The sequence below is a fragment of the Oscillospiraceae bacterium genome, from assembly GCA_031265355.1.
Taxonomy (GTDB): domain Bacteria; phylum Bacillota; class Clostridia; order Oscillospirales; family UBA929; genus JAIRTA01.
In genome coordinates this window covers 1-57,671 of sequence record JAISCT010000015.1, presented here as the reverse complement: position 1 = coordinate 57,671, position 57,671 = coordinate 1, and the positions used below count along the sequence as shown (strand labels likewise).

Below are 57,671 nucleotides of genomic sequence, written 5' to 3'. Positions count from 1 at the left end.
CCTCGCCGAGCACGGCGCAGGCACGGCGGACGAGGTCGAGGAGCAGGTTGATCCCCAGCGACATGTTGCCGGACTGGAAGATGGGGATCTCCGCCGCCGCCGCGTGCACGGCGGCCTGCTGCGCCTCGTCGTAGCCGGTGGTGGCCAGCACCAGGGGCAGCGTTTTCTTCCGGCAGTAGGCCAGCAACGGCAGCAGGGCCACCGGCGCGGAGAAATCGAGCGCCACATGGGGCCGGCCGCCGTACTCCATCGGGTCGGCATAGACGGGAAAGTCGAAGTGTTTTTCCGTGTTCACATCCAGCCCCGCCACAATGTAGGCGTCCCGGCGGCCGGCGCACAGGCCCGCCACAGCCCGGCCCATGCGTCCGTTGCAGCCGGAGAGAAATATCTTTTGCATCTGTTTTCACATCCTCAGACAGCCCCGCCGGGGCCGCTGTTTGATCACGCCGTGAGCAGGCCTGCGCCGATCAAAGCCTTCTTCAGCAGGGCCAGGTGCTGCGGGTCCATCTCGCACAGCGGCATGCGCAGGGGGCCGCAGTCGTACCCGACGAGCCGCATCGCGGTCTTTACGGGGATAGGATTTACCTCGCAAAACAGCGCGTCGATGAGCGCCTGCAGGCGGATCTGCAGCGCGGCGCTCTCGGCTGTCTTCCCTTCGCGCCACAGCCGGCAGATGTCGGCGGTCTCCCGCGGGGCCACGTTGGCCAGTACGGAGATGACGCCCTGACCGCCCATCGCCAGCAGCGGCACGATCTGATCGTCGTTGCCGGACCAGACACACAGCTCGTCACCGCACAGCGCGCGCGTCTGGGCCAGCAGCGTGAGGTTGCCGGAGGCCTCCTTGACGCCGTTGATGAGCGGGTGGCGGGACAGTTCCTGATAGGTCTGCGCCGTGAAGCTCATCCCGGTGCGCGGCGGCACGTTGTACAGGATGATGGGGATATGCACCCGGTCGGCCAGATAGGTAAAGTGTTTTACGAGGCCGGCTTGCGTCGTCTTATTGTAATAGGGCGTAACCAGGAGCAGCGCGTCGGCGCCCGACTCCTCGGCCGCCTGCGACAGCAGCAACGCGTGGCTCGTGTCGTTCGAGCCCGCGCCCGCAATGACCGGCACGCGGCCGTCCACCTTTTTAATGCAGTACTCGATGGTGGCCAGATGCTCGGGAATCGTCTGGGTGGATGCCTCGCCAGTGGTACCGCAAATGGTGATCGCGTCGGTGCCGTTGGCAATCTGGTACTCAATCAATTCGCCCAGCCGTTCGAAATCGACAAAATCACCGGCAAACGGGGTGACGATGGCCACACTGGAACCGACAAAAACCGGAGTCTTCATGACCTTAGCTACCTCCTTCAAACTGCCGACATACACGGTTTGGGTATCAGAAACCCGTACCGGCGTCGGTCTATTGTACGTGTTGTATGGCAGACGCACTTCTGACACCTGGAACCATTGTATGCCTAATTTTTACGATTTGTCCCGTCGCCGCCGGAGGTAACCGCCGACTCAACCGCCGATATAGCCCTCCGCGCAGAGAAGCTCGGCCATCAAAACGGCCCCACCCGCCGCACCGCGCAGCGTGTTGTGCGAGAGACAGACAAACTTGACGTCGTACTGCGCGTCGCCGCGCAGCCGGCCGAGCGAAATGGCCATGCCACCCTCGAGGTCCCGATCCAACCGCGACTGTGGGCGATCGCTCTCCTCAAAATAATGCAAAAACTGTTTCGGCGCGCTGGGCAGGCCGAGCTCCTGCGGACGGCCGCGGTAGGCGGCCCAGAGAGCTTTGATCTCCGCCGGAGCCGGTTTTTGGGCAAACCGGACAAACACGGCGGCCAGATGTCCGTCCGAGACCGGCACCCGGATGCATTGCGAGGTGATGTTTGGACCGGCGGCGTCGACGATCACCTCCCCCTCGATGCGTCCCCAGACCCGCAGTGGCTCCAGATTCGACTTTTCCTCTTCGCCTCCGATAAACGGGATGACGTTGTCCACCATCTCGGGCCAGGCCGCAAAGGTCTTGCCGGCGCCGGAGATGGCCTGGTAGGTACAGGCCAGCACCTCGGTCGGCTCGAAGGCGCGCAGCGGGTGGATGGCTGGCACATAGCTCTGGATGGAACAGTTGGATTTGACGGCGATAAACCCGCGTTTTGTGGCCAGACGGCGGCGCTGCGCCGGGATGATCCCGGCGTGTTCCGGGTTGATCTCCGGGATAATCATGGGCACGTCCGGGGTGACGCGGTGGGCCGAGTTGTTGGAGATCACGGGACATTCGGCCCTGGCGTAGGCCTCCTCCAGCGCGCGGATCTCGTCCTTCTTCATGTCGACCGCACAGAAAACGAAATCGACGGCAGCGGCGATCTGCGCGAGATCTTTCACCGCGTCGAGCACAGGCAGGGCCGCCGTGTCCGCCGGCAGCGGCATTGTCATATGCCAGCGCCCCTCCACAGCCTGCCCGTACGGTCTGCCCGCGCTGCGGGCGCTGGCCGCAACCACAGCGACGTGAAACCAGGGGTGATTGTGCAGCAGCGTGATGAAACGCTGACCCACCATACCCGTGGCGCCGATGATCCCCACTTTGTACTGTCTCATTGCGAACAATCCCTCCATCTCATGGTTCAGGTGTTAGAAGTGCGTCTGCCGAAGGCCGCGCCGATTTTTTCGGCAGATCATGTCTTGCGCCGAAAAATAAGAAAAAGCCGGTTGAAAAACCGGCTGACCTTGTATATAATATACGCAAAGGGGCTCGGGCCCTCGTGGCGCGTCTTTACATACAAAAGCAGATAGCTCTTCATCCAAACGGTGGGATGACAGTCGGCAGATTGTTCACCTGCCGCCCAGGAACACAGACGTACCCATCCGACCGTTCCTTCGGCGGTCTTCCCTTTGGCGGCGGCGTCATTGGGCATGGGAGCCCTCGTCCGCGCTACTCATGAAGCCCGCGCCTCTATCCTGCGCAAATTCAATTGTGATTTTATCATAGCACAGCGCGTTTTTGTTGTCAATGGGGTCTTCGTGGCCTTTGACAGGCGAAATCACAGAAATCAGAGAGATACGAGCCGGTCGGCCTTGAAGGCGACGGATCGGCCGGGGTTAAAGGGGTCATCATGCAAACGAAAAAAACAAGCGCTTCTTTCAAATGCGTTCTGTGCGCGGCTATGGCCGCGATCGCGCTCGTCGGAACCATGCCCGCGGGGCAGACGGCGGAAGACAATCCCGTGCTGCGGATCGGTCTGTTTTACAACACGACGGCGCTGCCCACGGCCAATCTGGAAAATCACACGGGGTCCGGATATCGCTTTGGGTACCTGCAAGACGGGCGCAGTTTTGTCGGGATTGGGGAGACGACGGAGACCAAGATCACGATGGTCAAAAATCGCAATGTCTATATGAAAAGCGGCGTCTACTACGACGACTCCCCACCCACCGGCAGCATGACCATTGGCTGCTATCACGTGGACGTCGGCGTTTCGCTCAGCAGTTTCAGCGAGGCGCAGGGCCGGGCCGCCGACCTGTGCGGGCAGGGCTACGAGGCCTTCCCCGTCTATGACAGCGGTCATTACCGCGTGCGGATCGGAGCGTATACCTCGGCCGCCGCCGCGGGCGCCGCTCCGGCGGCGGGTCTCCCAGGCGCCCAAGTTGTGACCGGCAGCGCCTACTGCGTGTCTGTAGTCCGGACAGAGACGGGAACCATGGTCTTCCAATTCGACGGCGGCGCGTCCGTCTCTCTGGCCATCCACCCGTCACTGCGCGATACGCCGGCCCCGATCACTTGGTTCAAGGGCTACCGGTATTGCGGCGGATTTGAGTACCGCCGTACCACCGGCAACAACATGACGGTGGTCAACTGGGTGACCACCCAGGATTATGTCAAAGGGGTCATCCCCTACGAGATGAACCCCGCATGGCCGCTGGAGGCGCTGAAAGCGCAGGCCATCTGCGCCAAATCCTACGCGGCAACCAACCTCAGCAAACACCGCGAGTATGGCTTCGATCTCTGTTCGACGACCGACTGTCAGGTGTACCACGGTACCGGCAGCGCCTCGGCCAATTCGGACCGGGCGGTGGACGAGACGATGGGCTACTACGTCTACCACGGGAGCAAGATGGCCAGCACGGTCTATCACTCGTCCAACGGCGGCTCGACGGAAAGCGCCGTCAACGTTTGGGGCACCGACGTCGCTTATCTTCGGGCGGTGCCGGACAATTTTGAAGATCTTTCCCGCGCCGTCAACGGCATCTGGAGTTTCACCTACACAAACGCCGACATCACGCAAATCCTGCGGGACAAGGGCTACTCAACGGGCGCCATTGTGGACGCCTATGTGGACGAATACACGCCGGCCGGCAATGTGTACCGTGTGACCTTTGTGGACGCGCTGGGCAAAAAACACAATTTTGAACGGGAACGCGCCCGTACCGTTTTAAACAGCAGCGCGTTGAACCTGCACACGCACAGCCAGCGTTACACCATCAGTTCCGGCACCGCTACGCTCACCGTGATCGGCGGCGCCGGCAACAGGGTCACGAAGAGCAGCATCGGCGGCCTATATGCCGTCGGCCGCGACGGCGTGGCGCCTCTGTCCGGTTCGCTCTCCGGCCTGTTGCTGCGCGCCAAAAGCGGGCTGTCCTCGCTGCCGTCCGTCTCCACCGGCCAGTATCTCATCAGCGGTCGCGGCTGGGGGCACAACGTGGGGATGAGCCAGTACGGCGCCAAAGGCATGGCCGAACAGGGCTACCGCTTTGAAGACATCATCACATATTACTTCCAAAATGCCGAAGTGCGGCGAGAGGGATCGGCGTCATGACGACATCCGACTTTGATTTTGATCTGCCGTCGGCGCTGATCGCCCAAACGCCGCTGCCGCAGCGGGATGCCTCCCGTCTGCTTGTGCTCGACCGGGTGCGCAACATACGAAAGCATATGCACTTTACAGACTTGCCCGACCTACTCAGGCCGGGCGATTGTTTGGTCATCAACGACTCCCGCGTGCTGCCGGCTCGACTTTTTGGCGTGGCGGCCTCGGGGGCTGCCGTGGAGACACTGTTGCTGCGCGATCTGGGGAGCGACAACTGGCTCTGTCTGACGCGTCCGGGCCGACGGACACGCATGGGTACGGTGATCTCTTACGGGGACGGTTTTCTTACCGGCACTGTGGCAGCCGAGACGGCGGAGGGTAGCCGAGTGGTGCATTTTTCGTACACGGGGATTTTCCTCGAGCTGCTGGACACCCTGGGGGAGATGCCGCTGCCGCCATACATCAAGGCGCGCCTCGACGACCCGGAACGCTACCAAACCGTCTATGCCAAGGTGCCCGGTTCGGCGGCGGCGCCTACGGCCGGTCTTCATTTCACGCCGGCGCTGATGGACACCCTGCGCGGCCGTGGCGTGTCCATACACGCGATCACACTCCATGTGGGGCTGGGGACATTCAGGCCTGTAAAGGAAGAAGATTTCTCACGGCACGTGATGCACGCCGAGTATGCGATGGTTTCCGAAGAGACCGCGCGGGCAGTGAACGCGGCGCGCGGCGCCGGGGGGCGCATCGTCGCCGTGGGAACCACCGCCTGCCGCACTCTGGAATCCTTCGCAGACACAGAAGGGCGCCTTCGGGCGCACGCCGGATTCACCGACATCTTCATCACGCCCGGTTACCGCTTCCGCGCACTGGACGGACTGATCTCCAATTTTCATCTGCCTCGCAGCACGCTTCTCATGCTGGTCGCCGCTCTGACCGATCGCAAGACCATCTTGGAAGCCTACCGCGAGGCTGTGTCATTGCAATATCGATTTTTCAGCTTTGGCGATGCGATGTTGATACTTTGAGCACATGACAAAAAGCAGGAGCGGCCGCCTTTCGGTGACCGCTCCTGCTTTGTTGCGCTCTTTTTACAAAAGCGAGAGGATGTTGTTGATATTTACGGCACGACGGCTGTGGTGGGGTCGTTGATGGGCGTATAGGCGCTGTCACGGCGCCAGAGGAATGCTCTCACCTGCTGACCTTTGGTGAGCCCGGCGACGTCGATGGTCAGATCCGTCACCTGGCCGGCGGGCGCCGTCCCCGTCAACAATTTGCTGTCCACAAGCCTGCCTGCCGCGTTGTAGACGGCATAGCCGTAGACGAGGTCTACATCGCTGTCCAGGCCGTTTAAGACGGTGTACTTGGTGGTGGCAGCTGTCTCCCCGACTTCGATGTTGTTGAGCGCGGTCAGCGCGCCGTCAACGATGTCGCCGTAGGCAAAGGTACCCGCGAGGCCCGCGATTGGGACGTTCGGGGTTTCGGCGTTCTCGGCGTTGTCACGGACAGTCACCGTGAAGACGGTGCCGTCGGCAACAGTCCAGCCCGCGCCGTTTCCGTATGTCACATCGCTCAGGTCGTTCGTCGGGTTGGCGTCGTCGAAGTACTGGAGATCTCTCAGGCTTAGTGTCAGCGAAACTGTCTCCTCTTCGTCCGGCTGTAAGAGCTTTGTCTTGGCGTAGGCCTTGAGCTCCTGCCGCGGACGACCCTCCGCCTGCCAGGTGTCGGCGTTCAGGTAGAGCTGCACAACCTCTTTGCCGGCCACGCCGCCGGTGTTCTTGACCTTTACGGTCGCCGTGATCGTATCGTTCGGGTTGTCTTTGTCAAAACGGGTCTTGTCTAGTTTCAGGTCGCTGACACGGAAGCTCGTGTAGCTGAGACCGTAGCCGAACGGATACGCCACCATGGTCTCGTAGGTCTCGGGGCGTGACTCAAAGTAGCGGTAACCCACATAGACGCCCTCGTCATAGTACGCCGCCGGCATGGAGTTGAACGCAAGGTCCTTGCGCTCCTCGGTCCGCATCGCGACGGACGGGCTGTCGCTGTATGTCTGCGGCAGTGTCTGCGCGAGCTTCCCGGACGGATTCACCGCACCCTTCAGGATGTCGGCGATCGACCGCGTGCCCTCGGTGCCAGGGTTCCACACCGCCAGAATTGCGTCCGTCTGCGCCCTGAACTCCGTCGTGTTCACGGCGGACCCCGCGTTCAGCAGCACGACCAGTTTCTTGCCAGCCGCGTGGAAGGCGTCTGAATAGGCCTTCAAAACACCCTTCTCCGCCACTGTCAAATCAAATTCCGCCACCGTCAGGTCGGCGCCCTCACCGGCCACGCGCGTCAGCACATAGATGCCGACATCCGCCGCGGCCGCCGCAGCCGCCGCCACGGGACGGGCTGTCTCCGCCGCAGCCGCCACCGCCTGCGCCAGCGCGTCGCCCGTTGTGTTCGCGGGCGGATTGCTGATGTCAATGACGCCGTTTAATTTCGGCGTGCTGCCGATCGCCGCGATCGCGCGGCCCGCGCCGTCCGCACCGGAGGCGTTGATGACAGCGCCGCCGATCCGCCAGTCGACCACGTCAAACCCGCTGCCTTCCAGCGCGTCATACAGCGTGGGGCTGTATTCGGTCGTATTGTTGTTAAACCGGATCTGTGCGCTCCCTGTGCCCTGCACCACGATGTCGCCCACCGAGGCGCTGTCGTTGTACCAGCGGCCTTCGAAGAGTTCCGACCACGCCAGCGGACTCGTCACCAGCGCCACCTTCTCCGTGCCCGCCAGCGGCAGCGTCTGCAAGGCGTTCTTCAGCAGCACGATGGCTTCGTCCGCCGCCTGCTTGTTCACCACGGCGGACTCCTTGTACACATCGGACGTACCGAAGCTGTTCGAGCGCTCGCTCACATCGCGCTGCGTGAGCCCTGTGTAGGTGCCGTCCTCTTTCAACGCGCCGTACACGCCCGTAAAGGCCGACGTCTTGACGAGCACATTTAAGATATTCTTCACGCTGCGGTTCACAAGCCCGATGCGCCGCTCCTTCTCCCCCTGCGTGATGGCCGGGTCGTTGATCCACGCGTGCACGGACGCCGTGTCACGGCTGTTTTCGCCCAGATCCATCTGCGCCTCAAGAGACTCCGGCGGCACATAGTCTCCGCCCCAGTCGGACATGACAAAACCGTCAAAGCCCCACTCGCCGCGCAGCACGTCCGTCACGAGGAACTTGTTGCCGGACATGGCCCGGCCGTCCTCGTTTCCGCTGTTTGTCTTGTTGTAGGCCGTCATGATCGTCCACGGTTTCTTCTCCACCGCGATCTCGAACCCGCGCAGGTAGATCTCACGCAGCGCGCGTTCGGAGAGAATCATATCGCCCTGACCACGGTTCGACTCGGAGTCGTTTGCCACGTAATGCTTGAGCGACACGCCCACGCCGCCCGCTTGGATGTTTTCCACATAGGCGGCCGCGGACTGGCCGGTGATGTACGGATCCTCGGAGTAATATTCAAAGTTGCGGCCGCCCAGCGGGTTGCGCTGCATGTTGAGCCCCGGCCCCAACACGATGTCCACCGCGTAGTGCTTGGCCTCCTCCGCGACACGCGCGCCGACCTTCCCGGCAAGCTCCGCGTTCCAGGTGGAACCAAGGCCCGCCGGAGCCATCCACACCGTCGAGTTTTTCCACATGCGCACGCCCGACGGACCGTCCGCGAGCACCAGCGCCGGGATGTTAAACCGCGGGATTGCCTGTGTGCCGCCCGCGGGACCGCCTGCGGGGAGACCCTGGCTGAACATGGGCTGGCCGTTTTCCATGTTCAGCTCCTCAGGATAGTTGGAGCCGTTTAAGAGGCTGGTCGGGTCTCCGCCGACGCCGCCCGTGAGAGCGACGCGCTCCTCCAGCGACAGCGCGGCGATGATCTCGTCGATGTTCTCCGCTCCGCGCAGCTTCGGCAAGGTTTCAGCCACACGGTAGAAGAAGGCAGCCGGCTCGCTCTCGAGGGGGCCGTCGTTCGTCTGGTACACCACGACGGCCTTGATCACAAAAGCCTCGGAGCCGCTCGTGCTGGGCGGGACGATGCCGCCGCCCGCGTATTTTTGTGCCTCCTGCGTATAGTCGGGGTTCGGGATCGCCGACGCGTCCACTGTGCCGGTCTCGGGCCGGTAGACGCCCAAACCCGTCGTGTAGTAGACCTCGGTGTCCGCCTGCGTATTGATCAGTGTGACACCGTCGCCCACCTGATCCAATCGGTACAGGCCGCTGGCGAGGGACGCCGCCGGCGCGCTCGGGTACATAAGCAGGCTGCCGATGTCGCTGTACTGCTTCCCATCTTCGGTATCCAGCACCAGAAGTACCTTGACGCGGCCAATCGGCACCGGCTGGATGGTGGCCATGAGGAAGAAACCGCCATAATTCATCATCAAGACGAGGTCCGGACTCTCCTCTGTGGGATCCGTCCCGTCCGCTGTGTAGTACCCCGCCACTTTGGCGGGCTGACCGGAGAAGGTGTCCGGAATGTTATCTACGTTGATCCACGGATGTGCCACCGAAATCTGAGGACCAACCCAGCCGTTGCCATAGACCAGTACGGGCGCCTCGGAATCGGCCGCCAACGATGGTGCGCTGCTCCATACGAACAGGGACAACACCATGATGAAACAAAGCACGAGAGATGTGCCGCGAAATTTCATGGAACGTGACATCTGCCTTACCCTCCTCATACTCTTTACATGTCTCTGCTTCTGCTTTTTCCTCTTCTCTGTCCGGGGCCGGCTACGCAGGGGACATTTAGGTACAATGGCACCACATCCTTCCGACCAAACCGGTTTTTGGCCTGACGCACCACAAAACACGCGGGCCCCATTTTACAGCAACACGCGAATCAAGTTCAAGTAAAAGTATATTACAGAATGCTATAAATGTCAATGATTTTGTGCGGAAATTTTGACAAATGAGCAGAAAAAAGGCGGGAACCTGGCTCCCGCCGCCCGCAAGGGCATGTGTATTTCTTTTTGCGTGACGCACCTGCGACTGCCCCGGCGCGGCGGCGCGACGGCGCCCGGGGCATCGCGTCAGAATTTTGCGCGGCGTATGCCAAACAGCGTGCGCAGAAACCCTTTGAGCAGTCGGGGCGACTTGTAGACGACAATCTTCATAACGGGCACCACCTTTGCGTTGGGCGCCTCCGCGCCCTGTTGGACAGCGCGCCGCGGGCCGCCGACAGCGGCGCGCATCCGCCGGCGCAGCGCGTCTGTTCCAGTATACGGCCCAGCCAGATAAAATGTGATTGCGGCGGATCTTACGGCCGCTTCCGCACAGCCCGCACCACCAACGCGCGGCCGCGGGCGATCGCTATCTCCACGGGTTCTCCCGCTCCCAACGGCTCGTTGCTGAGGCCCAGCGTCTCCGTCCGCCTCAATGCGGCGTCTGTGAGCGGAAAACGCAGACCGCGCAGCGTCACGCCGGAGATACAGCCGTCCAATGGAATGAGCGAGAGGTACACAAAGGCGTCCGGATCCTGAATGGTCACGAGACCACCGGTGTGGAGACGAATCTCATGCCGCGCGTCCACAATCTGCGCGCGCGCGCCTCTCTCGTCGCAGTACTCCAGCAGGCCTAAATTTCCCAGGAAATGGTCAAGGCGAGGCCCACCGCCGCAGCCCAACAGGAGGAACTCGTCACAGCCGTTTTGCAGACCGTAGTCCAGGCAGGCCTGCAGGTCCGTCTGGTCCTTCTCCCGGGGTAAACGGATGACCGACACGCCGGGCGGCGGCCAACGCCCTCCGGAGTCCGCGTCCCCAATCAGCGCGTGGGGCCGAAGACCGAGCGCGCGCGCATGGCGCAGCCCGCCGTCCGCGCACAGCACCATGTCGTCCGGTCGCAGATACCCCGGTACATAATCCGGCTTCCCCAGCGGCGCCGCCCCCAACACCAAACCCCGCATTCACCGTGCCCCTCTCTGTTCTCTATCAAGGATCCGCCCCCGCCGATCAGAACTGCCTGCGCCCCGATGCGGCGCGGTAGAGCCGCGCATAACTCGCGTGCCGGGACGCCGGAATCGCCCCACGCGCCAGCGCCTCCAGCACGGCGCAGCCGGCCACGCCGATGTGGTGACAGTCGGTAAACCGGCAGGCGTCCTCAAACGGCCTAAACTCGGGAAAAAGATCCCGCAGCGCCTGCAACTGGATCTGCTCCAGACTCTCGTCATCAAATGTAGAAAACCCCGGCGTGTCGGCCGCCCAGGCGCCGCTTTGCATAGGCAGGAGTTCCGTGTGGCGCGTGGTGTGCCGCCCCCGGCCGCCCCGATGGCTGACTTCGCCCACCCGGAGCGCAAGCTCCGGCCGGAGCCGGTTGAGCAAACTCGACTTGCCCACGCCGGAATTCCCTGTAAAGGCAACCACCTTTCCGGCAATAAATCGCGCCAATTCATCGACGCCCGCCCCCGTTTCGGCGCTCAAAAGCACGGTCGGATAGCCGACCGCGCGGCACACCTCCGCCAGTTCGTCCGCCGGCTTGAGATCGATTTTGTTGAGACAGATGAGTACGCCGATTCCCTTGGATTCCGCCAGAGCCGTCATACGGTCGATGAGGAACGGGTCCGTTTCGGGCACGGCCCTGGCTCCGACGACGACCAGTGTCTCGATGTTGGCCACAGGCGGGCGGACAAATGCGTTTTTCCGGGGCAAAATCTCGTCGATGGTACCGGAACCGTCCGGCAGCACCTGAATCCGTACGCGGTCGCCGGGCAGGGGCCTGAGATGGACCAGCCGCAACCGACCGCGCAGCTTGCAGACGACAGAGACCTCGCCGTCCCAGACGGTGTAAAACCCGCCGACGCCTTTGAGAATCAATCCCTCGCGTTCCACCATGGAATTAGGGCAGATCGCTCATGCGGTACTCCTCGTACTGCACGCTGTCGATATAGACCATCACGGTGTCGTCCGCATATCCGGACACCTCGCAGGTGTAGTACATGTCAAGTGTGCTGACCGATTCGCTTCTGACGATGCCGCTCCCGACGTACACCGTGAGCAGCACTCGCTCGGGCGCGGACGGCAGCGCCACACGCAGCGTCCGGGTGATGAGCAAGTCGCCCACCGAAGGCGGTGTGTTGACGGGCATGTCCGGGCCCTCCGGCGGCGGATCGTCCGAAGGCGGCGGGGATACGGTCGGCCCCAGGCTGACGTCCACGTTGATCACGGTCTTTTTCTCGACTTCTGTGTTCGCCTCGACGCTCTGTCCGACGATCGTACCCACGGGTTTGTCGCTGTCCACGTTGCGCTTGGCGCCCATGGCAAGACCCAGCTGCTCCAGCACGCGCGCCAGATCATCCACCATGGTGTCTCTCAGATCAGGTACGCGCACCATCTGCACCTCAGGCCCTTTGCTGACGATGAGACGGATGACGTCTCCCTCGTGTACGTCGTCGCCGTTTTTGGGCTCGGTGCGGACTACCATGCCCTCCACCAGATCGGAATTTACATATTCCGGTTCACCGAATTTCAGTTTGAGCTGAGCGAGCTCTCGCTGGGCCTCCCGGTAATTCATGTTGGTATAATCGAGAAGCTGGAATGTATAGCGCCCCAAGCTGAGCGTCACCGTGACCGTACTGCCCTTTTTGTGCATCTCACCCTCCCGCGGATCCTGCTCCAAAATGACGCCCTCCTCCGCCTCGTCCGAATACTCCCCCTCTTCGCTGCGCACAATCGCGAAATCTTCCGCGTACTGCAGATTGTTTCTGACCTCTCTCTCGTAATGCAACCCGACCAGACGCGGCACCTGTACGTCTTCCACCGGTTGATTGCTGCCCAGAAGCTGAGAAATCAAAAACGTGAGGCCCGCCACAAAGACAAGCACCGCCAGCACACCGGTGAGCACGGTGATTTTGCTGTTGCGGCGGCGGATCTGATAGTCCTCCTCCTCCAGAACCTCCTCTGTCCTCGCCTCGCCGCGTCCACGCCCCTTCGCCGCCGCGCCGCGCCGGCGAGCGGACGGCGCCGGACGTTCGACGGCGTTCAACGCGTCTCGAGTCTGCCCCAGCGACCGAGTCGGTTCCTCCACGGCCGCTTTCTCCTGCGGATGGAGACCGCTGAGGTCGTAATCGAAACTGATACTCGGATTTTTTCTAAATTCTTCTAGGTCGTGCAGCATGGCCTCAGCCGACGTATAGCGATGGGTCAGGCTGGCCGACATAGCCTTCATGGTGATGACCTCCAGCGCCTCCGGTACCTCGGCGTTGACCTCGCGGGGCGAGAGCGGCATGGAGTTGATATGCTGGATGGCCACCGACACGGGTGAATCGCCCTCGTACGGAAGCCGCCCGGTCAGCATCTCGTACATCACAACGCCCACGGAGTAGAGGTCTGAACGGGCGTCGATGTGACTCCCGCGCGCCTGCTCGGGCGAGATATAATGCACGGAACCCAGCGCCTCCTGCGTCAGCGTATTTTGCACGGACACGAGCCGGGCGATGCCGAAGTCGGCCACCTTGACGCTTCCGTCGCGCAGGATCATGATGTTGTGGGGTTTGATGTCCCGGTGGATGATTCCGCGCCCGTGGGCATGGCTGAGCGCCTTGACAATCTGCGTGGTAAAATGGAGTGCCTCCCGCCAGTTCAGCACGCCCTTGCGCTGCATATACTGTTTGAGCGTGATGCCGTCGATTAGCTCCATGACGATGTATTCCGTATCTACGGAGCGGCTGACGTCATACACCGCAACGATGTTGGGATGCGACAGCATCGCCACGGCCTGGCTTTCCGCGTGGAACCGGCGGCGGAAATCGGCGTCTCTGGCATAGTCCTCCCGCAGGATTTTGACAGCCACAAAACGGTTGAGTCTGTGGCAACGCGCCTTGTAAACCACGGCCATGCCGCCGCTTCCGATGACCTCTAATATCTCGTACCGGTTGTCCAGCATCTTACCAATGTATTTTTCCACTGAACTGAACCTCCTCAATCATACCTGCGCAACCACGACCGTGATGTTGTCGGGGCCGCCCCTGTCGTTTGCCAATTCAATCAACCGACGGCAGCGCTGAGAGAGTTCACCCTCCCGAAGCACTTCGGCCAGGATCTCACGGTCCTCCACCACGTTTGTGAGCCCGTCCGAACAAAGCAGCAGATACTCGCCCGGCGCCAGGTCCAAGGTGTACAGATCGCAGTCCACGCGGGGCTCCGTGCCCAACGCACGGGTGATCAGATTTTTGCTCGGATGGGAACGCGCCTGCTCAAAGGTGAGATCTCCCTTGTCGATCAGCGCCTCCACAAGCGAATGGTCGCGCGTTACGCGACTCACGCCGTGCGTGCCGACGCGGTACGCGCGGCTGTCACCGATGTTCACCACGGCCGCCTGACGACCAGATAGGATGGCGCCGACCAGCGTCGTACCCATCCCCGCATACGCCTCGCTGGACTGCGCGCGCGCAAAGACGCGCGCGTTGGCCTCTTCGACGGCCTGTGCCAGCATTCGCTCCATCTCCTGTTCGTCCGGCGACGCGCGCAAATCCCGGCGGACCTCCTCCACAAAGATCTCAAGCGCAAGTTCGGAGGCCACATTGCCGGCGCGCGCACCCCCCATGCCGTCGCAGACCGCGAGAACGGCCTGCGTGGATTCATGCGACACATGCAGGAAAAAGGCGTCTTGGTTCTGGGTGCGCACCTTGCCCTGGTCGGTAATGCCCCATGCGTTCATCTGTCCCACCCACTTCTTGGCCCGTGGCGGCTGCCCCCGGCGGAACCGCCGCCCGAACTTTCTGCTCTCTCTCTTGAGGGGACCGCCTCTCCCGGTGCGCCGGGCGGCGGCGGAAACAACATGACTTATTGTACGACATTTTGTCCGGTTTGTCTACGCAATTGTCCGCAAGCGGCGTCAATCTCTTGGCCCAGCCTTCTGCGGCAGGTCACACTCGGCCCATACGAAGCCACGGCGGCGGCAAAACGGCGGATCTGATCTGGCCGGCTCGGCTGAAAACCGCCCCGCCCCGTCGGGTTATATGGGATCAGGTTTACGTGGGCCGGCGCACCCGTCAGCAGACGGCCCAGCAAATGCGCCCGGTCCTCCGTATCGTTTACATCCCGCAGGAGAATGTATTCATAAGAGACGCGCCGCCCCGTGGCCTTGAAGTAGCGCCGGCAAGCGTCAAGCAACGCGGACACCCCCGGATTGCCCGGCATGAGTCGAGTGCGCGTCTCGTCGTCGGCCGCATGCAAGGAGACGGACAGCGTGAGCGGCAGGGCCAGCGCCGCCAGCCGATCGATGCCGTCGATCAGCCCGCAGGTCGACAGCGACACGCGGCGCGGGCTCATGTGCAGCCCGTCCGGGTGCGCCAGCAGACGCACGAAGCGCTCGACCTCGTCCAGATTGTCCAGCGGCTCCCCGATTCCCATGAGCACCACGCCGGAGACGGGCGCACCGACCTGACGGGCGGCGCCCGTGACCTGCGCCAGCATCTCCCCGGCGGTCAGGTTTCTGATCAGCCCCCCCACTGTGGAGGCACAGAAGGCACAACCTTGCCGACAACCCGCCTGCGTGGAAAGACACACCGTGTTGCCGTGCCGATAACGCATGAACACGCTCTCGACGCTCTGTCCGTCCGACAGCCTCCAAAGAATCTTCGTTGTGCCGTCGCGGGCCGTCTGACGCCGGGTGGCGAACGGCGCCGTCAGGTACCCGATTGCCGCCAACCGTTCCCGGAGAGACAGCGGCAGGTCCGTCATCTCATCGAAGGCACGCACGCCCTTTTGCAACCACCGAAACGCCTGTCCCGCGCGGTACGCCGGCGCCTCCGGCAGCAGAGTCCGCAGTTCCTCCGGCGTACAGGCGGCGAGCTCTACCAGTCCTCCCGTCATACGGCCTCACCTCCACCGCCCACACGCCCGAACAGCGCGATAAAAAACCCGTCCGTCTCCACACGGTGCGGCCACAGCGTGATGCGCCCGTCCGTGCAACCGACGGGCGGCGGCAATATAAAGGACTTCGGCGCAAAGGCGGGATGGCTCTGCAGAAAGTCGTCCGCCACCGCCTCATTTTCTTCCGTCCGCAATGTGCAGGTGACATACAAAAGCCGCCCGCCCGGCCGTACATAGCGCGCGAGGTTGCAAAGCAGCCTGCGCTGCACGGCGGGCAGGCCCGCCACATCCTCGGCGTCTCGATCCCGGATGTCCGGCTTCTTGCGCACAACACCCATACCTGAGCAGGGCAGATCGGCGATCACCAGGTCGGCGCTCTCCGTCAGCGACGGATCGAACGCGCCCGCGTCTTTGCGGCACGGCGTCACGGCGGAAAGACCCAGCCGCGCCGCGCCCTTCTCAAGCAGCGTCATCTTGTGCCCATGTATGTCGCAAGCCAGAATGCGTCCGCGGTTTTGCATCTCCATGGCCGTGAGAAAACTCTTGCCGCCCGGCGCGGCGCAACCGTCGATCACCGTCTCCCCGGGCTGCGGACGCGCCGCCGACACGGCCAGCCGGGCGGCCGGATCGGCCACCAGAAACCACCCCGCCCGGTACGTCTCCAGCGCCTCGATGTCCCCGGTGTGGCTGAGCGCCAGACAATCGGGCACAAAGGGATGAGGCACCGCCTCCACCCCGTCCGCGGCAAGACGCTCCGCCAGTTCTTCCGCACGGCCGCGTAGGGGGTTCACCTGCACCCAAATGGGCGGGCTTTCGTTGTCCGCGCGCAGCAGCGCCTCGCACTCGTCCGGCCCCAGCCGGTCCAAGTACAGCGCCACCTGCCAGGCAGGCCGGCTATAGAGCACCGAGAGGCGCTCGACGTCCGTGCCGCCGGGCTGAGGCAACGATCCGCGCAACAGCGCGCGCAGCACCGCGTTGACATAACCGGCCGCCTTGGCGCCGGACAGCGCGCGCGCCATATCCACACAGGCTGAGACGCCCGCATAATTGGGAATTTTATCCAAAAATACAATTTGATAAGCGCCGAGGCGCAGGATATCCAGAATCCCGGCCTCCAGTCGGGTGAGCGGCAGGCGCGAATGGGTCGCCAGATAGAAGTCCAGCAGCCTTTCGTTTTGCAAGACGCCGTAGCTGAGCCGCGTGCACAGTGCCGCGTCGCGGGCGGAAAACCGCCCGCGTCTCAGTTCGTCCTTCAGCGCCCTGTCCGGCCACCCGCCGCGGCGGCGCGCCGCCAGGACCCGCAGTGCGCCGCTGCGCGCCGGCGACACGTCCACACTGTCCCTTGCTTTCATCGGCCGTTCTCTTCTCCGGCCAGCAGAGACCGCGGCATCGCGTGGCCGCGGGCATAATCCGCCGCGGCCATGCGCCGGCCGCCCTTGGCCTGCAGCTCGGTGATAAGCACTGTGTATCCGTCCCCGCAGAGGACCTCCAGTCCTCCCGGCCCGACGGCGACCACGGTGCCGGGCGCGCCCTCTTTCCGACGGCCGGTCTCCCGGGCGGCGTAGATCTTCCAGTGCTCCGGGGCGGTGTGGGCCAGCGGCCAGGGCTGCATCCCCCGCACCAGGCAGCAAACCTGACGGGCGTCGGCCCGCCAGTCGATCCGCCCGTCCTCGCGGCACAACAGAGGCGCGAAAGAGGCCTCGGCGTCGTTTTGCGGCGTGCGCGGCGCCACCCCGTCCGCGAACGCGCGCACGGTCCTCGACAGCAGCGACGCCCCCAGGACCATCAGCCTCTCTTGCAGGGCGGCGGCCGTCTCGTCCGGCCCAATTGAGAGGGATTCGGCGTAAATGATATCCCCGCTGTCGAGCGCCGGGGCCATGTGCATCGTCGTCACACCGGTCTCGGCCTCTCCGTTTGTCACAGCCCACTGGATGGGCGCGGCCCCCCGGTACTTCGGCAGCAGCGACGCGTGCAGATTGATACAGCCCACCGGCGGGATCTCAAGCGCCGCCCGCGGCAGGATCCGCCCGTACGCGACCACCGCGATCAGATCCGGAGCCAGCGCGCGCAGCGTCTCCGTCGCCGCGCCGGCCCGGAATGTCTCGGGCTGAAAGACCGGTATGCCGTGGGTCAGCGCCAATTCCTTGACCGGAGAAAACGCGACGGCGTATCCGCGCCCGCACGGCTTGTCCGGCTGGGTGAATACACCCGCCACCCGGTGACCGTCCGCCAGCAGCGCCCGCAACGAGGGCACGGCAAAGGCCGGGGTGCCCATAAAAACAAGATTTATATCGACTCCTCCTCGTCCTCCGGCGCCGGCAGCTGATCCGGGTCCAAATATTCGGTGGCAAACTCCGTAAACAACCGCCCATTCAGATGGTCGACCTCGTGACAAAACGCCCGCGCCAGCATCTCCTCCCCCGTCATCGTGATAGGCTGTCCATGGCGGTCCTGCGCCCGCACGGTCACGGTCATCGGACGCTTTACGATCCCGTAGAGGCCGGGGATGCTGAGGCAGCCCTCGGGTCCCTCCTGCGCCCCCTCCTCCCGGACGATCTCTGGATTTATGAGCTCAATGGGTACGCCCTCCTCCACTTCGATCAGCACCACACGGCGCAGCACCCCGATCTGGGGCGCCGCCAAACCGGCCCCATGGGCGTCGCGGAGGGTCTCCAACATATCGTCCAGCAGCGTGTGCAGCCGTTTGTCGAACTTTGTGACGGGACGGGACGTCTTTTGCAGCGTCTCGTCTCCGCGCGTCAAAATCTGACGCAGGGCCATGATGGCATCTCTCCCTCAATATGCGTTTAAATCGGCGTAAAGATGAACGCCGCGGTTTTGGCCGTCCTCTTTGAACGCCGTGAGCAGTCCGCCCACATAGCCGCGGACCACTTTGTCGTAGCGGCCGATCAGCGTCATGTGGTAACGATAGCGGTTGTTTACCTTCCAAACGAGCGCGGGCACAGGGCCCAGCACCTGCGCAAACAGGCGCCGCCCGGTTTGCTCGACCGCCCGGCGCAGCCGCAGACAGGCGTGCTGCACCTGCTCCGGATCTATCCCCGAAAATACCAGCGTGACGATGTCGCAAAAAGGCGGGAGGCCCACGGCCTGCCGCAGGGCGATCTCATCGCGGTAAAATGCCTCGTAGTCCTGCGCGGCCGCGGCCGCGAGCACCGGATGATCCGGCGTGAATGTCTGGATAACCGCACGCCCCGGCTTCTCACCGCGCCCAGCACGGCCCACCACCTGCGTGATCAGCGAAAATGCCCGCTCGTGGGCGCGAAACTCACCGGTGTGAAGCGCCTGGTCGGCGTCCAGCACACCGACCAGCGTGACGTTTTCAAAGTCCAGCCCCTTTGTCACCATCTGCGTCCCGATGAGCAGTGGGACGCGGCCCTCGCGAAAGTGCGTCAACAATTTCGCATGCGCACCCTGCCCGGCGGTGGTGTCGGCGTCCATACGCAGCATCTCCACACCGGGGAAGAGGACACGCAGTTCCTCCTCTACTCTCTGTGTACCGGTCCCCACGGGCCGAAACGAACCGGCACAGTCCGGGCAGACGTCGGGACGTTTTTCCGAGTGGCCGCAACGGTGGCACATCAGCCGGTCGTTCGCCGCGTGGTAGGTCAGCGCGACGCTGCACCGCGGACAATGGCGCGCGGTCCCGCAACTCTCGCAGAGCAGCAGACGGTTGTAGCCCCGCCGGTTGAGAAAGAGAATACTCTGCTGCCCGGCCGTAAGATTTTTTTCGATTTCCGCGCACAACACGGCGCTGAGGGCGCCGGCGTTGCCCTCCCGGAGCTCTCGGCGCAAATCGACCATCAGCACCTGCGGCAGCGCGCGTGCGTTATAACGCGTCGGCATCTCCAAAGATACATACCGCCCGCTACGGGCAAAGAACGCGCTTTCTACAGACGGCGTGGCGCTGCCGAGCAGCAACAGGCCGCCGGAGCGCGTGCAGCGGTACTTGGCGACGTCGCGCGCGTGGTAGCGCGGCGCGTTTTCCGACTTGTAGCTGTGTTCCTGTTCCTCGTCCATGACAATGAGCTTCAGGCGTGTCAACGGAGCAAAAACCGCCGAACGGGTACCGAGCACCACATCGACGAGACCCGCGCGGATGCGTTTCCACTCGTCATACCGCTCGCCCAGCGAGAGCCCGCTGTGCAGCAGGGCCACGCGCTCGCCAAACGCGCGGGAGAACGTCTCCATGAGCTGGGGCGTCAGTACGATCTCCGGTACCATGACGATAGATTGTCCGCCCTGTTTGCCTATATGCCGAATCAGCTCAAGATAGACCGACGTCTTCCCGCTGCCCGTTACACCGAAGAGCAGCGCGCAGACCGGCCGGCCGGCGTCCGCCAGCGCGGTGAGGCGCGTCAGGGCTGCCTGCTGCCCGTCGTTCAAAACCAAGGGCGCCGCCGGTTCCCGGGAGGCGCCCGCCGGACGGCGGTATACCTCCTGTTCCTCAAACGTCACGAGACCACGCCGCGCAAGCTGTGTAAGCACGGCGGGCCGCGCGCCCGTCAGGTAGCCTATCTCGTGGGTCGACACCACCTCGGCCTCGCAGAGCAGTGTGAGCACCGCCGTCTGCATGGGGGCGCGCGCCGCCCAGGCGGCGGCCAGCGCGCGCGCGTCCTCGGACGCGATGGCAAGACGGACGCCCCGTACGGTCTTATCGCCCACGCGGCGGCGCGTCACAGTCCGCCCCTCGGCCAGGCCTTTGCCGGCCAGTGTGCGTAGCGCATCGCGGAGCGCGGCCGCGCCGCCCAGCAGGTCCTCGGCTTCGCCCAGGGACAGACGCCCCTCAGGCGCGCCGTACAGGGCCTCCAGCAGCTGCACCGCCTTCGGCAACTGGGCCAGCAGCGCCAGCGCCTCCGCGCGATCGACGCCCGGGGTGAGCGCCACCGTCTCGGCGTGCGCGTGCCACAGCCCCGCCGGGAGCATGGCGCGCGCGGCCTCGTAGCAAGTGCAGACATAACGTTCTCGCATCCACAGGGCCAGCCGTATGGCCGTCTCGTCCAGCACAGGCGCGCGGTCAAGGAGTGCGGCGATGGGCTTGGTCTTTTCCACTCGGCTCTCGCCGGCCAGCGCCAGCACAAGTCCCTCGCTGCGCCGGTTGCCTCTTCCAAACGGCACAAGCACCCGGCAGCCCGGCGCGATATCCGCGCGCATGGTCTCCGGCACCGCGTAGTCATACGGGCGGTCGATGGCAAACACGGCGTCAGCCACGGCCACACGCGCGTACCGCGCGCCGTCTCCGTCACTCATGAAGAACTTTCTGGGTGCAGCGCACGGGCGGTCAGCCGCCCTTCGGCAATCTCCTCAATGGCCAGTTTGACCGGTTTTTCGTTCAATTGGATTCCCTGCCGCTCGGCTTCCTCGGCAATCTCACGTGCCCGCGCGGCCGCGACGTTCACAAGCAGATAACGTGTGTCGATCTGGTGCATCAGTTGATTCAGCGACGGTTCCAGCATCCATGATACCTCCCAATTTCCAATGCGCTACGGCGTCTGCAAACCGACCCAGGGGAGCATCCGCGCCACGCGGCAGCGTTCGGCGCGGATGACGGCCTCAATCTGTCGGGCCGCCTTTTCCACGGAGTCATTAAAGATCACATAGTCGTAAGCGCCGATATAGTTGAATTCCTCGTGGGCGATGGCGAGACGCCGCACGATCTTCTCCTCCGGCTCGCTCCGCCGACCGCGCAGGCGTCTTTCCAATTCTTCCCAAGATGGCGGCATTAAAAACACCAACGCGGCATCCGGCCGGCGGCGCTTCACCTGCATGGCGCCCTGGACCTCGATGTCGAGCAGCGCGCACCCGCCCCGCGCCAAACATGTTTCTACCGCCGCGCGCGGCGTGCCGTAACACTGCCCCGCATATTCGGCGTATTCAAGGAACCCGTCGCGTGCGATGAGCGCCTCAAAATCTGCCCGCGGTACGAAATGGTAGTGTACACCATCCTTCTCCCCCGCGCGCGGGGGGCGCGTCGTCGAGGATACGGAAAAAAACAAAGGCTTTTCAAAGCGGTCTTTTGCGCTGAGCAATTCCCGGATCACGGTGGACTTGCCTGCGCCCGAAGGACCCGAGATGACGACCAGGACGCCCACGCCGTCACGCATCATCGGCCACGTCTTCCGCCATACCGTCCTCTTCCTCCCGCACATCCAGACGGTGCGCCACCGTCTCCGGCTGGATAGCCGACAGGATAATGTGGCCGCTATCGGCCACCAGCACCGCACGCGTGCGGCGCCCATAGGTGGCGTCGATCAGGAGTCCCTGGTCACGCGCCTCCTGGATGATCCGCTTGACGGGCGCGGACTCCGGGCTCACAATGGCGATCAGCCGTCCGGCCGACACCATGTTGCCAAAGCCTATGTTGATCAGTTTCATAGCGTCTCCTCCCGCAGCTACTCGATGTTTTGCGCCTGCTCGCGGATCTTCTCGATCTCCGATTTCATGTCCACCACCAGCCGCGCGATCTCGGCGTCGTTGCCCTTTGAGCCGATGGTGTTGGCCTCCCGATTGAACTCTTGGATCAGAAAATCCAGCTTACGGCCCACCCCGCCGCCGCCGCGGAGCAGCGCGCGCGCCTGTGCGATGTGACTATGCAGGCGCACGGTTTCCTCGTTCACCGCCACCCGATCGGCGTACAGCGCGGCCTCGGCCAGAATGCGATTTTCGTCGACCCCGACACCGTGCAGTACTTCTTGCATGCGGGCCTCCAGGCGGGTGTGGTACTCGGCCACCGTGCGAGGCGCGCGCGCCTCGATCTCGGCGATCAGCGCCTCGACAACATCGAGCCGAGACAGCATGTCCTCGGCCAGCCGCGCGCCTTCGCGCGCGCGCATCTCTAAAAACATCGCGAGGGCCTCATCCGCCGCCGCCGTCACCTCCACCAGCAACGCTTCGGCGTCGACCTCGGCCCGGCGCACGCTGAACACCTCCGGCAGGCGCGCCAACGCCATGACAGAAAGATCCTCACGCAGGCCATACCGGTCGGCCATGCCGTGCAGGGCGGACAGGTACCCCTCCAGGACAGGGGCGTTCAGGGCGATGTCCGGGGTCTCCGCGCCGCCGAAGTCCAGCATGATGTACACGTCCACCTTGCCGCGGGTCACCGCCTTCTGCACCCGGGCACGGACCGCTTCCTCAAGATAAGTAAACAGGCGCGGCGCCCGCACGGAGCAATCGTAATAGCGATGGTTGACGGAACGGATCTCGATCGTGACCGTCCTCTGCGCACCGGCGCGCTCCGCGCGGCCGTACCCCGTCATGCTGGCGATCATAGATTCAGGCCTCCCGTCTTCGATCAATGCGTTTTATTTTATACGTTTTTAAGCGTTTTGTCAACTTTTCACCGCTACCAAACTGGGCGTCTCACCACAGCCGTGCCAATCTGTCCATCAAAAGGGCAAACAGGCGGGAAAGGCCGAGGTCGTAAAACACAAAAACGGCCTCAAGCCCCGCCCACACGAACGGCCAGACGGGCCGGGCCAGCAGATCGACCCCCGGCCCCAACGCTACCGGCAGCAGCAGGACAAAGCCCGCTAGGACAAAGTTGAAAAAAAGCAGCTTCAGCAGCCACTCGATCACCCGGCTCCGCCGACGCTCACAGAAACTTTTGACCAGCGGATACGGCCCAAAGGCCGCGAGGTACAGGAGCGCCACGCTCCGCAAGGGCAACAGAAGCAGCCCCGTCAGCCCGGCCGCAAGCCATGTCACAGCGCCGGCCGCCGGTCCGTGCCGCATCACGGCCATGGCCACGGGGACGGCGGCCAGCGCACAAAATCCGAGGCGCCCGGCCGGCCAGAGGGACGCCGCCGCCAACAGGACCAGCGACAGCGCCGCCAGCAGCGCGCAAAACACCAGCCGTTTGGTATTGAGATGTGTCATCACGTCCCCCGGCATCCTCCCTGTATCCAACGCTTATATACAAGATATGTTTACGATGGTTTACGCAATACTCTATGACACTTGAATCATCTGCACACCCGGATCCGGTGTCAGCAGCAAGAGATCAGATCTCCTCCCATGCACTCACAGCAGCAATCGGCGCACAGGAGCGACGTACAACAGTCGCAGGAACTGCAGCCGCTCTGCTGTGGGTAACCGCCGTACCTCCGTCGCCCGTAAGCGTTGCCGAAGTCGGGACGTCGGTAGGCCGCACCGCGCATCTGCTCCGCAGCCTGACGGTACTCTAAATTTCCGGGGTCCTGGGCGCACGCGTATTCCATATGGCGCCTGGCCTCGTCAAACCAGCCTTTGCGGTAACAGACGCTTCCCATCAAAAAGTACCACTCCGCGTCGCGCGTGTCCATCCCCTGCAGCGCACGTTCGGCCTCGGCCACGCGTCCCGCCGTGATGTCCCGCCGTACCTTGGCATAGACCCCGCGGCCTGCCTGCGCGCCGGGGCCCGCCCAACCGCCGGCGGATGCGCGCGCGCCGCCGTTTTCCCTCTCGCGCACGATCGTGTCGTAGGCCTCGTTGATCTCCTTCATTTTCTCCTGTGCCAAATCGGCCAGGTCGTTGCCCACGTAATTGTCCGGATGATATTTGCGCGCCAAGTCCCGGTAGGCCTTTTTGATTTCGTCGTCGGAGGCCGATCGGGAGACGCCAAGTACGCCGTACGGATCTTTCATCCCATGTTCCCTTCATCTTCTGTACCGGCCGCGTCGGAGACGAACGGCCGTTTGGTCCGCGACCAGCGCCCCGAAAGCACCTGCGCCTCCGTGTGGGGCAGCCCGTCAAGGATGATGTTGGCCACGACCGGTGTGTCCGGCGTGTTCGGCAGCAGAGGCAGCGCCAGCTCCATCTCCCGCCGAGAGCACAGCGCCGTCTCGCCCAATGAGGCCCTGGCCTCCCCGGTCAGCGTCCCGTCCGCGATCCGGTAGCGGGCGGCCACCGGGTTGTACCGGTCCTTCGCCGCGTCGACCGGAAGATCTTGACACGCGTCCATCAGATAGATCCACCGGCCCAGGTGGTACAGGAGGCGTCGCAACACGCGGCGGCCGCTCTCCCCCGGCGCAAGGTCGCCCAGAGAGGCGAGCAGGCGCGCAAAGGCGTCGGCGGGCGGGTCGATGGCCGGTGTCCGGGCCTCCTCCAGGGTGCGCAGATCCGCCAGAGCGCGGACCACTTCCGCCGCCGTCTCCGGCCGCCGCGCGGCGGCCTTGCGGCACGCACCGCGGAGCAGCCACCCACCCAGCCTGGCAGCCAGTGCCGTGAGGCCGGACTCGTCTTGTACCGTGTCCTGCCACTTGTGATATGTGAGCAGCACCGTCAAGTCGGCGGCGGCACACATCGCCTCGCCGGACGCCAGACAGGGACGGCGCCGAAACGGGTGCGTCGGACAGCGCCGCCGTCCGGGGCGCGCCGGCGCCTCGTACAGCGAGAGCGCCAGCGCCAAAAACGTAAAGTCATACCCCAGCAGATAGCGCGCCTTCCAGCCGTACTCGCGCGCCAAGGTGTGACAGAGTCCGCAATAGGCCGCCCGAAAACGTTCCCAATCGACGACACGCAGCTCGCAGCGCAGCGGACGGACATAACCGAACATCTATCGCGTGCCCTCTACGGCGACGATCCGCGCCGTCACACCGCCGCGCCGGCCCAAGCGCCGGCCGCCAAGCCAAATACAGACAAGGCCGCCCGCAAACCCGGCCAGGCCTGTGAACGCCGGCGAGACGCCGATAAGCAGCGCGCCCAAGACGTACCCCGCAAAGAACAGCCCCACCGGAGCCAGGTAGACAAGCGCGGCCCATTTTAAAATTTGTTTCGTCTCCGAGCGCACCGTCACCACATCGCCTTCCCGCGCGCCCAACGGATTCGCGGCCTTCACCAGCACCCGCACGCCGTCCGCGCACAGGCCGCCGCAGGCTGCGCAGTCATGCCCGCAAGCCGAGAGCCGGCGCACCTCCACGAGGGCTGTGCGCGCGTTCAGCACTCGCTTGATTACCGCTTGCTGCTGCATACCTGTCCCCCTTTGCGTTCTCACGGCGCGCGCAGGCTGTCCACCGGCTCTTTTACGTGGTGTTTGCCGACTTCACCACATCGATGACGATCTTGTAGTCCCCCAGCACGCCCACGTCGGCGACGCCGTCGATGGACACCTGCGCCGTCACGGTCTGCTGCCCGACGATCAAATCCAAGTCCGTCAGGTCGGCCACCACGCGGATGTTGTGGGTGCTCACCAGTTCGACGGACGAGAGCGGACCGCGCACCATTGCCGGGATGCTCTGCGTGACGATGTTGATCTCATAGTCGGTTGGCGGGCGACCGCCCACGGTGGAGATGTTCTCCGTGTCGATCCGTTTCACCGTGAGGCCCGTGATGTTCACCGTGACCGTGGCGTCTGTGCTTCCGTCCACCGCCGTCGTCTCGTTCGGCGGCTTGATGGGCATTGTGCTGCGCGTGATACCGTTGGGTGTCTTCGAGAGGTCGATCACACCGAGCACAATCCGGTTCGTGTTCTCCAAAATGCCCGGGTCGCCCGTCAGGCGGATCGTCTCCGGGGACACCGTGATCTCGGCATGGCGCCGGAGCGCGCCGCCGCCCTCGATGACGTCGACCTCCAACGGCACGTCTTTCGTCATAGAGACATCCAAGATGACGGAGACCTCGCGGGTCTCCATCTCCAGCATGTCGGATACGACCGCGCTGCCGACCGAGTCGATCAGTTCAACCGGCAGCCGCAGCGTCATCGTGCGGTCGATCTCCTGCGCACTGGGCATCACTTGCGCGCGGGCGATCGTGTTCACCAGCTCGGACGGGCCGGTCACCCGAATCTGGGCCGGCTCCGGCTGCACGCGCTCCAGATTGTAATAGTTCGCCACGCCCATATTCTTTCGATCCACCTCGATGTCCAGCACGCGGGAGATGATCTTGTCGCTCGTCACCGTGACATAGGCGGGCGAACTCCAGTCGGAGGTGAGCCCGTTCACCGCCGCCGGCAGCCGGATCTCGTACTTCAAATAGTGGGGACTGGACCCCTGGACGTTCTTGAGGTCGACGATCACCTGCACATTCTGCTCGTCGCACTGCGCGAGATCGGGGCGCCGGCCCCGCAGACGCAGCGACACTGTAGTGTCGAGTCCGCTCATGATCCGCAGGTTCCGATCGGTCAGCAGCGTCTCTTCCCCCACCGGGGTGATCAGGATGTTGTTCAGCGTCTTTGTGGCCTCCGGGTCCAGGCTGACCTGGACGTACAACCAGAGGACGACCGCTGCAAACAGGGAGAGCACCCAAAACAATATGTTATGTTTTTTCAGCCACTCGATCATTTCGACAATCCCTTCCGGTTGACAATCCCTTCCGGCGCCGCGCGCCGCCTCAGCTGTTCTTTCGCATCAGCCGCTGCCACAGGCCGGACACGCCGCGGACAGGCGCCTCCTCCTCGCTCGGCATCAGCTCCTGCTTGAGAAGGAGTCCCAGCGTCTCCGGATCGAGGTGGCGCTTCAGCATGCCGCCGTCCGCCACCGAGATGGAGCCGGACTCCTCCGACACGATCACGACCAGCGCGTCGGAGTTTTCGCTCATACCGATGCCGGCGCGGTGCCGCATCCCCAGGTCACGGCTCAGGTTTTGGTTGTTTGAGAGCGGCAGCATACAGCCCGCAGCGGCCAGCCGCCCCTGGCGGATGATGACGGCCCCGTCGTGCAGCGGCGCCTTGGGAAAAAAGACATTTTTCAAAAGCTCGGCGGTCACTTCCGCGTTCAGCAGCGTGCCCGTCTTCACCACGTCGTCGAGAAGCGTCCCCCGCTCGAAGACGATCAAAGCGCCCTCCCGCCGCCACGAGAGCGTGCCGCAGGCGCCGACCGTCTGCATGATCACGCCCTCCAGGTGGCCCCGGCTCTCCCGGACAAGCAGGCCCGTCAGGTTGCCGGAGCCCATCTGCTCCAGCATCCGCCGCAGCTCCGGCTGGAAGACGACGACAAGGGCGATGAGGCCGATCTGCATTGTGTTGGCCAACACAAAACTGACCATGTGGAGATTTGAGAGCTGCACCACCCAACTGACGGCCAGCAGCAGCGCGATGCCTTTGAGAACGCGCACGCCGCTGCTTCTGCGCAAAAGCTCCATCAGCTTGTAGATGACAACGGTCATGATGAGGATATCCACCCCGTCCCAAATCGAAACCAGGGTAACGTAGCGGGAGAGATTTTGTATGATCTCCCTGATGGTCTCCATCCCGGCCTATCCTCCTTTGTCCACACCTTCCGACAGCCGCCCCCGGCGACGCGGGGCGCGCGCTACGCCCCCCTTTAATCATAACACATTTCTATCATAACACACAGCTCGGTCCCAGGGAAAGTAATTTTGTAACAATCTGGAAAATATCAGTTCGATGGGATTTTTTAGAGGTCGCTTTCAGGAACCGAACTCGTAAAACCGGCGGATACGCGCCTTATTTTCGCACATGCGGTCAAAATTCGAGAGGTACTCATAGGGGTACTTCGGATTGAACACCCGCTCGACGCGGTCGCGGGTGGGATCCACCAACTTGGTCACACCGCCGCCGCCCAAAGCAATCACCGTGTGCAGTTCCTCCATCATGCAGACATTGTAGAGCCCTACGGCGCCCGGTTTCGCCCAACCTGTATTTTCAAACTGGCCGGCCATATACTTTTGCCGGTATAGGTAGTAGCTGCGATACCGGGCTCCGGCGAGGCGGTCGTACGCGCCCGTCAGCATCGCCTCCACACCGTCCGGATCGGCGATCGGCCCATCCTCGCGCGCAAGGCGTGCGCCCCGCTTGCGGGCCAGCGTGTGGAGGGTGATGTTCTCCGGCCCCAGGGCCAGCACCTCGGCAAACGACGCGGCAAAACCCACCGGCGTGTCGCCTGGCAGCCCGGCGATGAGGTCCATGTTGACCACTGGGAACCCGGCGCGGCGGACCATCGCGTATGCCTCGCACACGTCCGCAGCCGTGTGGGGCCGCCCGATGGCCGCGAGCACCTCGTCCCTCATCGACTGCGGATTCACACTCACGCGCGTGACGCCGCGGGCGCGCAGCACGGCCAGTTTCTCCGCGTCGACGGTATCCGGCCGACCGGCCTCCACCGAATACTCCCTCAGAGCAGCCAAATCGAAATATGCGGCCAAGGCATCCGTCACGTCGCCGAGCTGCGCGGCGGAGAGCGTGGTCGGCGTTCCGCCGCCGATGTAGAGCGCGACAGGGCGCAGAGAGAGGGACCGGCAGAGCGCGCCGGCCAATTCGATCTCCCGGACAAGCGCACGGACAAACGCCGGCAGCAGCACGCCGGCTTTTTCGACGGAGTGGCTGACAAAGGTACAGTAGGCGCAGCGGGTGGGACAAAAGGGGATGCCAACGTAAAGCGATACGTCGCGCGGAGCCAGAGAGACTTCGACGGCCCGGGCCGCCTCCGCCGCCGCCAGACACAAAGAGCGCTGCCGCGGAAACACCCGGTGGCGGTCCCGCAGCATCCGGTCCGCCTGCGCCCGCGTACCGCCCGCGCGCAACACCCGCAGCGCGACGCCGGCCGGCCGGATGCCGGTCAGCGCTCCCCAGGGCGGCCGGCGGCCCGTGGCCAGGCAGGCGGCGCGGTAGAAAGACAGTTTCAGCGCGTAACGCCACGCGCGCGTGCGTTCCGCATCGCCCGCCGCCCCGGCCGGCGCATACGCCGCACCGCGCGAGACCCGCCCATCCAAGCGGATCACGGTGACGGCGGTGACCCGCACCGCGCCGCGCAGGAGGCGGGATTCGATCCCCTCCGCGTCCGGCGCCATCGGGCTCTGGCAAAACACGGGGCGTTCGTCCGGGAAAAACGTGAGCAGGCACTGTTCGACGGCGTAACGCTCCGCATGGCCGCTGAGATGCAGATTCACAGGCGGAAAGGCGGCTGCAAATAGCGATTGTCCGTCTTCTCTCGGGCGAGCGTCGTGGCCTCCTCGTGGCCTGGGTACACGACGGCGTCGCCCGGCCAGGCAGCGATCTTTGCCAAGGAGCGCCGCATGGCCTCCGCGTCGCCGCCCAACAGGTCCACCCGGCCCACGTCCCCGGCAAAGAGGGTGTCGCCGGAGAAGATCACATCCCCGCACACGATCATACAGGCGCCGCGCGCGTGTCCCGGCGTGTGGCAATAGGTGAAGCTCATGGTCCCGGCCGTCAGCTGCGTGCCGTCCTCCACGGCGCGCACATCCTCTGGCGGCCGGTATGAGAGCGGCAGACCGTAACGCCGGCCGGGGGCGACGATGCCGTCCCGGTCCAGCCGGTGGACGTACACGGGCGCGCCGGTGGCCCGTTGCAGGGCGGGCGCGCCCAAAAAGTGATCGAAATGCGCGTGCGTGATGAGGATCAAAGCGAGCGTCAGCTCTCTTTTCCGCAGCGCCTCCAAGATCTGCTCCGGCTGCCCGCCCGGATCGATCACCACCGCCGGACCGGGTGCCTCGTCCCATACGAGGTAACAATTTTCTGAAAAATGGCCGACGACCATCGTCCCGACCTGCATCCAAACCCCTCCTCTGTTTGTGCGGAGAACCGCTACTGGATCGCGCTCCGGGCCACTTCGATGACACCCTCCACGCGGCCCAGCCGGGTGATAACGTTCAGAAGCTGTTCGCCGTCGCGCACTTCCACCGTGAGGTAGACAACGGCCAGATCGTCGCCCTGGCTACGGCCGCTGATCTGACGCGCCGATACTTTGAGATTGCTGAGCGCCGTGGCAATGTCGAGGAAGAGGCCGTCTCTGTCCCGCGCGGTGACATGCAGGCCGGCCTGGTACAGGTCTTTGATCTCCTCCGACCATGTTACATGCACCCAGCGGCCCGACGCGTCCGGGGCTGCCTGGCCCTTGACGGCGTTTTCGCAGGAGGCCTTGTGTACCGACACGCCATAGCCGCGCGTGATAAAGCCGACGATATCGTCGCCGGGCACCGGCGCGCAGCAGCGAGCAAATTTAATGAGGCAGTTGTCGATCCCCTCGACAATGACACCAGAGATGGCTTTGCGGGCCTTTTTGATGTCCCGTACAAAGCGCTCCACCGTCTCCTTGTCGGTCTGCATCTGCAGTCGGTTGATGCGCACCAGTTCATCCCGAATCCGGTTCGCCGCTCGGATGGCTGTAATGCCGCCGTACCCGATGGCGGCGTAAAGCTCCTCCATGGAGCCGAAGGAGAGCCGCTTTAAAATGGCAGTCTGAGTGTCCTCCGCCGTCAGCGTGGACATAGGGATACCCACACGTTTGAGCTCCCGGTCAAACTCCTCGCGGCCCTGCGCGATGTTCTCCTCGCGGCGCTCTTTCTTGAACCACTGGCGGATCTTGTTGCGCGCCTCGTTTGTCTTGGCCAGCTTGAGCCAGTCGCGCGAGGGGCCGTGCGTATTGCCGGTCAGGATCTCGATGATGTCGCCGTTTTGCAGGTTGTAGTCGATGCTGACAATCCGTCCGTTCACCTTTGCACCCATCATCCGATTGCCCACCGCCGAGTGGATCGCGTAGGCAAAATCGACCGGCGTCGCCTTGGCGGGCAGATTGATGACATCACCGCGCGGCGTGAAGACGAAGACCTCGTCGGCAAACATGTCGATCTTCAGGCTGCGGATAAAGTCCTCGGCGTCGGTGTCCTGCTGCGCCTCCAGCAGGCGGCGCACCCATTCGAGCTTCTGTTCGATCCCAAGCTGACCCTCGACACCCTGCTTGTATTTCCAATGCGCAGCGATGCCGTACTCCGCCGTGTGGTGCATCTCCCAAGTGCGGATCTGCACCTCAAAGGGCAGCCCTTCGCGCCCAATGACCGTCGTGTGCAGGGACTGGTACATGTTTGGTTTCGGCGTGGAGATATAATCCTTGAACCGCCCGGGCATGGGCTTGTAGAGATCGTGGACAAAGCCCAGCACATTGTAACAGTCCGCCAGCTCGTCCACGATCACCCGTACGGCGTAGAGATCGTAAATCTCGAACAGAGACTTGTGCATGTTGTACATTTTGCGGTAGATGCTGTAGATGTGCTTGATGCGTCCCTCGATGTGGGCTTTGATGCCGCTCTCCGCCAATCGGTCGGCCAACCGCTCCTGCACGTGGGCCAGAAAGGACTCGTGGACCGCACTGCGCGTCGCGAGCTCGCTCGTGATCTCTTTGTAGCCGACGGGATCCAAGTTGAAGAGCGCCAGATCCTCAAGTTCCCACTTCATCTTTTGCATCCCGAGACGGTGCGCCAGTGGTGCGTAGATCTCCATCGTCTCAAGCGATTTTTCGCGGCGCTTCTGCGCGTTGTGGTACTCCAGCGTGCGCATGTTGTGCAGGCGGTCGCAGATCTTGATCAGGATGACCCGGATGTCGCGCGCCATGGCAAGAAACATCTTGCGCAGATTTTCCATCTGCTGGTCTTCCTTCGATGTGTAGGGCACGCGGGTCAGTTTCGTGACGCCGTCCACGAGATTGGCCACCGTCGCGCCGAAATTCTGTTTGATGTCGGCATATTCGAAGCCGGTGTCCTCGATGGTGTCGTGCAGCAGCGCCGCGATCACAGAGTCGAGGTCGAGCGCCAGATCGACCACAATGTGGGCGACCTCGACCGGATGTGTCACATACGGGCTGCCGTCCTTACGGAGCTGCCCCTCATGGGCGCGGGCGGCAAATTCGTACGCCGCGCGCAGACGCGCCGCGTCAACGGCGGGCGTGTTACTCTGCAGCCGCGCGAGCAGTTCTTGATAGCGCTGTTCACACAGCGCTATCACCTTGCTTTCCTCCATCCGGCTCCCCTCCTCTCGCCCGATCTCACACAATCATCATACACCCAAACGCCTGTGCCATGGACCACGGCGCGGCCACGGCGCCTCCATGGCCGGGGCCGCCGTCACGGGGCCAGCGACGCGAGAATCCGGGAGGCGGCAAGATCGACCTTCTCTTGGACAGCGGCGATCTCGATCGTGATCTCAACCCCCGCCTCCCAGCGCCGGATCAACGACAGCTCCGAAAATACGTCCAGCGCCACCGCCACTCGGCCGAAGCTCCCGGGCAGACCCGCGGCCCGCATGATCTTCCGCGCCAGCACCGCGCGCTGCTCAGTGAGCGGCGAGACGGCCGTCATCCGTTTGAGGTAGCGCCACACGGTGGCCAGTTCCTCGCGCGAGGGCCGCAGCAGCGCGGCCTCCTCCCCCGTGAGCGCACCGCCCGCCTCAAACCGGGCATACAGCGCCCGCTCCCGCTCCTCCTGCGCGCGCTCCGGCATGGCAAGGCGCATGTCGCAGAACCTGAGCTGCACCTGGGAGCGGTTTCGGAAGGTATTGATCTCTGCATGAAAGGAGAGATCCACCATGTCACCCTCAACATACCCCAGCGCCGCGGCGTCCGTACCGAAGCAGATGACGTCCAGCGAGACGCCGCCGCCCGAAACCGAGAGGCGCAGATGCCGGCCGCCGCCGACGGGCCGCACTTCTCCTAAACACATACCCTCCAGGCAGAATACAGGTGTGGGGCACCCCGTCCCATGCGGTTCCAGCCGACGGAGTTCGTCCACATGAGCCATCGTGAGCTGGCGGGGCGTCACAAACGCATCCACGATCAGCGGCCGCGCCTCAGCCGGCGTAAGCGCGCCGGCGACGCCGCAGAGCCGCTCACGGAGCGCGTCGACATGTGCCGCGGGAAGAGCAAACCCGGCGGCCTTTTCGTGTCCGCCGTAATGATCCAACAGATCGGACGCCTGTGTCAGCGCATCCACCAGATTCAGACCGCCGGCGCTGCGCGCCGACCCGCGGCCACTCTCGTCCTCCAGACAGATGAGAAAGACGGGCCGCTCGAAATGATCGGCCAGCCGAGCGGCCACAATGCCAATCACGCCTGCGTGCCAGCCGCGGCCGGCCAGCACAATGGCCGGCGGGAGCGCTTCATCCGCCAGCAGGGCCAGCGCGTCCTTGAAGATCGCGTTTTCCACCTGCCGGCGGTGGCGGTTTAAATCGCAGAGCTCGCCGGCCAGACGCGCGGCCTCGGCCGGCTCGTCCGTGAGCAGCAATTCGACGGCCGTCTGCGCCCGGCCCATGCGCCCGGCCGCGTTGAGCCGAGGCCCGAGACCGTAGCCGATCGAGTCGGCCGTGAGCCGCCCCGCCGTGAGACCTGCCTCCTGCAACAGATATCGGATCCCCAAACGGGGGCTGCTTTCTAGTAGAGAGAGCCCCCTGGCCACGAGCGCGCGGTTCTCGCCCGTCAACGGCATGATGTCAGCCACCGTGCCGAGTGCCACGAGGTCGCCGTAGCGCGCCAGCACCTCCGCCGCGGCCACGGGCGCCTCCAGCGCACAAAGGAGCTTGAAGGCGACGCCGACGCCCGCCAAAGCGGACGGGTAGCCGCAGTCCGGTCGGCAGGGGTTGACGACGGCGCAGACGTCTGGGAGCATCTCCCGGCACTGGTGATGATCCGTGATTACGAGATCGAGGCCAAGCGCCCGGGCGGCCTCGGCCTCGGCGACGGCCGTCACGCCGGTGTCCACCGTGACGACCAGACTCACGCCCTGTTCGCGCAGCTGTGCGAGCCCGGGGACATTCAGTCCGTACCCCTCCTCAAGCCGGTCGGGGACATACCAGATTACGCGAGCCCCCCGCGCGCGTAGCGCATGCGTGAACAGCGCGGTCGCGGTGATGCCGTCTACATCGTAGTCGCCGTACACCGCCATGCACTCCTCCGCCGCAAGCCCCTGCCGGATACGCGCCACGGCACGGTCCATATCGCGCAGTAAAAAGGGATCTGGCAGCGCGGCGAGGTCCGTTGACAAAAATGCGTCGGCCTCCGTGGGCGCCGCACAGCCCCGCGCGCAGAGCACGCGCGCCAGCAGCGGTCCGTACCCCGCCGCCTCCAATCTCTCCACCGACCGATCGTCCGCCGGCCGGCCGGTCCACGCCTGATATTTCATGGATATCTGTTTCCTCTTCCCCATCTGTAATTTGTTTATTATACCAAGCAATCGGGCAAAGAGCAAGAGAGGGCCGCGTTTTTTGGGCGCGGCCTTTTGGGGGCACGCCAAACAGAACATTGAATTTCTCCGACGCCTTGCGTATAATAGAAGAAACCGGGGCACCCGCTCCGGACCTTTTGAGACCGGTTGAGGTGAAGCATGACTCCTTCGTTTGACGCATACCTCCGCGCGTTCCGGGGCGTTTCGGTGGCCGTGCTCGGCATCGGCGTCAGCAACACGCCGCTCATCCGCCTGCTGGCGGACGCCGGCGCGCACGTGACCGCCTGCGACCGAAAGACGCGTGCGGCACTCGGACCTGTTGCGGACGAACTCGCGGCGCTGGGCGTCGAGCTGCGCTGCGGACCCGACTACCTGGCGCATCTCACACAGCAGCGCATCTATCGCACGCCGGGGATGCGCCCCGACCTGCCGGCCCTCGTACGCGCCCGCGAAAACGGCGCCGTCGTCACCTCGGAGATCGAGGACTTTCTGTCCGTCTGCCCCTGCCCCGTCATCGGCGTGACCGGCAGCGACGGAAAGACGACGACTACCTCGCTGATCGCGGAGATGCTTCGCGCCGAGGGTATGACCGTCCACTTGGGCGGCAACATCGGCCGGCCGCTGCTCGCCGACACCGGCCGCATGACCCCGGGCGACACGGCGGTGCTGGAATTGTCGTCCTTTCAACTGATGACCCTATCTACGAGTCCCGCCACAGCGGTGATCACCAATGTGACGCCGAACCATCTCGACGTCCATCTCTCGATGGAGGAATATATGCAGGCCAAGGAGAACATCTTCCGCCACCAGGACAAAAGCGGGCTGGTCGTCTTAAACGCCGATTGTGCGCATACGCGGACCATGGCCCAGGCGGCCCCGGGCCGGGCGCGCCTCTTCTCTCGAACCGCGCCGCTGCCGGAGGGTGTGTCGCTTCAGGACGGCACGCTCGTCGTCCGAGAGGACGGCCGGTGCGAACGCCTGTTTGCCGCACGGGAAATCCGCCTGCCCGGGACGCACAATGTGGAAAATTATCTGGCGGCCTGCGCCGCGCTGTACGGACGTGTGCGCCCGGAGGTCATGGCGCGGATCGCCCGGGATTTCGCCGGCGTACCGCATCGGATCGAACTCGTCGCGGAGGTCGGCGGCGTGCGCTGCTACAACGACTCCATCGCCTCCAGCCCCACCCGAACGCTAGCCGGGCTGCGCGCGTTCACACAAAAGGTGATTCTCATCGCAGGCGGGTACGACAAGCACATCCCGTTTGACGACGTGGGACCGGCGGCGGCGGCGCATGTAAAGTCGCTTATCCTCATCGGCGCCACGGCGGGGACGATTCGCGCCGCCGTGGCGGGTGTGCCCGGCGCACCGCCCATCGCCGACGCCGGGGAACTCGCGCGGGCGGTGGAGATGGCCTTTGCGCAGGCGGAGCCCGGCGACATCATCCTGCTCTCACCAGCCTGCGCCTCGTTTGACCAGTTCCCCAACTTCGAGGCGCGCGGGAATCGATTCAAAGAGCTGGTGCTCGCCCGAGCGATGGCCCGCCGGTCGGGAACGGAGGCGCTCGTATGACGGATCTGCTGACGACACTCTCAGAGCTTACCGCTTGGCCGGGGCCGGCCGGCCGGGAAAGCCCGGTCGTACGCGGCGCCGCGGCACTGCTGGCCCCACTGGTAAACAGCGTGGAAATCGATCGGCTTGGCAGCCTGATCGGTCAGAAGCGTTGCGGCCGGCCGGGGGCGCCTCTGCTTTTGTTGGACGCCCATCTGGACGAGGTCGGTTTTGTCGTCACAGGCCGCGCGCAGGGCTTTTTGCGCTTTCGCACGGTGGGCGGCATCGACCCGCGCATCCTGCCGAACCAAGTCGTACGCCTGTTGGGTAGCCCGCCCGGCTCCGGGCTCGTCACCTGCCTGCCTCCTCACCTGCAGGGGACGGGCGACGTGCGCATGACACCGGTGCAGGACCTGTTTATCGATACCGGCTTCGCGGAGGCCGAAGCGGCGCGCCGGTTTCCGGCGGGCACGTTCGGCGTCTTCGACGCGGACTGTTTTCCGCTCGGCGGCGGGCAATACACCGGCCGCGCGCTGGACGACAGGGCCGGATTTGCCGTGTTGCTGCGCGCGTTGGCCCTTTTGGGGGACGCCCCGTGCGCCGTGGACCTCGCGGTGTGCGGCAGCGTGCAGGAGGAGGCGGGGTTTCAGGGCGCGCGCGCGGCGGCCTTCGGCCTGCGGCCGGACGCCTGCATCGCGGTGGATGTAACCCACGCGCACACGCCGGACGCCCCGCGCACGCGCACATTCGCGCCCGGCGGCGGGCCGTGCATCGGCGTGGGTCCCAACTGCGACCGCCGCCTGGCGGCAGCGCTGACCGCGCAGGCGCGGGCGCGGGAGATTCCCTTTCAAATCGAGGCGATGGAGGGTTCCAGCGGTACGAACGGGTGGGTACTGCAGATCGCCGGCGCGGGCGCCGCGACGGCCGTGCTGTCGGTGCCGCTCAAGTACATGCACACCCCCGTCGAGACGCTCCGCCTGGACGATCTGGAGAACACCGCGCGCCTCCTTTGCGCTCTCCTCTCATCCCCCGAACTGGAGGATTGCCTGCCGGCACAGAGCCGCCGGCAGAGGCAAGGTTGATTGAAACGTCCATTTTTCCACAAAACGCCGGGCAGGCGCGAGGTGAAAACATGATTGCATTGGTCAAGGCACTCTGCGCGCTGGACGGCGTTTCCGGCTGGGAAGACGAGGTACGCGACGCAATCCGCCGGCGGGTCGCTCCCCACGCCGATGAGATCCGCGAGGACGCGCTCGGCAACCTGATGGTTTTTCGGCGCGGCGTACGGCCGGACGGCCGGACACTCATGCTCTGCGCCCATATGGACGAGGTAGGTTTTCTTGTCAAGCAGATCACCGACGAGGGGTACCTGCGCTTCGGCTGTATCGGCGGGTTCGACCGGCGCGTCCTCCCGGGGCGCCGCGTCTCGGTCGGGCCGGACAAACACCCGGGGGTGATCGGTCTCAAGGCCTACCACTTGCGCGACCGCGAGGGGGAGGAAAAACCCCCAAAAGTCGAGGATCTCTACATCGATCTTGGCGCGCGCGACCGGGCGGAGGCCGAGACGATGGCCGCGCCGGGCGACGTGTGCGCCTTCCACAGCCCGCCAGCGGACTTCGGGGATGGGTGGATCCGGGCCAAGGCGCTGGATGACCGGGCTGGCTGCGCCTGCCTGATCCGGCTTCTGACCGAGACGCGCCCGGCGCTCGACACCTGGACGGTCTTTACGGTCCAGGAAGAGGTCGGCGCCCGAGGCGCGCACGCGGCGGGCCAGGCTCTTGCCCCTGATCTCGCCGTGGTGGTGGAGAGCACCACGGCGGCCGAACAGCCGGACCTGCCGCCGCACAAGCAGGTCTGCCGCCTGGGCGGCGGTGCGGTCATCCCCGTCATGGACCGGGGTGCGGTATACGATGCGGCCTTGGTACGGCGGCTGATTGCGGCGGCTGAGACTGCCGGCGTTCTGTGGCAATATAAGGAATTTCTGGCCGGCGGTACGGACGCGGGCGCGCTTCACCTCAGCCGGTGCGGCGTGCCAACCGCCGCGCTGGCCCTGCCAGTGCGCTACCTGCACAGTGCCCACTCCCTGGCGGACACCGCCGATCTCACACATCTCTACACCCTTTTGTGCACATTCATTGCACAGCTGCCGGCGTCGTCATGACACGGCCACTCATCAAATACCGGAATAAGATATCTAAATATTACCATTTTGATTCGATCAAACTGGAGGCGGATGTTATGGCAGAGACAGCGGGGATACCGGAGATCACAAAAACCTTGCAGGCGCTGGCGGGCATTGTCGGGGTGTCGGGCGGCGAAGGCGAAGTCGCCCGGGCGATCTCGGCGCTGGCGGCCGCCCATGCGGATGAAATCCGCACGGACGCGCTCGGCAATGTGATCGCCCGCCGGCGCGGTCCGGGCCCGCACCTCATGTTGTCCGCCCGCATGGACACCGTCGGCCTGCTCGTCACACATGTCGACGCGGCGGGGTTTGCGCGCGTGGCCCCCGTGGGCGCGCTGCCTCTGTTCCACGCACTGGGCCGCGTGTTTGTGCTGGAGGACGGCGTGTGCGGCGTCCTGGCTCACGAGGGAAAGATTGCGCCGAAGGACGTTTCTTGGGAACATTGCTATCTCGATTTCGGCATAGCCGGCCGCACCGACTCGGTGCAGGTCGGGGACCGCGCCGCGTATGCGGCGGAGCGCTTTGTGACAGACAGTCGGATCATCTCGCCCGGCCTGAGCGGCCGCGCCGGCTGTGCGGTGCTGCTGCACGTGTTGGCGCAGAAGCGGCGGCCGGCGTGCGACCTCTCCTTTGTGTTTACGGTTCAGGGGGCGCTCGGTGCGCGCGGGGCTCGCACAGCGGCCTATGCGCTCGCGCCGGCGTGGGCCGTCTCTGTCGGCGTCTCCGAGGCCGGCGACACGCCGGAGAGCACCTGCAAAAACGACGTGACGCTGGGCGGCGGCGCTTCCCTCCGGGTGATGGACGACACGTTGATCACACCCGCCCATCTGGTGCGCCTTCTGGAGGACACGGCCCGGACACACCGGATTCCCCTCCAACGGGCCGTGCCGACGCAGGGCGGTTCCGACGCCGGCGCCGTCCTCGCCTCCCGAGCCGGCGTGCCAGCGGGGGCTGTCGATATCCCGGTCCGCTACGCGCACACGGCGGCCGAAATGGCCGACCTGCGCGACCTTGCATCGTGCGCCGCCCTGATCGCCGCTCTGCCGACTGCATTTTCTTCCCTAAAAAGCGAGGAAAATAGCGGAAATGGTTTGACAAAGCGCCTTTAGGCGTGATATGATAACCACGAAATAGGTGCCTAAACAAAAAGGGCACGGTGCGGATTCATAATCGGGCGCCTTTAGCAAACTTCTGCCAAATGAAGCGCCGGGCTCAAAGTTTTTCAAGGTACCCAATCACTCAACTCGACAGGAGGGGAGACAGTGGATTATTCGAACGACCCAAACAAGCAGAATAACCCCTACGGCAACCCCGAGCAGCCGCCTCAGCCGGGGCCGTCTTACCAGACACAACCCCCCCACCAAGGGCAGCCGCCCTATCAAGAACAGCCGCCTTATCAGGCGCAGCCGCCCTATCAAGAGCAGCCGCCCTATCAGGCGCAGCAACCCTATCAAGAGCAGCCGCCCTATCAGGCGCAGCAACCCTATCAGGAACAGCCGCCCTATCAGGCGCAGCAACCCTATCAAGAGCAGCCGTCCTATCAGGCGCAGCAACCCTATCAGGAACAGCCGCCCTATCAGGCGCAGCAACCTCATCAGGAACAGCCGCCCTATCAGGCGCAACAACCCTATCAGGGCCAGCCGCCTTATCAGCAACCGCCTTACCAAGGTCAGCCGCCTTATCAGGGGCAAGCCTATCAGCCCCCGTATCAGCAGGACGCTGGGTCAGCGTATCCGCCGCTCTATGACGCCCAGTCAGAGCAGGCGCCGGGACATGGCATGGGCGTCGCCTCGTTGGTTCTTGGCATCATCTCATTGGTGCTCGCGTGGGTTGGCTGGGTCAACATCATCGCCATTGTCATGTCCGTCGTCGGTCTTATTTTGGCCATCAACGCGCGGAAAAAGAACGCTGCCGTGGGTGCGTCGAGCGGTGTCGCCACCGGCGGCCTCATCTGCAATATTATCGCGTTGGGGCTTGCTGTGCTCGTCTTTGTAACCTGCACGCTCTGCCTGACCGCTATCGGCAGTTCCATGGGTGGTTTTCCTGATTTTTGGGATTATTGATCGATACCGCTGCTCCGACGGCGTTTCTTTTCGGTGCGGCAGATCGTGCTTCGGGCAAGTACATCCGGATGATCTTTTTGCAAACACCGGTTCCGTTCCGGGTCATACGCCGGGCGGAACCGTGTTGTTTATTTGGGCCCGGCCGAACACGCTGCGGCCGCGGGACGGAGGTGTGCGCACATGCACCCGTTTTTGTCCTTGTTCGGGCGCCAGATCTCGTCCTACGGGCTCATGGCGGTCCTCGGCGGCGCATTGGCGGGCGTTCTGGCGCTGCTGCGCTGCCGACGCCTCGCCTTCCCGCGGGCGGACGCCGTGAATCTCTTTGTCCTGTGCATCGTCGGCGCACTCGCCGGGGCTAAGCTGACCTTCCTGCTCACGAACATCCCCCGGGCGATGCGCCACTGGGATCTTGTAGTCGCGCACCCGTGGGAGTCTTTTCTTACTCTGAGCGGCGGGTTGGTCTTTTACGGCGGCGTCATCGGCGGCTTTTTGGCGGCCCTGTGGTACCTCCGCCGGTTCCGGCTCCCTTTTACCACGGCGGCCGATCTGTTTGCGCCTGCCATTCCCGCCGGGCACATGCTGGGCCGGGTAGGTTGTTTTCTGGGCGGCTGCTGTTACGGCATAGAAGTGTCGTGGGGGCCTGTCTTTAGGCATTCGCCGCTGCTTGAGGCCAACGGCGTGGCGCGCCTGCCGGTGCAGCTCTTCGAGGCCGCCGGCAACCTGTTGATCTGTCTGGTCCTGCTGTGGTACGAACGCCGGCCGCATGTCCCGGGGCATACACTGGCGCTGTATCTCCTGCTTTACGCGCCGCTGCGGTTCACACTGGAATTCTTCCGCGGCGACGCCGTCCGCGGCTTTGCTTTTGGGGTGTCCACCTCCCAGTGGATCAGCGTACTGCTCTTTGCGGCGGGTCTTTTCTGGCTGTCGCGGCGCGTGCCTGTCTCTCCCGGGCCGGCGGAACTGTTCGGAGCCCCGCTCTCCCTCTGACGTCGTGTTTTGTATAGTGTACCCAAATCTGACGAATACTAGGGATTACGGCCGCGCGCTCGGCATGAACTGGGTGCAGTGCCGCGACGGACACCAGCCGGCGGTCCGGCCGCCCGTCCGGCGCGTGGACGACAATCAACATCAGGAGGGTTCCGGATCGTGAAAGCCACAGGCATCGTCAGACGCATAGACGACTTGGGACGGGTAGTGATCCCCAAGGAAATTCGCAGAACTATGCGCATCCGCGAGGGAGACCCGTTGGAGATCTATACCGACAAGGAAGGCGGCGTTATCTTTCGAAAATATTCCCCGATGGGCGAGATGTCCGATTTTGCCGCACAGATCTGTGAGACGCTGCACAAGATCAGCGGATTTATGACCGCCGTCACCGACAGGGACACGGTGATCGCCGTGTCCGGACCGGCCAAACGCGAGATGGTAGACAAACGCCTGAGCGAGGGCGTGGAACAGATCATGGAGGAACGTCAGACCTACCGCTGTCAGCAGGGGGACGCCAAAGTGCCGGTCCTTGAGGGACACGAAAAATACCATGTGGGCGTCGCGGCTCCGATTTTGGCAGAGGGCGACGTGTCTGGCTGCGTGCTGCTCCTCGTCCTGACGAGTGATGCCCCGGCGACCATGGGGGACACGGAATCCAAGCTCACCCAAGTCGCGGCGGGCTTTCTGGGCCGGCAGATGGAAGTGTAACCCTGACGCCGCCGCCAGGGTTACGGAAGACATCCTCGGGAAATCTTTTGACTTTTGCCCAGGCGGCTGGTACAATATTGGGTGCGAGTAAGCCGGGCAGTCGCGTGTGCAGCGCCGAAAGGCCGCGCACGAGGAAAGTCCGAGCTCCATAGGGCAAGGATAACGGGTAACGCCCGCCGGAGGCGACTCCAGGAATAGTGCAACAGAGATATACCGCCTGGTGGCTGCCGGCGACTTTGCCGGCGGCCGTCCGGGTAAGGGTGGAAAGGCGAGGTAAGAGCTCACCGGCGCCCGGGAGACCGGGCGGCCCTGTAAACTCTATCCGGAGCAACACCGCTCAGTGGGACGCAAGGCTGGCCCGGCCGTCCCCACAGGTGGCTGGAGCCATGCGGCAACGCGTGGCCTAGATAGATGACTGTTCAAGACAGAACTCGGCTTACAGACTTACTCGCCGGCCGCGCGCGGGGGGCTTTTGTCCCCCGCGCGCGGTGTCGAAACAGGTGGCGCGCCGTCTCCGGTTCAAGTGTCGGAAGTGCGCGCCGGCGGAGAGAGGGTGGCGCATCTGCTTTCTTGGGAAGCCTTGGAGTCCTCGGTGCGCGGCTGTGCGCGCTGTGCGCTGGCTGAGACCCGGCAAAACGTCGTCTTCGGCGTGGGCCGGAGGGATGCCGGCGTGATGTTCATCGGAGAGGGGCCCGGACAGCAGGAGGATCTCACCGGGGAACCTTTCGTGGGTCGGGCGGGCAAGCTGCTCGACGATATGCTGACGGTCATCGGGCTCGACCGCACGCGCGTCTACATAGCCAACATCGTCAAGTGCCGCCCGCCGGGCAACCGCGATCCGCTCGGGGTAGAACAGGACGCCTGCATCGGCTGGCTGCGCAACCAAGTCGCGTTGATCCGTCCCAAAATCATCGTCTGTCTGGGCCGTATCGCGGCGACGCGCATCATCAAGGAAGATTTTAAGATCACCCGTGAACACGGCGCGATCTTTCCGCGCGGGGACTATCGACTCATGGCCACCTTCCACCCCTCGTTTCTGCTGCGCGACCCGCGCCGGCGCCCGGAAGCCTTCGACGACTTAAAAATCCTGGAGACCGCCATCTTAGAGTGCTGTCCCGAAACCCTGGCGTAACACCGGTAAAACGGGCCCGATCTCCGCGCTGAGCGGAGGCCGGGCTTTTTGTTGTGCGGCGCAGGTCTCCTCTTTTTCACCACGGCTTTCTCAGGTGCATAGGATGGTTCAGATGTCAGGAAAATTTGGGAGGGACCGTCATGTCGGCAGAATTCTTTCTGGGCGCCAACACCCCGTCAGGGTTTTACTCATTGTACGACGAACTCATCGATCCGGACACCGCACGGGACGTCATCGTACTCAAGGGAGGGCCCGGCTGCGGGAAATCCACTTTCATGCGTCACGTCGGCGCGCTGGTGACCGCTGCCGGTCACAGCGTCGAATCCATCCTCTGCTCTTCCGACCCCGATTCGCTGGACGGCGTGATTTTTCCCAGCCTAAACGCCGCCATCGTCGACGGCACCGCGCCCCATGTGGTGGAACCTGTCTTCCCGCTGGCAGTCGAGCGTTACTGCAACCTGGGCACACACTGCGACATCGGCGCCGTCAAGGCGAACCGGACGGAGATCCAGCGGCTGATCCGCGCGATTCGCCCGTGTTACGCGCGCGCCACCCGCTGCCTATCCGCCGCCCGCGCGTTGGAGGACGACATGTTCGACTCCATACTCGGCGGCGCGGCGCTGGACACGCTGGCACGCCGCGCACGGGGGATCATCGGCCGGGAGATCAAACCGGGCCCCGGTGCGGCGCTGAAAAAGCGTTTCCTCAGCGCCATCACGCCGCGCGGCCTGCTCTGCCGCTACGACACGGCGCGCGTCCTCTGTCCGCGCCTCTACGAATTGAACGACGACTACGGGCTGGCGCACATGATGCTCTCTCCCATCCTGGAGGCGGCGCTCGCCGCCGGGCAGGAGGCCGTCGCCTGCTACAGCCCGATGAACCCGACCCATCAACTTGAGCATGTGCTGCTCCCCGGTCTGGGGGTCGGCTTTGTCTCTTCCGGGCACCTGCATGTTTACGACAGCAAGCCTTTCCGCCGTCTTCGGCTAAACGCCTGTCTAAACCCGGAACCGCTGCGCCGCCAACGCATCCGCCTGCGTTTTTTGCACAAGACCGAGCGTGCCCTGCTGTGCGAAGCGGTGGAAGCCTTGGCCTGTGCCAAGCGTCTCCACGACGAACTGGAGACCTACTACCACCCCTACATGGACTTTGCCTCCGTAGAACGCCACGCCGACCAAACCGCCGCCTGCCTCCTTCACCTCGTCTGAGGGCTTGCCAGATGGCAACCTATATGGCTACTCTATGTAAAACGGCGGCTTTGGCCGCCGTTTTGTCTTGTTGTCAATGTTTTTTTGATTTCGGGAAAAATCCACGCCGCCGCGCCGCCGGTGTTATTGGACTCCGACTGGCCCCTCGTACAACTGTTTGATACCGAGAATCTCAGAAATTTCATTGACGGCAGGGGACTTCATCTGATAGACTCTCAGTGTGGCAAACCTTTTCCCATCTCTGCCGCTTGCAGAAAATAGACCGTATTTTACCAAATTTAGGAGGATTTACCAAATGAAAACAGCATCGGACATGTTATCCCTCGAACAACCCTCAGCCCAGCAGGAAACGAGACCGTTCATTGCATACAACCGCAAGCTCACCAAAAACATCGTTACGACAATGGCGTATTTGCTCGGCATCAAAAAATACCACCTAGACAATGTATATCTCAACGACTGCCCAGAACTATATGAGAAGCTGAACGAAGATAAAGCTGCGAGAATCATGCGCAATCTATGTCTTCTTCGAAATGTGATGCTTCGGGACTATAAGGTGGTTGAGAACAACTTAAACGCACTTATAAATATTGACAATATGCCCAAGCTTGTGGACAATGAAGATATCAAATGGCTGCGTTCTCAAGGACTTGAAGTTTTGAAAACCAACACCACTATCAATCACTATATTGTCTTTTTTAACAAGCTGATACTTGATAATATTGACAAATGCAAACATCTAATCCCAAGCTGGGTCGCGTGGGAGTACATCAGAGATTTATTTCTGATGCCTGGTTGTTATGTCTTGCCAAAGAATACGAAAGCCGATGTCTTAAACAAAGCCAAAAAACGCTATTGGGAGAATGCATATACCTACCCGTTTCAAGCCTATATCAACTGGCCGAAAGAAATCCTGAAGGAGGACGGCAACATACTCAACAGCGATGAAAAGTTTCTCGTTTTGCTTTATGATGCCCATGGCGTACACTTCAATGCGCACGGTCTTGTTCGGGATGCTGGCGACGCCACCAAGACCAACATCTATCAATTTATAGAAAGAAGCTTCAGCACCGTTCTTGTAGTTGACTGCGAAAACTGCGATATATACAATCTGTTTTCAACGTTGCACAATCTCAGCCCTGCGGCCGTATCGAAGCTTTCGAAGGTTATACTTTACGATGATCCTCATACCACACCGGCGTGGTCGCTCATCAGCAAATTTCTCCGGATTCCGGTCGAACATATCCGTATAAACAGAGTTTCGCAGTACAAAAGTCTTGTTGATATAACTCTGACAGCCGGCGTATGCAGAGAACACTTTCAAAACGGCGTTGGGTCTTTTATCCTGGCCTCATCCGATTCGGATTTTTGGGGACTATATAAAGCCCTCCCCGAAGCAGACTTCCTCATCCTGATGGAATATTCTAAAACCGGAAGCGCACTCAAAGACGCGATGGCCAACAGTGGCATTTATTACTGTGCGATGGATGACTTTAGCAAGGGTAACATCGAAGAATTCAAGGAAATGGCTTTCAAAGCTTCATTGCAGGCATACGTCGACGATTTCAACGAGACTGGGATTTGGTCTGTGTTCGATGTCGACGACATTGTCGATAGCATCTTCGAAGAATGCCGATTTACCGGTACCGAAAAACAGCTTCAGAGTGATAAAAACCGATATCTAAACAAATACTTGAAGGCTCTTCGATTGGAAGTCATTGAAGACAAATCGGAAGCCGCCCCTAAAAAGCGCTTGAAAATGTCCATTGGCGTGTAAGGCTTGGCGTATGCCGGAGGGGACGGCCGAGGACAGATGAAAAGAGTATTTACCGTAGTGATGACAATACTCGTGCTCTGGCAGGGCGGCATACCAGATCCGGTATGGATCCTGTTTGCCCTGGTATGCGCGACATGTTTTGCAATCAAAATTCGCGTCGTACCGCCTCCTTGGTTCACGATCCCCTTCATGATCTGTATCGCGCTTTACTGTCTGTCAACAATTGTACACGGATGCAAGGTGGAATATATTGTAACAACCATAAAATTGCTGTCAATTTTTATTTGGATATGGTTGTGCTATCAAACACACACCGATTGTCGCGAGGCCATTATGATCTCAGGAGCTGTGGCCGCCACTGTTGGCATAATCGCATTTTCCGTGCATGCAATGGGATTGATAAGTGAAACTGTATTTGTTAAAGATTGGCGTTTGAGCGGTACATTTCAATATGCAAACGCATATGCGCTTTACCTGGTGATTTGTGCGTTCTTAATGCATACCGGAAGTGACAAATGGGGAAAACGAATTGCTTTTATATTGGATATCGCAATCGTCTTGACGCAATCCGTCGGCGCTTTGAGCGTATATATTTTGGGATGGTATCTGTATGCATTTCTCCGCAAACGAAAGGTGTTTTGGATGATATCTGCGGCACTCCCGGCTGTGGCAGTTGTCGGTTTTCTTTCTTTTGGACTGCGTCCTGTGTCGACATATCTCGATAGACTTATGCAGATTACAGATGCGATGAAAACAGCCGCGGCAAATCCTATAGGCATCGGTCCTGGGGCTTGGAAATATGAAGTATTTGAGAGACAAACGGCTTTCTATACCGCCAATGTAATGCACAGTGGCTTTGCCGCTATTGCAACGGATGCAGGATTCCTGGCTCTCGCCGCGGTTTTTGTGTTAATTTTTCTTTTTGCCGCAAATCAGAAGAAAGAAATGAATCACAGAAAGGATGCTAAATATGCTTTTCAAACAAAAAACGCCCAGCGAGCAAATGATGCTCAACTTCCACAGACGAGAATAGCGGTAGTCATGATTCTTTTTCACGCCTTATTTGACTTTTCGCTCTCTTTCCTATCTGTCACAACATTATTGGGCATACTGGTGGCCCAACTATTACCACAGGAACGTATTTTTTTGCGGAAGATCCGCACGATTCGAGTGAGCGGTGCCGCTGTAGTTCTTCTCATTCTGCTGATACCTCTCTTTAGCAGGATTGGAATCACCAAAACGGAGTACTATCGGCAAATTGCAGAAGAAAATTTTCAGATGGTCAATATGACATGGCCGCCGAAAATGCTGTATTGTCATACAATCACGCCCCATATCACGAGGATGCTTACGCCTGGGCCAAAAGCATGATATGGCGATCTCCTCGACGGGATGAGTATCTCTCACAGATCAAACTCATTCGTGACAACGCGATTGAACAAGAGCAGCCACTGGCAAAAATCAGCCAAACTGTAAAATCCGAAGTATTAAAGGAGATAGAAACGAATGGAACGTAAGAAGGATTCTAAAATGGGGCGTCGCATGATTGCGCTTCTGCTCGCAGCTCTCATGCTGTTTGTAACAGCTCCGGCCGCGTGGGCAAGTTTTATAGATAACGCAGATGAATATGCCTTCAGCCCCCCCTGGTGATGGGCTCATGACGATGTGTATGCGCGTTGGTATACTCTGATAGGTTATTCTTGGTATGAAGCTCTACGTCCAGAGTCAAATGAGCTTTCTTTAGAGTCCGCTACTGTACACTTTACAGGCAGCTCTATAGACTTTACAGGCTCTTTTATTGGCACGCTGCCGCCAAGTCAAGATGAATACACTTCTTCCTTTGAGGAATTTACGTTGTATGAGGGGAAAGATGGCACTCTCTACGAAGAGAGCACGATACCCCCGACAGATGTCGGCGTTTACTTGGTCACTTATATACGGTATAATGCCTATATACACCTCGCACCGGTACCCGGCGAACTGCCGACTTTCTATCCACTAAGACCTTATGTACAATACACCGATGTCCACTATAAAACAGCAACTTTGACCATCGTCGAAGACGACCTGCAACCTATGGCATTTACCGATGCCAGTGTGACAAAAACATACGGCGACACCAATTTTACAAATGTCGCGACGCACACAGCCAGCGATAACGATGTTATCAATGGTGGCATCGGGACGCGCGGCGCGATCTCTTATACGAGTTCAGACTCAAATGTCGCAACTGTGAACACTGCTACCGGCGAGGTGCAAGTCGTCGGCGCGGGAATCGTGGTAATCACCGCGACAGCGGCGTCAGTCCCGGGCAAGTGGGCGGAGGATACCGTATCCTATACGCTGACAGTCAACAAAAAACTACCGTCGGTCGACGATCTGAACTTTGCCATCCCGACAGATCATATCTATACAGGCCTTGTACAGGGAATTGGAGATCTTACTGCGAAAAGTACCGTCACCGGCTTCGGCGCGCTCACCGTCGAATATGACGACAGCGAAATATCACCCAGAGATGCCGGTATATATGCCGTGAGAGCGGTCGTCACAGAAGGCGCAAACTATATGGCAGCGACACTGTTGCTCGGCAGCTATACCATCGCAAAGGCAGATTATACACCCATACCGGCGGCGGCGACGGTTTATATACATGCAAATGAAAGCAAGACATTCACACTTGCGAACATTTTACCAGTACCACAGGGTTGGACGTATACAACTGTGGCAGGCGATCTTCAGACGACGCTGACATTGAATCTGTCGACCAGCGGCATAGCTAGTGTTACACTCAAACACATGAATTACAATGATCTTACAGTGGCCATCACGGTCACGGTCACCGAAAAGACAATCGTTGAAATCAACGAAGAGATTGCACTGGATAAGCGATATGATTCCAGAGCTGTCACCTATGTCAATAATGGAGGATACACGCTCACATGGCAGGACGGAGAAGCTCCGATTCAGGCAGGATACTACGCGTTGACGCTCAGCAAAACAGCGGACGACGAGAATGTCTATCAGCCGCAAACGGTCTTCTTCAACATCAGCAAAGCGCCGCTCACCGTGAAAGCTGATGATAAATCCATCACAAGCGGTTCGGCACTGCCGGCATTCACGGCGACACAGACGCCATCGGCCTTATTGGGCACCGATTCGTGGACAATACCATATAGTGTCAGCTCACCGACTGCAAACGCGAACGTTGCCGGGACCTATCTGATATTGATCACTCCAGGTGAACTGTCCTGCCCACAAAATTATGATGTGACATATACAAACGGCACCTTGACGGTGACAAACCCATCAGGTAGTAATAGTCCCGGAGCAGGAGGTGGTGGCGGCACCGTTGCTCCGGACAAAAAACCTGAACTCCCCACTCTCCCAACCGAAATCACTGGTAAAAACGCAACTGTCACAGTACCTGGCAGTTCCACAATCGATGAAAACAGCATCATCACAATCGGTGCCAGCGGCGCGCATGTCGCACTGGAGAACGGACTTGTACTTACGATCAAAGAGGGCGTTAAGATCAAAGCTGACAAAGATGCTCCGTTTGGTTATGTTGTCGTTGAGATTCCCGGGTTTATCGATGTCCCAGCCAGCGTTTGGTACGCCAAAAACATCGATTTTGCAAGTACATATGGACTCATGAACGGCACTGGAAATAACAGATTCTCACCAGATACATCCCTCAATCGTGCCATGTTCGTCGAGATTTTGTATCGGCTGATGGGCAAACCAAAAGTCACTACTGCCTCGCCGTTTGAAGATGTCAACGCGAACGCTTACTACGCCGACGCAGTCGCATGGGCGGCTGGGCTCGGCATTGTGAACGGCAAAAGCGCGGTTACCTTTGCGCCGAACGACAACGTCACACGCCAGGACCTTACAGTACTGCTTCATCGTTTCGCGGAGACACACGGCTTTGAGTTGTTGGCGATGCACGAATACGCAAAATTCAACGATGAATCCGATATATCAAGTTATGCACTTGACGCGGTCAAAGCGCTCTATGCCGCAGGCATCATCAATGGCAAAAGCGGAGACAAATTCGATCCGAAAGGCAATTCGACCCGCGCCGAGGCGGCGGCGATGCTCGAACGGTTTACATCGGCGTTGGCAAAAGAGGACTGAGCATACTGTAGGTACAGCGGATCCGGATTCAGGTTCGGCGAGCACTTTGATCAAGCGCCGCATCCTCACCACAAGGATGCGGCGCTTGGCCTAGTGTTATACTCGTCTTTCGCGTTGATTTTAAAACCTGCACATTGATCGGCGAATTCGATTCATAAACAGACGCACAGCTTGCCGTTCCGCTCGTAAATCAGCGCGAAGGACTTCTTGTTTTCCCTGTGCCGACAGACCTGCCACGCGCCGGGGTCGGCGATATCGTTAAACGGGTAGTCTTCGTAGGCGACAGGGAACGTCAGGCAGAAGTCGATGAGGTCTTGGCGGGTCATATGGCATCCTCGCTTTTCCTCACGCTGAAGATATAATGCGGCATATCCTCGTCACGATAGTGTTTTGTGTATCGCCCGCGAATGAGCATACCCGAGCGGATTGCCACATTCATCGACGGATAGTTGGTATCTCTGACAAGGGAGAATACCTCGCCGAACCCCAAAACATCAAAGGCATACTTTTTACAGGCAATCGCGGCTTCCGCGGCGTACCCCTTGTGCCAGTGGGCGCGGTTGAAAAGGTAGCCGATTTCGGGGACTCTATCCTTATCTGTTTCCCACCACAGCAAACCGCACATTCCAATCACGGCACCGGTTTCCTTCAGCACGACCGCCCAGCGTCCGTAGCCATCCTCCTGATAGGCGCGGAGTTGCTTTTCAAGCCCCGCCACGGTCTCTTCTTCGCTCCAAGCGTGTCCCCAAGCGTACATCGTCTGCTCGTCTTGTACGATTGCCCGCATGGCGGGCAGGTCATCCATCGACATCTCGCGCAGAATCAGTCTTGTGGTCGTGATAACATCTTTCATATCTCGCACCTCTCGCAAGTCCCACCGAGCGGACAGCCGTCGCACAATGGCTTCTTCCGGCAATGCTCCTTTGCGTTTATCACGATCTGCGCGTGGAAGCCGTTGTAGACCTCCGCGCTCTTCGGCAAGTTCCCCTCGAAGTATGCCTTAACAACGGCGTAATCCTTACCCGTCTCAATCGGGTACCGACCGCAGAACCGGACGGTGTAGGCATCCACCACAAAGGTCGGGAAGCCGAAAGCGTACAGCAATATCGAGTCGGCGGTTTGCTGCTGATCCGAATGTGCCTTTCGACACTATCGGATGATTGTCAAGTTGATCGAGCGGGATTCGCCATAGTAAGTCTGCCAAATATCCGGTTGTCGAGATCGGGTATTGCTTTGGCAATCGCTTCCGCGATGAGCTGGTGCCCTTTCTCATTGGGATGGATCCCGTCGTCGCAGAGAAAGTCGCTGTAATTGCGCTTTTCCAGAAAGGCCGTCCTGATATCAATCAGCGAAACGCCGCGCTCTGCCGCTATGTTGCATACCGCGACATTATAGAGTTCATGGAATCTATATATATATGTCACATTACCGCCAAGCCAGCGCAATATCCGCTCCCTGTCCAGACCTCTGCTGAACCAGCCGAAATACTTGCGCTCGTCTATCGGCGGAAGGTTGAGCATGGCAATCCGCTTCCCCATCGCGTTCAACTTGTCCAGGATACCCCGGTAGATGCGGTCGAATTCGGCGACAGGGGTTTTGGGCAAATGCTCGCCGGCGGGATTGGCAGCGATTTCTTTCCAATTATGGTCGCTGTCGTTTCCGCCGTATTCCAGCACCAGCAGCTCGGAATCCTCGACGGCTCTGATATGTCTGTCGATCATGCTCTGCCCTTTTCCAACGGTGCAACCGAGCATGGAGAAATTTATCAGCTCAAGGTTCGCGCTGCCAGACGACAGAATATTGGCAAAGCAATGCTTCGTTACCGTATACCGTTCCCGCAGTTCGTCGATAACAACGCCTTTGGAAATCGAATCACCGAAAAGGCAAAGCTTACTCATCATGCTGACCTCCCGATAAGCGCACAATATAGTTATTATACTAACGAGCGAAAATATTTGCAGTAATTAAGCAACATTTTCCGTCTTGTCCTTGCTGACACTATCGACAACGAAAGAGTTTTCGTTGATGGGGACGAGCGTATCAAATATCTGGGCTGAGTTACCAGTGAGTTTGTCGATAAGCTTCTTGCTCCTCTTGCTTGTGTCTTCAATAATAGCATCTATAGTTTCCTTGAAATCATCGAACTGGTCGTAGTATTTAGAACGCAATCTACTCTTGACATGTTTCCACAGACGCTCTATAAGGTTCAGATTTGGGCTGTACGGCGATATCCAAGAAAGTCGCAGCCCATGACGAAGTGAGAGCCATCCAGGAACAGTAACGTCAGCTTGTTCGCCTTTGCCTTTGACATCAGTGGATGTAAAATGGTGTCGTAGTATCCCCGTTGAACCGCAGCGTTCGCTTTTGCGGGCATCGAGCCGCTTTTCAATCGCCTGATGCCGTTTTTTTTAGAAGCTTCCCAACTGCAGAAACAGACATCCTGATGCCAAATTTCTCAAATATCATGTCTGCGACCTGCTGGCGACTGTGATAGTTGTTTTTCTCCACTTCCTCGGCGATGGCGCTCTCGATGCCCTTTGCTTTCCCGGGCCTGCCGCCGCCACGCCCTGTCGTAAAGAGACTGTCTATGTCGCCACCATTTACGGCTTTCTTGAGTGTCCAGATGCTTCGATCGCTCAGCCCGGTTAGTTCGACGATGCGGTCGTTCGAAATGCCGGCGGCGATAAGTATCAAACCTGCAATCCTTTTTGCCACCGTCTCGCTCATACTCGTCTGCAGAAATTGGATCACAGCTTTCGTGATCATGCTGGGGTTTGAAACGGGCTTTGCGGGTCTTCCTCGTTTCGCAGTATGCCTTCCGTCCATAGAGTAATCGCCTCCTGTGAAACTCTTACCCTATTATACCATGTCCTCCTATTTATGGCAAATGTTTCCGCACTCCAGTATAAAAGGTTCAATCCTTCCAATCCCACCAGTTGGCTTTTCCCTCTGATAACTGCCCGTTGTGGTCTGCGTAATACACCGCAAACCGATAGCAGTACAAAGCGCATCTGTCCACTGGCATACCTTGGGCAATGCAGTCGGCAGCGTAAATTTCGTCAGGGCTTTGCCCTTTCAGGCTCTCAATTGTTGGATAGCCTGCTCGAATCAGATGTTCTGCCATGTTTGTCCCGATACCGGGGATTTTTGTTAGTTCTGATTTCATAGATGTTCCTCCGACTTCGATGGTTTCTTCTTTTTAGGTTTAGGTTTGTACACAGGAACAACCTTTTCAAGTTCCTCAATCACCCTATGAGACAGCTCGCGGTCTTCGATAAACCGCTTGTCGCGGATTGTAACCCCGCACCTCATCTCAACCGTTCATATCCATGCTTGATGACCTTTGCCATCAGAACACGCCGTTTTGTCAAGAAGTTGGCATACTCCATATGCTCCCAGCCGTCGGGCAGTGCGTGGTCGGTGTATATGCCGTCCTTCTCGCCTGCGGGGATTTTGGCAAGCTGGTCTTTCATATACTCGGCGGGGCTGGTGTCGAGTATCTCTATGTTGTCACTCCACTCGATGAAGGCAAAGTTCGCCGTCTGGTTGCGGTCGCGGTCGTCCGTTATGCCGATTCGCGCAAGGTACGCCTTCGGGAACAGATGGTGCCGTTCCAATGCGGACTTCGTGCCGTCAGCGGTCGGGCTGAACAACTCTCTCGTGTGCAATGTCGAGAACAGCACCCTTGAATCGAGGACATTGAGGGCGGCGCAGTAGCCGAACCACGAGGGGTTGCGCGGCGCGGAGTTCGCCAGATTATTTGGCAAGGAAATATCGAAGTAGTCGCCTGTGAACACGGCGGCTATTTTGCTTTCCAATAGAGCCACAAAAGCATCTCCAGACTTCACACCACGCAGGTCAGCCATCATTTCATCTTTGCCTCCACTTTCGCTATCGTGTCGATGTTTCGGCTGGTGAACTTATCCTTCATGTTCTTGCGTCCGAGGATTTTTGAGAACCCTGAATCAAGTGTGGCCCCTTTGCGGCACTGCCAGTAAAACAGACCGTTGCTGATTTCAGCGGCTTCCCCCTCGGTAGGAGTTATCTTTCCGAACTCTTCAAGCAGGGTGTTTTCAAATCCTGTCTCACACACAAAAGCATAGATATGAAGGTCGGCGCTGTCCTCAAACGGCACGGAAGATAGATACGCCGATATCTCATCTTTACTTTTCACGAACAGGCTTACGCTGTCCTTATAGTGGTTGGTGAGAACTTGTTCAAGTAAGCCCCGCAACTCGCTCTGAGGTTTGTCGGACTGAAATATCAGGTTGCCCGTAGCCAGCACCGATAAAACACCCGTAAGCCCCGCCGCTTTCAGCACATCGCAGGCTTCGGCCATTTTCATCGTCTTGTCACCGATATTCACGCCTCTTAAAAATGCACAGTAGGTTGCCATACCTCTATCCCCCCAACTTCCGAACCGCTTCATCCTCGTCTGCCACGAAGTTAAGGTGCCTGCCGTTGTTGCACTCGTAAATGTAGTCGCGGAGCGGCTTGCTCGTATATCCCGAAAAGTTGCCTATGATTGCAAGCCGATAGCCGTAGTTGACGAACTTCTGCACGACCTGGCCCGCCAAGCCTGTGGACAACCTATAGAAGTCCTCGCTAATGGCAGCTTTGTTGATTGCGATTTTTGTGACGTCATACTCGAAGCCGACGGACGCAATCAGGTCAAGCGCGGATTGTGCATCGGTGATGAGCGGCGTGTCGCTATGGATAACGGCGAGATCACCGATTGTTTTCGTGGTCATAAGTCTTCCATTTCCTGCTCAATCAAAGCCAGCGCAACCCGCAGGGCGTTCACCCGTCTGTCGTTCAGGGTTTTCTGCGAGGATTGCAGCTTGCCGCCCTCCTGAATCTTCTCGCACTTGTGGAGGGTCGATGCAAGCGAAGCCTTTGCTTCTTCGAGTTCCGATTTCGTGTATTGGCTCACGCCTTTACTCATCCTTGTCTTCACCGCCTTTAATGCCCATGGATGATAACAGCAAAAATCAACCGCAGAATTACCCGATTCGCGCCAATGTATAGCGGTCGAGTTCGAGGTTCAGGAGTCGCATAATCTCCAACTCGTCCATCGCGTCGGTCAGGGCATTCATCAAACGGGTAGTCCTCGTAGGCGGCGGAGAACGTCAGGCAAAAGTCGATGAGATCTTGGCGGATCATACTTCCTCGTCCTCACCTTCATCTTTTACGGATATGAACACTCGCTGCTCAAACCCATCGCCAGAGGGAAGGTACAGGATTTCGCTGTCATCTGTGAAACTGCGCATCATTTCCTCATCGGAGCCGTCATCAACAAAGATGCCGATATACCCTTGCAAGTCAGCTTTTTCCGCCTCTATTGATTCCAGTTCACCTTTTGCCTTCTTGGATTCGAACCATTGCCTTTTCACCAAGGATTCTGCCTTGGCATTAATCGGCTTGTATAGAACCGAAAGGAAATCCGAGGCGTTGCTCAAAAAGGACTGTCGATACATCGTATTGAACGACTCGAAGGCTTCCATCGCCTTTTCGGTTTCCCCAATTTTCATCCTTGTTGCGAACTCAGCCTTCTTGCTTGCGAGCATCAGTTTGCTTGCGAACAGGCAAATCTGAAACGAGTAATACAACTCGTGTTCCTCTGTGTTAGCTCTTAGGTTTTTCAGTTCCTTTGCCGCCGACAGCCGAGACCAGAGTGCGCGGACTTGAACTTCGGTGATTTCGCCTGTTTTACTCAGGCGCTCAAGTCGGGGGGAATACTCCATCAAAACGCTGTCGGCTTCTCGGATGCCAGACTGTAAGGCGATGATGTCGGTTTCATCGACGTGTTTCTTGCCGATGATTTCTCTCATACGATTTTCAATGCTTCGGAGTTTGCCGATGTTCTCGTCATGATGAAAGCCTATCAGCCGCTCAATGCCGTGTTCAATCCCATCCAGCTGATTTGATATTTTGTCCATATAATACTGGCCGGAAATCATAGCCATCGCTTGCATCCCGGCGCCAACGACAGCAGCAGGGTTTGCGACGGACAGGGCTACTTGCTGAAAGCCGGAGTGGTTCGCTATTTTCTCGCCCTTCATAACAATCGAGCCGACGGTGCCGTCACTGTACCTCATCAACTCAGTTAGCGGAGCAGTGACCGTGAATAACCCATTGGGAGCGGCCTGTGCGATTTGGGCGAGGGTTTGTGCATGTGCCAGAGCGGGCATAGCCCCTTGCACGAGGATTGCACCAATGGCTGTGCCACGCGCTGTGATTTCTTGGAACTTTCGTGTGCTGAGGGCAGTTGATGAATCAACGCTCGACAACATAAGGCTTTGCCCTAACCGATTGGCTATCTCGATTTTCTCGACCAAAGCCAGCATATTGGTAGATGATTGGACGTGTATCGGCATATTGATAACCGACACCATTTCTGTCGGCTCAACCTCATCTGCATTCTCGATAGCCCCTCGGCATTTTTTTCGTATAAAAAAGCAAATGCCCACAGCAACAAGTACAAGCGCCATAGCTATTATGATTATCGCTAAAACAAATCCATCCATCTTAAGTTCCCCCAGTAGCTTTACTCCACATCCTGCAGCCTGAACGCCTGCTCTATAATCGCCATCACGTCGTCAAGCCCATCCAAACTGCCCAATCCGACCTCGACATCACCGTTACCCCATCTACCGACACCCGTGGTGTCCTTACAGATGCCTTTCGAGTCGATGACATCGGTGAACTTCATATTGATTGCCAAGCGGAGCCGCGAATTCTGGATAGTGACATCCACAAAGTTGGTGTCGGCTTTATAAGCGATGTACAGCTTCTTGAACTCCCGCTTTACATAGGTACCGAGGTTGAGAATTCGGGTGTTCAGCTTCTCAAAGAGCATACGGTTGAAGGCGTTCAGGTACTGATAGCTTTCAAGGGTGTACTCCGGCACGGCATCGTCCTGTTTGCGGTACGGGGCGAGTTCGGCTTTCGTGAGCGTGGGGTATGGCCACGCCTTTTTTGCCACTTCGCCAAGCTGGGTGGCACGCTCATTGACTTGCGGCTCTCTCCAAGTGGTCTGTGTGACAACGTACTTATTCAAGCGGAGCGCGCTCTGCTGGAAGCCGCCATCCATCGTCAGCTTATCGGCAAACGGTGAGTCGCTCATCTCGGAGTTGTACGCCGTCAGCGTCAGATTGCCGATGGTATGCAGGTACTTCTTTTGAATCTCCTCCCAGTCGTTGCCGAGGGCTGATACCCAGTCGGCGGAGAGGTGTGGGTTCTGCGGGATGATGTGTTCAATGGTCAGGTTGTCCAGAATGACCACCGACTTGTTGTCCCAGTTTTCAAGCCGCCCAAGTATATAGCCGCAGCGGTTCATGTGGTAGATGTCCCTCGTCAGAAAGGTGTCGAGGAAACGCCTGTCGTTCGGGAACTCTTTATAGGATTC

General features: G+C 60.7%; 54 protein-coding genes and 1 other RNA gene (1 of these 55 running past the window's edge). 16 read left to right on the top strand and 39 right to left on the bottom strand.

Annotation, left to right across the window (positions count from 1 at the left end; all coding sequences use genetic code 11):
- The 3 genes from dapB to asd form a co-directional block, all read right to left on the bottom strand.
- Nucleotides 1-397, bottom strand: the 5' portion of a protein-coding gene (gene dapB, locus LBK75_02000) for a 4-hydroxy-tetrahydrodipicolinate reductase (GenBank protein MDR1157069.1). The gene continues 362 nt to the left of window position 1, outside the view; the window shows 397 of its 759 coding nt (coding positions 1-397); it begins with the start codon at nt 395-397; the stop codon falls past the left edge of the window.
- A 44-nt stretch (nt 398-441) separates the two neighbouring features.
- Nucleotides 442-1,332 (bottom strand): 4-hydroxy-tetrahydrodipicolinate synthase, encoded by an 891-nt coding sequence (dapA, locus tag LBK75_01995; protein MDR1157068.1) that lies wholly within the window; start codon nt 1,330-1,332, stop codon nt 442-444.
- A 171-nt stretch (nt 1,333-1,503) separates the two neighbouring features.
- Nucleotides 1,504-2,586, bottom strand: a complete 1,083-nt coding sequence (asd, locus tag LBK75_01990) for an aspartate-semialdehyde dehydrogenase (GenBank protein ID MDR1157067.1) — start codon at nt 2,584-2,586, stop codon at nt 1,504-1,506.
- Between the two features lie 515 nt (nt 2,587-3,101).
- Here asd and LBK75_01985 point away from each other — a divergent pair.
- Together LBK75_01985 and queA are read left to right on the top strand one after the other, a co-directional pair.
- The gene (locus LBK75_01985; GenBank protein ID MDR1157066.1) at nt 3,102-4,802 is read left to right on the top strand and encodes a SpoIID/LytB domain-containing protein; all 1,701 of its coding nucleotides are present in this window, start codon (nt 3,102-3,104) and stop codon (nt 4,800-4,802) included.
- Nucleotides 4,799-5,821 carry a tRNA preQ1(34) S-adenosylmethionine ribosyltransferase-isomerase QueA gene (queA, locus tag LBK75_01980; GenBank protein MDR1157065.1) on the top strand — a complete coding sequence of 341 codons (1,023 nt, stop codon included), beginning with the start codon at nt 4,799-4,801 and terminating at the stop codon, nt 5,819-5,821. The genes LBK75_01985 and queA overlap by 4 nt, the downstream gene beginning before the upstream one ends.
- Before the next feature lie 92 nt (nt 5,822-5,913).
- On the opposite strand, the gene LBK75_01975 is transcribed toward queA, so the two are convergent.
- From LBK75_01975 to recJ, 24 genes are all read right to left on the bottom strand, one after another.
- Nucleotides 5,914-9,474, bottom strand: coding sequence for a glycoside hydrolase family 3 C-terminal domain-containing protein (locus LBK75_01975; protein MDR1157064.1), 3,561 nt, complete (start codon nt 9,472-9,474; stop codon nt 5,914-5,916).
- A gap of 596 nt (nt 9,475-10,070) precedes the next feature.
- Entirely contained in the window at nt 10,071-10,715 is a 645-nt protein-coding gene (locus LBK75_01970; protein MDR1157063.1) for a thiamine diphosphokinase, read from the bottom strand.
- A 46-nt stretch (nt 10,716-10,761) separates the two neighbouring features.
- Nucleotides 10,762-11,640: a ribosome small subunit-dependent GTPase A gene (rsgA, locus tag LBK75_01965; protein MDR1157062.1), complete on the bottom strand. Its 879-nt coding sequence runs from the start codon at nt 11,638-11,640 to the stop codon at nt 10,762-10,764.
- A gap of 4 nt (nt 11,641-11,644) precedes the next feature.
- Nucleotides 11,645-13,711 (bottom strand): Stk1 family PASTA domain-containing Ser/Thr kinase, encoded by a 2,067-nt coding sequence (pknB, locus tag LBK75_01960; GenBank protein ID MDR1157061.1) that lies wholly within the window; start codon nt 13,709-13,711, stop codon nt 11,645-11,647.
- A gap of 18 nt (nt 13,712-13,729) precedes the next feature.
- Nucleotides 13,730-14,464 (bottom strand): Stp1/IreP family PP2C-type Ser/Thr phosphatase, encoded by a 735-nt coding sequence (locus LBK75_01955; protein ID MDR1157060.1) that lies wholly within the window; start codon nt 14,462-14,464, stop codon nt 13,730-13,732.
- Nucleotides 14,465-14,589: 125 nt separating this feature from the next.
- Complete coding sequence (gene rlmN, locus LBK75_01950) at nt 14,590-15,621, bottom strand: 23S rRNA (adenine(2503)-C(2))-methyltransferase RlmN (protein MDR1157059.1); 1,032 nt, start codon at nt 15,619-15,621, stop codon at nt 14,590-14,592.
- Nucleotides 15,618-16,973, bottom strand: coding sequence for a 16S rRNA (cytosine(967)-C(5))-methyltransferase RsmB (gene rsmB, locus LBK75_01945; protein MDR1157058.1), 1,356 nt, complete (start codon nt 16,971-16,973; stop codon nt 15,618-15,620). Before rsmB ends, rlmN begins: the two co-directional genes overlap by 4 nt.
- Nucleotides 16,970-17,911: a methionyl-tRNA formyltransferase gene (fmt, locus tag LBK75_01940; GenBank protein ID MDR1157057.1), complete on the bottom strand. Its 942-nt coding sequence runs from the start codon at nt 17,909-17,911 to the stop codon at nt 16,970-16,972. Before fmt ends, rsmB begins: the two co-directional genes overlap by 4 nt.
- On the bottom strand, nt 17,908-18,402 hold the full coding sequence (gene def / locus LBK75_01935; GenBank protein ID MDR1157056.1) for a peptide deformylase: 495 nt from the start codon (nt 18,400-18,402) through the stop codon (nt 17,908-17,910). Before def ends, fmt begins: the two co-directional genes overlap by 4 nt.
- A gap of 15 nt (nt 18,403-18,417) precedes the next feature.
- Complete coding sequence (gene priA / locus LBK75_01930) at nt 18,418-20,889, bottom strand: primosomal protein N' (GenBank protein MDR1157055.1); 2,472 nt, start codon at nt 20,887-20,889, stop codon at nt 18,418-18,420.
- On the bottom strand, nt 20,886-21,095 hold the full coding sequence (gene rpoZ, locus LBK75_01925; GenBank protein MDR1157054.1) for a DNA-directed RNA polymerase subunit omega: 210 nt from the start codon (nt 21,093-21,095) through the stop codon (nt 20,886-20,888). The genes priA and rpoZ overlap by 4 nt, the downstream gene beginning before the upstream one ends.
- Nucleotides 21,096-21,122: 27 nt before the next feature.
- The gene (gene gmk, locus LBK75_01920) at nt 21,123-21,746 is read right to left on the bottom strand and encodes a guanylate kinase (protein MDR1157053.1); all 624 of its coding nucleotides are present in this window, start codon (nt 21,744-21,746) and stop codon (nt 21,123-21,125) included.
- Nucleotides 21,736-22,014, bottom strand: coding sequence for a DUF370 domain-containing protein (locus LBK75_01915; protein MDR1157052.1), 279 nt, complete (start codon nt 22,012-22,014; stop codon nt 21,736-21,738). The genes gmk and LBK75_01915 overlap by 11 nt, the downstream gene beginning before the upstream one ends.
- 17 nt (nt 22,015-22,031) lie before the next feature.
- Complete coding sequence (locus LBK75_01910; protein ID MDR1157051.1) at nt 22,032-22,910, bottom strand: YicC family protein; 879 nt, start codon at nt 22,908-22,910, stop codon at nt 22,032-22,034.
- A gap of 91 nt (nt 22,911-23,001) precedes the next feature.
- Nucleotides 23,002-23,520, bottom strand: a complete 519-nt coding sequence (locus tag LBK75_01905; GenBank protein MDR1157050.1) for a hypothetical protein — start codon at nt 23,518-23,520, stop codon at nt 23,002-23,004.
- 107 nt (nt 23,521-23,627) lie between these two features.
- Entirely contained in the window at nt 23,628-24,263 is a 636-nt protein-coding gene (locus LBK75_01900; GenBank protein MDR1157049.1) for a J domain-containing protein, read from the bottom strand.
- Nucleotides 24,260-25,174 (bottom strand): DUF5685 family protein, encoded by a 915-nt coding sequence (locus LBK75_01895; protein MDR1157048.1) that lies wholly within the window; start codon nt 25,172-25,174, stop codon nt 24,260-24,262. The genes LBK75_01900 and LBK75_01895 overlap by 4 nt, the downstream gene beginning before the upstream one ends.
- Nucleotides 25,175-25,588 carry a SoxR reducing system RseC family protein gene (locus tag LBK75_01890; protein ID MDR1157047.1) on the bottom strand — a complete coding sequence of 138 codons (414 nt, stop codon included), beginning with the start codon at nt 25,586-25,588 and terminating at the stop codon, nt 25,175-25,177.
- A 52-nt stretch (nt 25,589-25,640) separates the two neighbouring features.
- On the bottom strand, nt 25,641-26,897 hold the full coding sequence (locus LBK75_01885; GenBank protein ID MDR1157046.1) for a hypothetical protein: 1,257 nt from the start codon (nt 26,895-26,897) through the stop codon (nt 25,641-25,643).
- Between the two features lie 49 nt (nt 26,898-26,946).
- A complete protein-coding gene (gene cdaA, locus LBK75_01880; protein ID MDR1157045.1) occupies nt 26,947-27,804 on the bottom strand; it encodes a diadenylate cyclase CdaA in 858 nt (285 codons plus the stop codon).
- Between the two features lie 180 nt (nt 27,805-27,984).
- Nucleotides 27,985-29,463 (bottom strand): coproporphyrinogen dehydrogenase HemZ, encoded by a 1,479-nt coding sequence (gene hemZ, locus LBK75_01875; GenBank protein ID MDR1157044.1) that lies wholly within the window; start codon nt 29,461-29,463, stop codon nt 27,985-27,987.
- Nucleotides 29,460-30,086 carry an MBL fold metallo-hydrolase gene (locus tag LBK75_01870; GenBank protein ID MDR1157043.1) on the bottom strand — a complete coding sequence of 209 codons (627 nt, stop codon included), beginning with the start codon at nt 30,084-30,086 and terminating at the stop codon, nt 29,460-29,462. Before LBK75_01870 ends, hemZ begins: the two co-directional genes overlap by 4 nt.
- A gap of 32 nt (nt 30,087-30,118) precedes the next feature.
- On the bottom strand, nt 30,119-32,326 hold the full coding sequence (locus LBK75_01865; protein ID MDR1157042.1) for a bifunctional (p)ppGpp synthetase/guanosine-3',5'-bis(diphosphate) 3'-pyrophosphohydrolase: 2,208 nt from the start codon (nt 32,324-32,326) through the stop codon (nt 30,119-30,121).
- Between the two features lie 104 nt (nt 32,327-32,430).
- On the bottom strand, nt 32,431-34,479 hold the full coding sequence (gene recJ, locus LBK75_01860) for a single-stranded-DNA-specific exonuclease RecJ (GenBank protein ID MDR1157041.1): 2,049 nt from the start codon (nt 34,477-34,479) through the stop codon (nt 32,431-32,433).
- A gap of 201 nt (nt 34,480-34,680) precedes the next feature.
- On the opposite strand from recJ, the gene murD reads away from it, so the two are divergent.
- The 14 genes from murD (at nt 34,681) to LBK75_01790 (ending at nt 50,263) form a co-directional block, all read left to right on the top strand.
- Nucleotides 34,681-36,090 (top strand): UDP-N-acetylmuramoyl-L-alanine--D-glutamate ligase, encoded by a 1,410-nt coding sequence (murD, locus tag LBK75_01855; GenBank protein ID MDR1157040.1) that lies wholly within the window; start codon nt 34,681-34,683, stop codon nt 36,088-36,090.
- A complete protein-coding gene (locus LBK75_01850; protein ID MDR1157039.1) occupies nt 36,087-37,151 on the top strand; it encodes a M20/M25/M40 family metallo-hydrolase in 1,065 nt (354 codons plus the stop codon). Before murD ends, LBK75_01850 begins: the two co-directional genes overlap by 4 nt.
- Before the next feature lie 50 nt (nt 37,152-37,201).
- Complete coding sequence (locus LBK75_01845) at nt 37,202-38,230, top strand: M42 family metallopeptidase (protein MDR1157038.1); 1,029 nt, start codon at nt 37,202-37,204, stop codon at nt 38,228-38,230.
- A 77-nt stretch (nt 38,231-38,307) separates the two neighbouring features.
- Entirely contained in the window at nt 38,308-39,360 is a 1,053-nt protein-coding gene (locus LBK75_01840; protein MDR1157037.1) for a M42 family peptidase, read from the top strand.
- Nucleotides 39,361-39,513: 153 nt separating this feature from the next.
- Complete coding sequence (locus LBK75_01835) at nt 39,514-40,314, top strand: hypothetical protein (protein ID MDR1157036.1); 801 nt, start codon at nt 39,514-39,516, stop codon at nt 40,312-40,314.
- 180 nt (nt 40,315-40,494) lie between these two features.
- Nucleotides 40,495-41,301, top strand: coding sequence for a prolipoprotein diacylglyceryl transferase (locus LBK75_01830; protein MDR1157035.1), 807 nt, complete (start codon nt 40,495-40,497; stop codon nt 41,299-41,301).
- Between the two features lie 159 nt (nt 41,302-41,460).
- On the top strand, nt 41,461-42,009 hold the full coding sequence (locus LBK75_01825) for an AbrB/MazE/SpoVT family DNA-binding domain-containing protein (protein ID MDR1157034.1): 549 nt from the start codon (nt 41,461-41,463) through the stop codon (nt 42,007-42,009).
- Nucleotides 42,010-42,093: 84 nt separating this feature from the next.
- Nucleotides 42,094-42,464: RNase P RNA component class A (rnpB, locus tag LBK75_01820), an RNA gene on the top strand.
- Nucleotides 42,465-42,571: 107 nt separating this feature from the next.
- The gene (locus LBK75_01815) at nt 42,572-43,141 is read left to right on the top strand and encodes a uracil-DNA glycosylase (GenBank protein ID MDR1157033.1); all 570 of its coding nucleotides are present in this window, start codon (nt 42,572-42,574) and stop codon (nt 43,139-43,141) included.
- A gap of 140 nt (nt 43,142-43,281) precedes the next feature.
- On the top strand, nt 43,282-44,349 hold the full coding sequence (locus LBK75_01810) for a hypothetical protein (protein MDR1157032.1): 1,068 nt from the start codon (nt 43,282-43,284) through the stop codon (nt 44,347-44,349).
- Between the two features lie 295 nt (nt 44,350-44,644).
- On the top strand, nt 44,645-46,126 hold the full coding sequence (locus tag LBK75_01805; GenBank protein MDR1157031.1) for an NYN domain-containing protein: 1,482 nt from the start codon (nt 44,645-44,647) through the stop codon (nt 46,124-46,126).
- A 36-nt stretch (nt 46,127-46,162) separates the two neighbouring features.
- Entirely contained in the window at nt 46,163-47,497 is a 1,335-nt protein-coding gene (locus LBK75_01800) for a hypothetical protein (GenBank protein ID MDR1157030.1), read from the top strand.
- Nucleotides 47,498-47,632: 135 nt separating this feature from the next.
- The gene (locus tag LBK75_01795; protein MDR1157029.1) at nt 47,633-47,776 is read left to right on the top strand and encodes a hypothetical protein; all 144 of its coding nucleotides are present in this window, start codon (nt 47,633-47,635) and stop codon (nt 47,774-47,776) included.
- Nucleotides 47,777-47,791: 15 nt separating this feature from the next.
- Nucleotides 47,792-50,263 (top strand): S-layer homology domain-containing protein, encoded by a 2,472-nt coding sequence (locus tag LBK75_01790; protein ID MDR1157028.1) that lies wholly within the window; start codon nt 47,792-47,794, stop codon nt 50,261-50,263.
- 152 nt (nt 50,264-50,415) lie between these two features.
- On the opposite strand, the gene LBK75_01785 is transcribed toward LBK75_01790, so the two are convergent.
- The 12 genes from LBK75_01785 to LBK75_01730 all read right to left on the bottom strand — a co-directional run.
- Nucleotides 50,416-50,589, bottom strand: coding sequence for a hypothetical protein (locus LBK75_01785; GenBank protein MDR1157027.1), 174 nt, complete (start codon nt 50,587-50,589; stop codon nt 50,416-50,418).
- Nucleotides 50,586-51,116 carry a GNAT family N-acetyltransferase gene (locus LBK75_01780; GenBank protein MDR1157026.1) on the bottom strand — a complete coding sequence of 177 codons (531 nt, stop codon included), beginning with the start codon at nt 51,114-51,116 and terminating at the stop codon, nt 50,586-50,588. Before LBK75_01780 ends, LBK75_01785 begins: the two co-directional genes overlap by 4 nt.
- A gap of 310 nt (nt 51,117-51,426) precedes the next feature.
- The gene (locus LBK75_01775) at nt 51,427-52,164 is read right to left on the bottom strand and encodes an SGNH/GDSL hydrolase family protein (protein ID MDR1157025.1); all 738 of its coding nucleotides are present in this window, start codon (nt 52,162-52,164) and stop codon (nt 51,427-51,429) included.
- 63 nt (nt 52,165-52,227) lie between these two features.
- Complete coding sequence (locus LBK75_01770) at nt 52,228-52,602, bottom strand: transposase (GenBank protein ID MDR1157024.1); 375 nt, start codon at nt 52,600-52,602, stop codon at nt 52,228-52,230.
- Between the two features lie 46 nt (nt 52,603-52,648).
- Complete coding sequence (locus LBK75_01765) at nt 52,649-53,089, bottom strand: helix-turn-helix domain-containing protein (GenBank protein ID MDR1157023.1); 441 nt, start codon at nt 53,087-53,089, stop codon at nt 52,649-52,651.
- A gap of 88 nt (nt 53,090-53,177) precedes the next feature.
- The gene (locus LBK75_01760; protein ID MDR1157022.1) at nt 53,178-53,429 is read right to left on the bottom strand and encodes a helix-hairpin-helix domain-containing protein; all 252 of its coding nucleotides are present in this window, start codon (nt 53,427-53,429) and stop codon (nt 53,178-53,180) included.
- Between the two features lie 142 nt (nt 53,430-53,571).
- Complete coding sequence (locus tag LBK75_01755) at nt 53,572-54,132, bottom strand: hypothetical protein (GenBank protein MDR1157021.1); 561 nt, start codon at nt 54,130-54,132, stop codon at nt 53,572-53,574.
- A complete protein-coding gene (locus LBK75_01750) occupies nt 54,129-54,659 on the bottom strand; it encodes a DUF1697 domain-containing protein (protein MDR1157020.1) in 531 nt (176 codons plus the stop codon). The genes LBK75_01755 and LBK75_01750 overlap by 4 nt, the downstream gene beginning before the upstream one ends.
- A gap of 4 nt (nt 54,660-54,663) precedes the next feature.
- The gene (locus LBK75_01745; protein MDR1157019.1) at nt 54,664-55,014 is read right to left on the bottom strand and encodes a DUF4180 domain-containing protein; all 351 of its coding nucleotides are present in this window, start codon (nt 55,012-55,014) and stop codon (nt 54,664-54,666) included.
- On the bottom strand, nt 55,011-55,208 hold the full coding sequence (locus LBK75_01740; protein MDR1157018.1) for a hypothetical protein: 198 nt from the start codon (nt 55,206-55,208) through the stop codon (nt 55,011-55,013). The genes LBK75_01745 and LBK75_01740 overlap by 4 nt, the downstream gene beginning before the upstream one ends.
- 214 nt (nt 55,209-55,422) lie before the next feature.
- Entirely contained in the window at nt 55,423-56,790 is a 1,368-nt protein-coding gene (locus LBK75_01735; GenBank protein MDR1157017.1) for a hypothetical protein, read from the bottom strand.
- Between the two features lie 20 nt (nt 56,791-56,810).
- The coding region (locus tag LBK75_01730) for a DUF1524 domain-containing protein (protein ID MDR1157016.1) at nt 56,811-57,671 on the bottom strand (861 nt) is incomplete at its 5' end.

Excerpts from the sequence above, each read along its gene's own strand:
- cdaA (MDR1157045.1), bottom strand. The coding sequence starts at position 27,804 with ATGGAGACCATCAGGGAGATCATACAAAATCTCTCCCGCTACGTTACC.
- queA (MDR1157065.1), top strand. The coding sequence starts at position 4,799 with ATGACGACATCCGACTTTGATTTTGATCTGCCGTCGGCGCTGATCGCC.
- LBK75_01800 (MDR1157030.1), top strand. The coding sequence starts at position 46,163 with ATGAAAAGAGTATTTACCGTAGTGATGACAATACTCGTGCTCTGGCAG.
- LBK75_01780 (MDR1157026.1), bottom strand. The coding sequence starts at position 51,116 with ATGAAAGATGTTATCACGACCACAAGACTGATTCTGCGCGAGATGTCG.
- LBK75_01915 (MDR1157052.1), bottom strand. The coding sequence starts at position 22,014 with ATGAAACTGATCAACATAGGCTTTGGCAACATGGTGTCGGCCGGACGG.
- LBK75_01805 (MDR1157031.1), top strand. The coding sequence starts at position 44,645 with ATGAAAACAGCATCGGACATGTTATCCCTCGAACAACCCTCAGCCCAG.
- LBK75_01745 (MDR1157019.1), bottom strand. The coding sequence starts at position 55,014 with ATGACCACGAAAACAATCGGTGATCTCGCCGTTATCCATAGCGACACG.
- LBK75_01760 (MDR1157022.1), bottom strand. The coding sequence starts at position 53,429 with ATGAAATCAGAACTAACAAAAATCCCCGGTATCGGGACAAACATGGCA.
- rpoZ (MDR1157054.1), bottom strand. The coding sequence starts at position 21,095 with ATGCTGGAACCGTCGCTGAATCAACTGATGCACCAGATCGACACACGT.
- LBK75_01830 (MDR1157035.1), top strand. The coding sequence starts at position 40,495 with ATGCACCCGTTTTTGTCCTTGTTCGGGCGCCAGATCTCGTCCTACGGG.
- LBK75_01785 (MDR1157027.1), bottom strand. The coding sequence starts at position 50,589 with ATGACCCGCCAAGACCTCATCGACTTCTGCCTGACGTTCCCTGTCGCC.
- LBK75_01850 (MDR1157039.1), top strand. The coding sequence starts at position 36,087 with ATGACGGATCTGCTGACGACACTCTCAGAGCTTACCGCTTGGCCGGGG.
- LBK75_01870 (MDR1157043.1), bottom strand. The coding sequence starts at position 30,086 with ATGCAGGTCGGGACGATGGTCGTCGGCCATTTTTCAGAAAATTGTTAC.
- LBK75_01810 (MDR1157032.1), top strand. The coding sequence starts at position 43,282 with ATGTCGGCAGAATTCTTTCTGGGCGCCAACACCCCGTCAGGGTTTTAC.
- LBK75_01885 (MDR1157046.1), bottom strand. The coding sequence starts at position 26,897 with ATGATCGAGTGGCTGAAAAAACATAACATATTGTTTTGGGTGCTCTCC.
- def (MDR1157056.1), bottom strand. The coding sequence starts at position 18,402 with ATGGCCCTGCGTCAGATTTTGACGCGCGGAGACGAGACGCTGCAAAAG.
- LBK75_01970 (MDR1157063.1), bottom strand. The coding sequence starts at position 10,715 with ATGCGGGGTTTGGTGTTGGGGGCGGCGCCGCTGGGGAAGCCGGATTAT.
- LBK75_01755 (MDR1157021.1), bottom strand. The coding sequence starts at position 54,132 with ATGATGGCTGACCTGCGTGGTGTGAAGTCTGGAGATGCTTTTGTGGCT.
- LBK75_01890 (MDR1157047.1), bottom strand. The coding sequence starts at position 25,588 with ATGCAGCAGCAAGCGGTAATCAAGCGAGTGCTGAACGCGCGCACAGCC.
- priA (MDR1157055.1), bottom strand. The coding sequence starts at position 20,889 with ATGAGTGACGGAGACGGCGCGCGGTACGCGCGTGTGGCCGTGGCTGAC.
- LBK75_01750 (MDR1157020.1), bottom strand. The coding sequence starts at position 54,659 with ATGGCAACCTACTGTGCATTTTTAAGAGGCGTGAATATCGGTGACAAG.
- asd (MDR1157067.1), bottom strand. The coding sequence starts at position 2,586 with ATGAGACAGTACAAAGTGGGGATCATCGGCGCCACGGGTATGGTGGGT.
- LBK75_01735 (MDR1157017.1), bottom strand. The coding sequence starts at position 56,790 with ATGGATGGATTTGTTTTAGCGATAATCATAATAGCTATGGCGCTTGTA.
- rsgA (MDR1157062.1), bottom strand. The coding sequence starts at position 11,640 with ATGGTGGAACGCGAGGGATTGATTCTCAAAGGCGTCGGCGGGTTTTAC.
- LBK75_01795 (MDR1157029.1), top strand. The coding sequence starts at position 47,633 with ATGGAACGTAAGAAGGATTCTAAAATGGGGCGTCGCATGATTGCGCTT.
- LBK75_01900 (MDR1157049.1), bottom strand. The coding sequence starts at position 24,263 with ATGAAAGATCCGTACGGCGTACTTGGCGTCTCCCGATCGGCCTCCGAC.
- dapA (MDR1157068.1), bottom strand. The coding sequence starts at position 1,332 with ATGAAGACTCCGGTTTTTGTCGGTTCCAGTGTGGCCATCGTCACCCCG.
- gmk (MDR1157053.1), bottom strand. The coding sequence starts at position 21,746 with ATGATGCGTGACGGCGTGGGCGTCCTGGTCGTCATCTCGGGTCCTTCG.
- LBK75_01985 (MDR1157066.1), top strand. The coding sequence starts at position 3,102 with ATGCAAACGAAAAAAACAAGCGCTTCTTTCAAATGCGTTCTGTGCGCG.
- LBK75_01910 (MDR1157051.1), bottom strand. The coding sequence starts at position 22,910 with ATGATCGCCAGCATGACGGGGTACGGCCGCGCGGAGCGCGCCGGTGCG.
- rlmN (MDR1157059.1), bottom strand. The coding sequence starts at position 15,621 with ATGACGGGAGGACTGGTAGAGCTCGCCGCCTGTACGCCGGAGGAACTG.
- rsmB (MDR1157058.1), bottom strand. The coding sequence starts at position 16,973 with ATGAAAGCAAGGGACAGTGTGGACGTGTCGCCGGCGCGCAGCGGCGCA.
- murD (MDR1157040.1), top strand. The coding sequence starts at position 34,681 with ATGACTCCTTCGTTTGACGCATACCTCCGCGCGTTCCGGGGCGTTTCG.
- recJ (MDR1157041.1), bottom strand. The coding sequence starts at position 34,479 with ATGAAATATCAGGCGTGGACCGGCCGGCCGGCGGACGATCGGTCGGTG.
- LBK75_01975 (MDR1157064.1), bottom strand. The coding sequence starts at position 9,474 with ATGTCACGTTCCATGAAATTTCGCGGCACATCTCTCGTGCTTTGTTTC.
- LBK75_01955 (MDR1157060.1), bottom strand. The coding sequence starts at position 14,464 with ATGAACGCATGGGGCATTACCGACCAGGGCAAGGTGCGCACCCAGAAC.
- LBK75_01740 (MDR1157018.1), bottom strand. The coding sequence starts at position 55,208 with ATGAGTAAAGGCGTGAGCCAATACACGAAATCGGAACTCGAAGAAGCA.
- LBK75_01840 (MDR1157037.1), top strand. The coding sequence starts at position 38,308 with ATGGCAGAGACAGCGGGGATACCGGAGATCACAAAAACCTTGCAGGCG.
- LBK75_01845 (MDR1157038.1), top strand. The coding sequence starts at position 37,202 with ATGATTGCATTGGTCAAGGCACTCTGCGCGCTGGACGGCGTTTCCGGC.
- LBK75_01895 (MDR1157048.1), bottom strand. The coding sequence starts at position 25,174 with ATGTTCGGTTATGTCCGTCCGCTGCGCTGCGAGCTGCGTGTCGTCGAT.
- LBK75_01865 (MDR1157042.1), bottom strand. The coding sequence starts at position 32,326 with ATGGAGGAAAGCAAGGTGATAGCGCTGTGTGAACAGCGCTATCAAGAA.
- LBK75_01765 (MDR1157023.1), bottom strand. The coding sequence starts at position 53,089 with ATGGACGGAAGGCATACTGCGAAACGAGGAAGACCCGCAAAGCCCGTT.
- LBK75_01775 (MDR1157025.1), bottom strand. The coding sequence starts at position 52,164 with ATGATGAGTAAGCTTTGCCTTTTCGGTGATTCGATTTCCAAAGGCGTT.